The organism is Martinezella rhizogenes (assembly GCF_000799715.1).
Classification (GTDB): Bacteria; Pseudomonadota; Alphaproteobacteria; order Rhizobiales; family Rhizobiaceae; genus Rhizobium; species Rhizobium rhizogenes_C.
In genome coordinates, this window is record NZ_JUHG01000013.1 from 1089391 (window position 1) to 1147061 (window position 57671).

At 60.4% G+C, this 57671-nt stretch carries 54 protein-coding genes and 1 pseudogene (2 of these 55 only partly in view); 29 read left to right on the forward strand and 26 right to left on the reverse strand.

What is annotated here, in order from left to right; all coding sequences use genetic code 11:
* Positions 1–625, forward strand: the 3' portion of a protein-coding gene (locus EX00_RS16920; RefSeq protein WP_047459981.1) for a molybdopterin-binding protein. The gene continues 152 nt to the left of window position 1, outside the view; the window shows 625 of its 777 coding nt (coding positions 153–777); its start codon lies beyond the left edge, outside the window; it ends in the stop codon at positions 623–625.
* A 103-nt stretch (positions 626–728) separates the two neighbouring features.
* Here EX00_RS16920 and EX00_RS31115 read toward each other — a convergent pair.
* The 8 genes and pseudogenes from EX00_RS31115 to EX00_RS16955 all read right to left on the reverse strand — a co-directional run.
* A pseudogene (locus EX00_RS31115) lies at positions 729–842 on the reverse strand (transposase); the annotation flags it as partial.
* A gap of 153 nt (positions 843–995) precedes the next feature.
* On the reverse strand, positions 996–1328 hold the full coding sequence (locus tag EX00_RS16925; RefSeq protein ID WP_047459984.1) for a cytochrome C oxidase subunit IV family protein: 333 nt from the start codon (positions 1326–1328) through the stop codon (positions 996–998).
* Between the two features lie 10 nt (positions 1329–1338).
* The gene (locus EX00_RS16930; protein ID WP_047460486.1) at positions 1339–2061 is read right to left on the reverse strand and encodes a heme-copper oxidase subunit III family protein; all 723 of its coding nucleotides are present in this window, start codon (positions 2059–2061) and stop codon (positions 1339–1341) included.
* Positions 2062–2073: 12 nt separating this feature from the next.
* Positions 2074–2778, reverse strand: a complete 705-nt coding sequence (locus EX00_RS16935; protein WP_047459987.1) for a cytochrome c oxidase subunit 3 — start codon at positions 2776–2778, stop codon at positions 2074–2076.
* Positions 2775–4553 carry a cytochrome c oxidase subunit I gene (locus tag EX00_RS16940; RefSeq protein ID WP_047459989.1) on the reverse strand — a complete coding sequence of 593 codons (1779 nt, stop codon included), beginning with the start codon at positions 4551–4553 and terminating at the stop codon, positions 2775–2777. The genes EX00_RS16935 and EX00_RS16940 overlap by 4 nt, the downstream gene beginning before the upstream one ends.
* Positions 4554–4609: 56 nt before the next feature.
* On the reverse strand, positions 4610–5413 hold the full coding sequence (locus EX00_RS16945; RefSeq protein WP_047459991.1) for a cytochrome c oxidase subunit II: 804 nt from the start codon (positions 5411–5413) through the stop codon (positions 4610–4612).
* Between the two features lie 193 nt (positions 5414–5606).
* The gene (locus EX00_RS16950) at positions 5607–5993 is read right to left on the reverse strand and encodes a c-type cytochrome (protein ID WP_047459994.1); all 387 of its coding nucleotides are present in this window, start codon (positions 5991–5993) and stop codon (positions 5607–5609) included.
* Between the two features lie 101 nt (positions 5994–6094).
* Positions 6095–6910 (reverse strand): DUF2189 domain-containing protein, encoded by an 816-nt coding sequence (locus EX00_RS16955; RefSeq protein WP_047459996.1) that lies wholly within the window; start codon positions 6908–6910, stop codon positions 6095–6097.
* A 283-nt stretch (positions 6911–7193) separates the two neighbouring features.
* Here EX00_RS16955 and EX00_RS16960 point away from each other — a divergent pair, with 283 nt between their 5' ends.
* A complete protein-coding gene (locus EX00_RS16960; RefSeq protein WP_047460489.1) occupies positions 7194–9338 on the forward strand; it encodes a bifunctional diguanylate cyclase/phosphodiesterase in 2145 nt (714 codons plus the stop codon).
* A 182-nt stretch (positions 9339–9520) separates the two neighbouring features.
* Positions 9521–9760, forward strand: coding sequence for a 30S ribosomal protein S21 (rpsU, locus tag EX00_RS16965; protein WP_012759925.1), 240 nt, complete (start codon positions 9521–9523; stop codon positions 9758–9760).
* A 237-nt stretch (positions 9761–9997) separates the two neighbouring features.
* On the opposite strand, the gene EX00_RS16970 is transcribed toward rpsU, so the two are convergent.
* The 4 genes from EX00_RS16970 to EX00_RS16985 all read right to left on the reverse strand — a co-directional run bounded on the left by EX00_RS16970 (position 9998) and on the right by EX00_RS16985 (position 13410).
* Complete coding sequence (locus EX00_RS16970; RefSeq protein ID WP_047460492.1) at positions 9998–10957, reverse strand: DMT family transporter; 960 nt, start codon at positions 10955–10957, stop codon at positions 9998–10000.
* Between the two features lie 7 nt (positions 10958–10964).
* Positions 10965–11687, reverse strand: coding sequence for a GntR family transcriptional regulator (locus EX00_RS16975; RefSeq protein WP_080761265.1), 723 nt, complete (start codon positions 11685–11687; stop codon positions 10965–10967).
* A gap of 68 nt (positions 11688–11755) precedes the next feature.
* Entirely contained in the window at positions 11756–12109 is a 354-nt protein-coding gene (locus EX00_RS16980; RefSeq protein ID WP_047460002.1) for a RidA family protein, read from the reverse strand.
* Between the two features lie 11 nt (positions 12110–12120).
* Positions 12121–13410 carry a D-amino acid dehydrogenase gene (locus tag EX00_RS16985; protein WP_047460005.1) on the reverse strand — a complete coding sequence of 430 codons (1290 nt, stop codon included), beginning with the start codon at positions 13408–13410 and terminating at the stop codon, positions 12121–12123.
* A 277-nt stretch (positions 13411–13687) separates the two neighbouring features.
* Here EX00_RS16985 and EX00_RS16990 point away from each other — a divergent pair, with 277 nt between their 5' ends.
* From EX00_RS16990 to EX00_RS17025, 8 genes are all read left to right on the forward strand, one after another.
* On the forward strand, positions 13688–14779 hold the full coding sequence (locus EX00_RS16990) for an ABC transporter substrate-binding protein (RefSeq protein WP_047460007.1): 1092 nt from the start codon (positions 13688–13690) through the stop codon (positions 14777–14779).
* An 83-nt stretch (positions 14780–14862) separates the two neighbouring features.
* On the forward strand, positions 14863–15756 hold the full coding sequence (locus EX00_RS16995) for a branched-chain amino acid ABC transporter permease (RefSeq protein ID WP_047460010.1): 894 nt from the start codon (positions 14863–14865) through the stop codon (positions 15754–15756).
* A complete protein-coding gene (locus EX00_RS17000; RefSeq protein ID WP_047460012.1) occupies positions 15749–16642 on the forward strand; it encodes a branched-chain amino acid ABC transporter permease in 894 nt (297 codons plus the stop codon). Before EX00_RS16995 ends, EX00_RS17000 begins: the two co-directional genes overlap by 8 nt.
* Positions 16635–17393: an ABC transporter ATP-binding protein gene (locus EX00_RS17005; RefSeq protein WP_047460015.1), complete on the forward strand. Its 759-nt coding sequence runs from the start codon at positions 16635–16637 to the stop codon at positions 17391–17393. The genes EX00_RS17000 and EX00_RS17005 overlap by 8 nt, the downstream gene beginning before the upstream one ends.
* Positions 17390–18112, forward strand: a complete 723-nt coding sequence (locus tag EX00_RS17010; protein ID WP_047460018.1) for an ABC transporter ATP-binding protein — start codon at positions 17390–17392, stop codon at positions 18110–18112. Before EX00_RS17005 ends, EX00_RS17010 begins: the two co-directional genes overlap by 4 nt.
* Positions 18113–18156: 44 nt before the next feature.
* On the forward strand, positions 18157–18951 hold the full coding sequence (locus tag EX00_RS17015; protein ID WP_047460020.1) for a maleate cis-trans isomerase family protein: 795 nt from the start codon (positions 18157–18159) through the stop codon (positions 18949–18951).
* 426 nt (positions 18952–19377) lie between these two features.
* Positions 19378–20373 carry an aldo/keto reductase gene (locus EX00_RS17020; RefSeq protein ID WP_047460023.1) on the forward strand — a complete coding sequence of 332 codons (996 nt, stop codon included), beginning with the start codon at positions 19378–19380 and terminating at the stop codon, positions 20371–20373.
* 118 nt (positions 20374–20491) lie between these two features.
* Positions 20492–20905 (forward strand): hypothetical protein, encoded by a 414-nt coding sequence (locus EX00_RS17025; protein WP_047460027.1) that lies wholly within the window; start codon positions 20492–20494, stop codon positions 20903–20905.
* 74 nt (positions 20906–20979) lie between these two features.
* Here EX00_RS17025 and EX00_RS17030 read toward each other — a convergent pair whose 3' ends face one another.
* The 10 genes from EX00_RS17030 to EX00_RS17075 all read right to left on the reverse strand — a co-directional run bounded on the left by EX00_RS17030 (position 20980) and on the right by EX00_RS17075 (position 31829).
* Complete coding sequence (locus tag EX00_RS17030) at positions 20980–22482, reverse strand: aldehyde dehydrogenase (protein ID WP_047460029.1); 1503 nt, start codon at positions 22480–22482, stop codon at positions 20980–20982.
* A gap of 11 nt (positions 22483–22493) precedes the next feature.
* Positions 22494–24077 (reverse strand): GMC family oxidoreductase, encoded by a 1584-nt coding sequence (locus EX00_RS17035; RefSeq protein ID WP_047460497.1) that lies wholly within the window; start codon positions 24075–24077, stop codon positions 22494–22496.
* 92 nt (positions 24078–24169) lie between these two features.
* A complete protein-coding gene (locus EX00_RS17040; protein ID WP_047460032.1) occupies positions 24170–24469 on the reverse strand; it encodes a putative quinol monooxygenase in 300 nt (99 codons plus the stop codon).
* On the reverse strand, positions 24469–25983 hold the full coding sequence (locus EX00_RS17045) for an amidase (protein ID WP_047460035.1): 1515 nt from the start codon (positions 25981–25983) through the stop codon (positions 24469–24471). Before EX00_RS17045 ends, EX00_RS17040 begins: the two co-directional genes overlap by 1 nt.
* 78 nt (positions 25984–26061) lie before the next feature.
* A complete protein-coding gene (locus tag EX00_RS17050) occupies positions 26062–26763 on the reverse strand; it encodes an ABC transporter ATP-binding protein (protein ID WP_047460038.1) in 702 nt (233 codons plus the stop codon).
* On the reverse strand, positions 26760–27488 hold the full coding sequence (locus tag EX00_RS17055) for an ATP-binding cassette domain-containing protein (RefSeq protein WP_047460040.1): 729 nt from the start codon (positions 27486–27488) through the stop codon (positions 26760–26762). The genes EX00_RS17050 and EX00_RS17055 overlap by 4 nt, the downstream gene beginning before the upstream one ends.
* Before the next feature lies 1 nt (position 27489).
* Positions 27490–28539 carry an ABC transporter permease subunit gene (locus tag EX00_RS17060; RefSeq protein ID WP_047460042.1) on the reverse strand — a complete coding sequence of 350 codons (1050 nt, stop codon included), beginning with the start codon at positions 28537–28539 and terminating at the stop codon, positions 27490–27492.
* Positions 28539–29405, reverse strand: coding sequence for a branched-chain amino acid ABC transporter permease (locus EX00_RS17065; RefSeq protein ID WP_047460045.1), 867 nt, complete (start codon positions 29403–29405; stop codon positions 28539–28541). Before EX00_RS17065 ends, EX00_RS17060 begins: the two co-directional genes overlap by 1 nt.
* Before the next feature lie 67 nt (positions 29406–29472).
* Complete coding sequence (locus EX00_RS17070) at positions 29473–30711, reverse strand: urea ABC transporter substrate-binding protein (protein ID WP_047460049.1); 1239 nt, start codon at positions 30709–30711, stop codon at positions 29473–29475.
* A 68-nt stretch (positions 30712–30779) separates the two neighbouring features.
* Positions 30780–31829, reverse strand: coding sequence for a substrate-binding domain-containing protein (locus EX00_RS17075; RefSeq protein ID WP_047460052.1), 1050 nt, complete (start codon positions 31827–31829; stop codon positions 30780–30782).
* A 289-nt stretch (positions 31830–32118) separates the two neighbouring features.
* Here EX00_RS17075 and EX00_RS17080 point away from each other — a divergent pair, with 289 nt between their 5' ends.
* The 3 genes from EX00_RS17080 to EX00_RS17090 all read left to right on the forward strand — a co-directional run bounded on the left by EX00_RS17080 (position 32119) and on the right by EX00_RS17090 (position 36830).
* Positions 32119–32529 carry a MarR family winged helix-turn-helix transcriptional regulator gene (locus EX00_RS17080; protein WP_234709033.1) on the forward strand — a complete coding sequence of 137 codons (411 nt, stop codon included), beginning with the start codon at positions 32119–32121 and terminating at the stop codon, positions 32527–32529.
* A 237-nt stretch (positions 32530–32766) separates the two neighbouring features.
* A complete protein-coding gene (locus tag EX00_RS17085; RefSeq protein ID WP_047460054.1) occupies positions 32767–33276 on the forward strand; it encodes a (2Fe-2S)-binding protein in 510 nt (169 codons plus the stop codon).
* Positions 33273–36830, forward strand: coding sequence for a molybdopterin cofactor-binding domain-containing protein (locus EX00_RS17090; protein WP_047460057.1), 3558 nt, complete (start codon positions 33273–33275; stop codon positions 36828–36830). Before EX00_RS17085 ends, EX00_RS17090 begins: the two co-directional genes overlap by 4 nt.
* Before the next feature lie 43 nt (positions 36831–36873).
* Here the strand turns inward: EX00_RS17090 and EX00_RS17095 are convergent, their stop codons facing one another.
* Together EX00_RS17095 and EX00_RS17100 are read right to left on the reverse strand one after the other, a co-directional pair.
* Positions 36874–37662 carry a ferredoxin--NADP reductase gene (locus EX00_RS17095; RefSeq protein WP_052210783.1) on the reverse strand — a complete coding sequence of 263 codons (789 nt, stop codon included), beginning with the start codon at positions 37660–37662 and terminating at the stop codon, positions 36874–36876.
* 196 nt (positions 37663–37858) lie between these two features.
* On the reverse strand, positions 37859–38305 hold the full coding sequence (locus EX00_RS17100) for a MarR family winged helix-turn-helix transcriptional regulator (protein WP_052210761.1): 447 nt from the start codon (positions 38303–38305) through the stop codon (positions 37859–37861).
* A 362-nt stretch (positions 38306–38667) separates the two neighbouring features.
* On the opposite strand from EX00_RS17100, the gene EX00_RS17105 reads away from it, so the two are divergent.
* The 7 genes from EX00_RS17105 to EX00_RS17135 are packed head-to-tail and all read left to right on the forward strand — an operon-like array spanning position 38668 to position 47401.
* Positions 38668–40161 (forward strand): 6-hydroxynicotinate reductase, encoded by a 1494-nt coding sequence (locus tag EX00_RS17105; protein ID WP_047460060.1) that lies wholly within the window; start codon positions 38668–38670, stop codon positions 40159–40161.
* A 19-nt stretch (positions 40162–40180) separates the two neighbouring features.
* Complete coding sequence (locus EX00_RS17110; RefSeq protein WP_047460063.1) at positions 40181–41125, forward strand: UPF0280 family protein; 945 nt, start codon at positions 40181–40183, stop codon at positions 41123–41125.
* Positions 41118–41702 (forward strand): amino acid synthesis family protein, encoded by a 585-nt coding sequence (locus EX00_RS17115; protein WP_047460066.1) that lies wholly within the window; start codon positions 41118–41120, stop codon positions 41700–41702. Before EX00_RS17110 ends, EX00_RS17115 begins: the two co-directional genes overlap by 8 nt.
* Entirely contained in the window at positions 41699–42283 is a 585-nt protein-coding gene (locus tag EX00_RS17120; RefSeq protein ID WP_047460069.1) for an amino acid synthesis family protein, read from the forward strand. The genes EX00_RS17115 and EX00_RS17120 overlap by 4 nt, the downstream gene beginning before the upstream one ends.
* Before the next feature lie 51 nt (positions 42284–42334).
* Positions 42335–44434 (forward strand): hydantoinase/oxoprolinase family protein, encoded by a 2100-nt coding sequence (locus tag EX00_RS17125; RefSeq protein WP_047460072.1) that lies wholly within the window; start codon positions 42335–42337, stop codon positions 44432–44434.
* Positions 44431–46176, forward strand: a complete 1746-nt coding sequence (locus EX00_RS17130; RefSeq protein WP_047460073.1) for a hydantoinase B/oxoprolinase family protein — start codon at positions 44431–44433, stop codon at positions 46174–46176. The genes EX00_RS17125 and EX00_RS17130 overlap by 4 nt, the downstream gene beginning before the upstream one ends.
* 43 nt (positions 46177–46219) lie before the next feature.
* Entirely contained in the window at positions 46220–47401 is a 1182-nt protein-coding gene (locus EX00_RS17135) for an acyl-CoA dehydrogenase (protein ID WP_047460075.1), read from the forward strand.
* A 54-nt stretch (positions 47402–47455) separates the two neighbouring features.
* Here the strand turns inward: EX00_RS17135 and EX00_RS17140 are convergent, their stop codons facing one another.
* Positions 47456–47941 (reverse strand): MarR family winged helix-turn-helix transcriptional regulator, encoded by a 486-nt coding sequence (locus EX00_RS17140; RefSeq protein WP_047460078.1) that lies wholly within the window; start codon positions 47939–47941, stop codon positions 47456–47458.
* Between the two features lie 253 nt (positions 47942–48194).
* Between EX00_RS17140 and EX00_RS17145 the strand changes: the two genes are divergently transcribed.
* The 4 genes from EX00_RS17145 (at position 48195) to EX00_RS17160 (ending at position 52897) form a co-directional block, all read left to right on the forward strand.
* On the forward strand, positions 48195–49382 hold the full coding sequence (locus EX00_RS17145; protein ID WP_047460081.1) for an ABC transporter substrate-binding protein: 1188 nt from the start codon (positions 48195–48197) through the stop codon (positions 49380–49382).
* Positions 49383–49521: 139 nt separating this feature from the next.
* A complete protein-coding gene (locus EX00_RS17150) occupies positions 49522–51417 on the forward strand; it encodes an ABC transporter permease (RefSeq protein ID WP_162184546.1) in 1896 nt (631 codons plus the stop codon).
* A complete protein-coding gene (locus EX00_RS17155) occupies positions 51414–52196 on the forward strand; it encodes an ABC transporter ATP-binding protein (RefSeq protein WP_047460085.1) in 783 nt (260 codons plus the stop codon). The genes EX00_RS17150 and EX00_RS17155 overlap by 4 nt, the downstream gene beginning before the upstream one ends.
* Complete coding sequence (locus EX00_RS17160; protein ID WP_047460086.1) at positions 52193–52897, forward strand: ABC transporter ATP-binding protein; 705 nt, start codon at positions 52193–52195, stop codon at positions 52895–52897. Before EX00_RS17155 ends, EX00_RS17160 begins: the two co-directional genes overlap by 4 nt.
* Before the next feature lie 202 nt (positions 52898–53099).
* Here the strand turns inward: EX00_RS17160 and EX00_RS17165 are convergent, their stop codons facing one another.
* Positions 53100–54002 carry a LysR substrate-binding domain-containing protein gene (locus tag EX00_RS17165; protein ID WP_047460088.1) on the reverse strand — a complete coding sequence of 301 codons (903 nt, stop codon included), beginning with the start codon at positions 54000–54002 and terminating at the stop codon, positions 53100–53102.
* Between the two features lie 194 nt (positions 54003–54196).
* On the opposite strand from EX00_RS17165, the gene argH reads away from it, so the two are divergent.
* The 4 genes from argH to EX00_RS17185 form a co-directional block, all read left to right on the forward strand.
* Positions 54197–55663 carry an argininosuccinate lyase gene (argH, locus tag EX00_RS17170; protein WP_052210762.1) on the forward strand — a complete coding sequence of 489 codons (1467 nt, stop codon included), beginning with the start codon at positions 54197–54199 and terminating at the stop codon, positions 55661–55663.
* Positions 55660–56532 (forward strand): amino acid ABC transporter permease, encoded by an 873-nt coding sequence (locus EX00_RS17175; protein ID WP_047460090.1) that lies wholly within the window; start codon positions 55660–55662, stop codon positions 56530–56532. The genes argH and EX00_RS17175 overlap by 4 nt, the downstream gene beginning before the upstream one ends.
* 8 nt (positions 56533–56540) lie before the next feature.
* On the forward strand, positions 56541–57311 hold the full coding sequence (locus EX00_RS17180; RefSeq protein WP_047460093.1) for an amino acid ABC transporter ATP-binding protein: 771 nt from the start codon (positions 56541–56543) through the stop codon (positions 57309–57311).
* Between the two features lie 61 nt (positions 57312–57372).
* Positions 57373–57671: the 5' end (the start) of an ABC transporter substrate-binding protein gene (locus EX00_RS17185; protein WP_047460095.1), read on the forward strand. It continues 532 nt past the right edge of the window; 299 of the gene's 831 nt are visible here — the first part of the coding sequence; its start codon is at positions 57373–57375; its stop codon lies beyond the right edge, outside the window.

Sequence of the window (57671 nt, forward strand, 5' to 3'; positions counted from 1 at the left end):
GCTGCTTCAGGGACCTGATGCACTGGCCCGCGAGTTTGCCGAATCAGATATTTCGCCATCCTTCAGGGTCAACGGCACGAGCGCGCCGGACAGCGAGGAGTACGCCGCCCTCGCCGACGGCAAATTCGCAGCCTGGCGGCTAAAGATCGACGGCCTTGTCGACCGCCCCCGAGAATTCTCGCTCGCAGATCTCAAGACGCTTCCGGCGCGCACCCAGATCACTCGCCACGACTGCGTGGAGGGATGGAGCGCCATCGGCAAATGGACGGGCGTCCCGCTCGGCATTCTCCTGAGTACGGTCATCCTCAAGCCAACGGCGCGATATGTGGTCTTCCATTGCGCCGATGAGCTGGAGAAGACGTTGGACGGAAGCGGTCGCTACTATGAGAGCATCGATCTTATCGACGCCTATCATCCGCAAACCATCCTCGCCTATCAGATGAACGGTCAGGAGCTGAGCATTGGCCACGGCGCCCCGCTGCGTCTGAGGGTTGAGCGGCAACTCGGCTACAAGCAGGCGAAATACATCATGCGTATTGAAATCGTCGACAGCTTTGCAGGTTTCAGCGGCGGTAACGGCGGTTACTGGGAAGATCGAGGATACGAGTGGTACGCGGGAATCTGACCCTGGGTTCGGCTTTCAAAGTCGGTCGGCAGCTTCTTCGACCGGCGCGACCCCAACCTTGTTGGCAATCAGACCGCGAGATCAAGAAGGAGAATTAGTCGCGACGGGTCCGAGAGGTCCCAGCCTTGGTCATCCCGCCACGTTTGACATGTTCACCTGTCGAGCTCTCTGACGGAACGAGGCCAAGAAGGGCCATCAGCTGGCGGGGACCGACGAAAAGTCTGCTATGCCGATCCATGGTTCATCCTCGCTAAGCTTGGGGCTCGGCTTCGGCCACTCCGAAGCAATCCCCGATCTCAGCTTGCGGCGAGGGTGAGCCGCCTTCGCCCCGAGACCATACGTCTCAGCAAATCGACTTGGCTTATGACGTCTATGGACCGGCCCCAAAAAAGGTCAGCCGGTTGAGGACCGTGTACTGCGATTCCGACACCATTAGAGCGACAAAGACAAGCACAAGGACCGGCGGGAGCAGGATGGCATAGATCAACGCCAGCCGTTCCCAGGCCATGTGCATGAAAATGGCAACGATCAGCCCCGCCTTCAGGATCATGAACAGCAGGATCAGGGACCATCTGAGATAGCTCTGGATGCCGAGGTAATCGACAAGGTAGGAGAAGGTGCTGAGGACGAAAAGCAGCCCCCAAACCACCAGGTAAAGTCTTATCGGGTGCTGTTGTCCGGAATGTGCTTGCGCCTGTGCCATGTTGCCATCCTCACCACAGATAGAAGAATGCAAAGATGAATACCCAGACCAGATCGACGAAGTGCCAATAGAGCCCCGTTATCTCGACGATCTCATAATTGCCTTTGCGGCTGGTGAAAAACCCTCGTCTTTCCTGGTCGAAGTCTCCCCGCCATACCTTGCGTGCCATGATCAGAAGAAACAGGACACCGATCGAAACGTGGGTGCCGTGAAAGCCCGTGATCATGAAGAAGGACGAACCGAACTGCGCCGCGCCCCATGGGTTCTCCCAGGGGCGGACTCCTTCGCGGATCAGTTTGGTCCATTCGAATACCTGCATTCCGACGAATGTCGCGCCGAGGACCGCCGTCGCCAACATCAGTGCGGCGGTCTTGCGGCGATCGTGGCGGTATCCGAAGTTGACGGCCATGGCCATCGTGCCGCTGCTGCTGATGAGGACGAACGTCATGATGGCGATCAGGATCAGCGGGATTTCCTTGCCTCCGATCGTCAGGGCGAAAACCTCGCTGGGATTGGGCCATGCGACGGTGGTCGACATGCGCGCCGTCATATAAGCCAGCAGAAAACACCCGAAAATGAAGGTGTCGCTCAGGAGGAAGATCCACATCATCGCCTTGCTCCAGGAGACGCTCTTGAACGCCCGCTGGTCCGACGACAGATCAGCCGCAACGCCGCGCAGTCCCACGGGCCGCAGAAGCGAATTGTTTGCCGGTCTTTCTATGGATTCGGTCATCATCGAAGCTCCTCAAGTGACCAATTGACGGCAGAGATCGACGAAACTATTTGCCCAGCCCGCGAAGAGCGCAAAAAGGATCAGCCAGACAACGAGCATGAAATGCCAATAGATGGCACAGAGATCCACGCTCAGACGGACTCTCGCCAGCACAGGGCTGGTCCGGGCGCGGATTGTCGTCCGTGCGAGCACGAAAAGCCCGCCCAGAATATGCAGGCCATGCAGTCCGGTGATCATGTAAAAGAAGCTGTTCGATGGATTGTCCGCGAGCATATAGCCTGCGGACACCAGTTGCCACCACGCTAAAACCTGCCCAGTCAGAAAGAGAACGGCCAATACGAACGCCACTGCAAGTGCCGTGTTCAGCATCTCGCGGTGGTCAAGAGGGGCCTCCACTTTCGCCCATTGCAGCGCGACGCTGCTGGCGGCAAGGGCAGCCGTATTCACCCAAAGCAGCCGTGGGATCGGAATGCTCCACCAGTCGGTGCCGCTGAGGCGCGTAAGATAGGCACTGATGAGGAGCGCGAACAAGGCGCCGACAACGGCGAGAAAGATGCCGAGACCGACTTTCGCCGTGGTCGCCGATGACCCCAGCATCTCCGGCGCATCGCCTGCCAGCCCTGCTTCCAGCCAGGGCTTAGAGGTCAGTCGCTGCTTTGCCATCCACCAGACGATGATGCCGATAATCCCTGCCATGAAGATGAGAATGGCGCTCATGACGACGCCCTTTTGGACAATCCGTCCGAGGTCGGCTGATTCTGTGGCAGGAAGTCCTGATCCGCTCCGGGGACACTGTAATCATACGGCCATCGGTAAACGATCGGCAGCTCCTTGCCCCAATTTCCATGAACAGGTGGCGTTTGCGGCGTCTGCCATTCCAATGTCGTCGCCCGCCACGGATTGCCGCCGGCTTGCCTGCCCCAGCGAAGGCTCCAGGCCAGATTGAACAGGAATAGAAGCTGCGCTGCCCCGACGATCAGCGCGGCAACGGTGATGAACTCGTTTAGCGTATGCGCCGACGGCGGAATGAAAGCCGTTTCGCCCAGCTCGTAATAGCGGCGCGGCACGCCCATCAGCCCGAGATAGTGCATCGGGAAGAAGATCGCATAGGCGCCGAGAAAGGTGATCCAGAAGTGGATATGACCCATCGTCACGTTCAGCATGCGCCCCGTGACTTTCGGATACCAATGGTGGATTGCGCCGAAGATCACCAGGATCGGCGCGACCCCCATCACCATATGGAAATGGGCAACGACGAACATGGTGTCGGACAGCGGCACGTCGACGACGACATTGCCGAGAAAGAGGCCGGTCAGTCCGCCATTGATGAATGTGACGATGAAAGCCAGGGCAAACAGCATCGGCAATGTCAGATGGATATCGCCACGCCAGAGCGTCAACACCCAGTTATAGACCTTGATGGCCGTCGGGATGGCGATGATCAATGTCGTGGTCGCGAAAAAGAACCCGAAGTTCGGATTCATGCCGCTGACATACATATGATGCGCCCATACGACGAAACTCAACGCCGCGATGATGAGGATCGCCCAGACCATCATCCTGTAGCCGAAGATGTTCTTGCGCGCATGGGTGCTAATCAGATCCGAGACGATGCCGAAGGCGGGAAGCGCTACGATATAGACCTCCGGATGGCCGAAGAACCAGAACAGGTGCTGGAACAGGATGGGGCTGCCGCCTCCTTGCTTCAGTTGCTCGCCCATCTCGACCATAGAAGGCATGAAGAAACTCGTGCCGAGCAACCGGTCGAACAGCATCATGACGGCGGCGACGAAGAGTGCCGGGAAGGCGAGCAGCGCCATGACGGTCGCGGTGAATATGCCCCATATCGTCAAGGGCATTCGCATCAGCGTCATGCCGCGAGCACGTCCTTGCAGCACCGTGACGACATAGTTCAGCCCGCCCATCGTGAAACCAACGATGAACAGGATCAGCGATGACAGCATCAGGACGATGCCCCAATCGCGCCCTCCCGGCGTACCCGACAAAAGAGCCTGCGGCGGATAGAGCGTCCAGCCGGCACCCGTCGGCCCGCCGGGCGCGAAAAAGCCGGCGACCAGCACGATGACCGCGAGCAGATAGAGCCAGTAGCTCAGCATGTTCGCATAGGGGAACACCATGTCGCGGGCGCCGAGCATCAAGGGGATCAGATAGTTGCCGAAGCCGCCGAGGAACAGCGCCGTCAGCAGGTAGATCACCATGATCATGCCGTGCATGGTGATGAACTGATAATAATGTTCCGCGTCGATGAAGGAAAAATAGCCCGGAAATCCGAGTTGCAGGCGCATCAGCCAGGACAGCACCAGCGCCACCATGCCGATCGAGATGGCGGTCAAAGAGTACTGAATGGCGATAATCTTGGCGTCTTGGCTGAAGACGTATTTCGTCCACCAGCTTTTCGGGTGATAAAGCTCCACATCCTCGACTTCAGCGGGCTGGATGACCTGCTCAGTGCCGGATCCGATGTCGACCATATTCCATCCTCCCTGTTCCCTCCGACGCGGCCTTCCTCCTCAGGTGCGCATGGCACTTACTTTTCCGCCGACGCCAACGATTTTGAGAAAGTCGGCTGTTGCTGCAGCCAGGCTTGATAGGCGGTCTCGGTGTCGACGATGACTGTGCCGCGCATCTGCGGATGACCGACGCCACACAGTTCTGCGCAGAGTACCTCGAAGTTCCCCGTCCGCGTTGGCGTGAACCAATAATAGGTGACCGTGCCGGGGATCATGTCCATTTTGGCCCGGAATTCCGGTACGTAGAAATCGTGCACGACGTCGATCGAGCGCAGAAGCATCTTGACCGGCTTGCCGGCGGGCAAATGCAATTCGCCACCTTCGATGATGACGTCGTCCATCCCGGCGGGATCACTTTTGTTCAAACCGAGCGGGTTATCCGCGGTAACATCGCGGGTGTCCGACCGACCGAGGCGTCCGTCCGCTCCCGGCAGCCGGAAACTCCATTGCCATTGCTGCCCGACGACCTCGACCTCGCTTGCATCGGCCGGGACCGTGACGAACTGTTTCCACACGATCAGGCCCGGTGCGAGCATCGCAGCCACGCCGATCGCGGTTCCTCCTGCGAGCCACCATTCCAACCGCTTGTTTTCGGGCTGGTATGCCGCCCGGTTTCCCGGACGGTGCCTGAAGCGGAAGATGCAATAGGCTATGAACAACACGACTGCCGTGAAAACGAAGCCGGTGATCCAGAACGTGATGACAATCGTGTTGTCGATGTAGCTCCAGTTCGATGCGATCGGCGTCCACCACCATGGGCTGAGTAGATGGAACGCGATCGATCCCACCACCAGCAGAACGAGAATTAATACGACAGCCATCGTCTCCTCCTGACCAGGCGCCGAATATTTTCACAATCCCATCGCGAAACGCTTTAGTATTATCTCATGAACAAGTCGCATGGGCAATTGTAGCAAAGGCAGCGGTTCGTCCCGGCAAACCAGGCGGTGCGCGTCGACGTCGCCGACCCGCTCGGCGATGTTGAGAAGCAGCTCGTTCACACCTGGCATCTCGCTATTTGGAGTATTGCTTCAGATAGGCGATCAGATTGGTGATCTCGGTATCGTCCTTCACCCCGACGAAGGTCATTTTCGTGCCCTTCACCTTCGCCTTGGGGTCGTGCAAATAGTCGCGGAGCGACGTCTCGTCCCATACGAGGCCACCCTTGCCCGCCTGCTGCATTGCGGGCGAATAGGCGAAATTCGGATGGGTTCCCGCCGTTCTCCCGAACAGACCGTTCAGCGAGGGGCCGACCTTGTTCTGGTCCGTTTCGGCTACATGGCAAATGGCGCATTTCTTGAAAACGGTGGCTCCTGCCGTAGCGTCACCTTCCTGCGCAACGGCAACGAGTGGTGAAGCAATGGCGAAAAGCAGACAGATCGAAAGAAAACGATAAGACATGGCAATCCTCATTCCCTCCGTCGCTGTTCCAACCAAAGCAAGGTCGTCAAGCGGGTCGCAACGGCTTGGAGCCGTTCTCGAAGTAGACTTCCTTTACAAATTCAAGGCGTCCGGTTCGGATAGGCAGGCGCGATCAATTTGCGATATAGGTGCCAGGTCGAATGCCCAAGAATAGGCATGACGACCGCAAGGCCTACGAAAATCGGGATCGTACCGACAACGAGCAGCGACGCGACGATCAATCCCCAAAGCGCAACCGGCCCTGGATTGGCAAGCGTAGCATGTATGCTCGCGTCCACGGCTGCGACTGCGCCGACATCCCGGTCCAGCAGCAACGGGAAGGCCACCACCGTCGTCGCCAGTACAACTATTGCGAAAACGAAACCGGCCAGGTTTCCCCAAAATATAAGCGAGAGGCCTCGCGGGGTCGTCAGTACGTCTGACAGGAAGGTCGAGATCGAGGTTAGACCGGCCTCATCGAAGGTCATGGTATAGATGCGCTGTGCGACAATCAGCCAGGCGACGAAAAGCGCAAGCAGCATGAGGCCCACCGCAATGATCGACGGCAACGCCGGAGAGTGACGAACCTCCAGCGCGTGATGCCATGAGCTATCCAGTCCCTGTTCGCGGCGCCGGCTGATTTCATATAGGCCAAGGGCAGCAATCGGACCAACCAGCGCAAAGCCCGACATCAAAGGATAAAGCAGCGGCAGCAGGTCAGCACCGGAGCTCCACATGACCAGAAAGATGCCCGCGATCGGATACATAAGACAGAGAAAAACGTAGTGGGATGGTTTCTCTCTAAAGTCATCAAGTCCCAGCCTCAGCGCATCGACAAGATCCACGAGGCCTATCTTCCGGACTTCCGGGCGCGTAAATTCGCCGCTCGCACCGGCCATGACATGGAACGCCGCCATAGCATCTCTCCTCCGCCACAATCCGGCTGACGATGCAAAGACGCCCGGCAAATTTTTACCGACACGTCAAACCGCAACCGGTAGCCATAAATCTATCAAATTCTGTTGCCTTTGTCGCCTATTCCTTAAATTAGGCATTCGTCATCTCTTGCGCTGGAATTAACCACGCCCTTTAATTGCGCCTACACGATCGGCAGATAGATTGCGGATGCAGCGCATTGCGGACATGATGTCTCCTGCAGTCACGCCGACATGATCCCCAAATTTGTATCTCGGACTTTTCATGTTGCCCCATCGCGCAACTGGGCATGCGCATGCCCAGACATCTTCAGTGCTTGCCGTAACGGCTTGCTTCCTTGTGGTCGCGCTCTTGCTGTCAGGTCTTGTGGCACATGTCGTTGCCACCATGACACGCTCTGCGAATGAAATGGATGATGCCCGGGCCGGCCGTGCGGCACAAGCCGGGGTAGCAGCATTCGTCTCACGTCTCAGCGGAACCACAACGGATAATGCCGTATGGGACGATGCCTATACCGCGATCGGCTCCGCGGCCGCCGCAGACTGGGCCTATACAAACTGGGGCAAGACCAGCGCGAACTATCCTCTTTATGATGGCGTGATCGTGATCGGTCCGGACGGAGCCGTAGTCTCCGCCTATGCGAAGGGCAAGCCCGTCCAGCCTCGTGATCTTTTCGGAGAAGCGTTCGATCGCCAAATCGAAGCCGCCGCCGGTCCCAGGCAGGACCCTATCATAAACTTTTTGAAGACGGAAAGCGGCGTTGCCGTTGTGGCGTCGCAGGCGATCCAGCCTTTCACGGCAGACGCAATTCTCCCGAAGCTCAGCGTGTTGAGCTTTTATAAAGAACTGACGCCTGAGGTTCTCGATACATTATCAGGCGAGCACGAGCTTGAGGGATTGCATCTTGCACCTGCGCCTATGCAAGGTCTCCTCAATACTCCTGTCAAAGATATAAACGGCGCGGCGATCGCATATCTCGTCTGGCCCAGCGTCGCACCCGGAACCGCCGTATTCCACAAGGTCTATCCTTATATTGCGACAGCCGTCGTCATCCTTGTTCTGTTCCTGGGTGGCGTTCTTTTTGCCGGCACGTCCGAGGCGCGGCGCCTGCGCGAGCTTGCGGAGAGCGCTCGTTTCGAAGCCAGTCACGATAGCCTGAGCGGCTTGCTCAACCGGCATGGGCTTCTGAACGCACTCGACCACCTGAATAATTCAGGTGGTACGCCAATGTCCCTTTACCTGATTGATCTCGATGGCTTCAAGGCGGTCAACGATGCCTGGGGGCATGCCGTCGGGGATGACCTGATCCGCATCATCGCCAGAGCGTTGCCAAGCTGTCATCCCGAAATCATTGCCGCCGCAAGGCTCGGCGGCGATGAGTTCGCGTTGGTGCAAATCGGGGTCTCAGCATACGAAGAAGTGGAAGAAGCAATTCTTGGGCTGTTTGCGGAGCCTTTCAAACTCGACGGGAGAACAATCGAAGCCGGAGCCAGTATCGGCGCGGCGGCCAGTGCCCCAAATATAGCACCCTTGGAACTTCTGCGCAGGGCCGACATGGCCCTGTATCGTGCCAAGGAAAACGGAAAAGGCCATGCCGTCGCATATAATCCGGAGCTCGACCGGGATCGCCAGCGGATCGCCGAACTGGAAGGCGAATTGAGAAATGCCATCAATAGCGAGGCAATCGAACCGGCTTTTCAGCCTCTGGTATCTGCGTCGACAGGAGTTATCATTGGCCTTGAAGCCTTGGCGCGTTGGCCTAGCGCGGCAGGAAACATCAGCCCCGAGGTCTTCATACCGCTTGCTGAAAAATCCGGTCTGATCGACGCTTTGGGCATCCACATGCTGCGAAGGTCGGTTGCTCACGCGCAAAACTGGAACGGCCTGACACTTTCGGTCAATGTGTCGCCAATTCAACTGTGCAATCCGGACTTCGGCGCGCAGGTGATCACTGTTTTGAAGGATTTCGCTTTCGATCCCGCTCGTCTTACCTTGGAAATTACGGAGGGCGTCCTCATCACCAATCCGGATCAGGCTCGCCGGTCGATCGACCAGCTCAAGAGCATCGGTATAAGGTTCGCGCTCGATGACTTCGGATGCGGTTATGCCAGCATAGGCGCGCTACGGCAATTCGGGTTTGACCGTATGAAGATCGACCGCTCGCTCGTATCCGCGGTCGAGGAAGCAGGAAATGGAGCCGATGTTCTGCGTGCGACGATCTCCCTGGCCACGGCCCTGGGGATTCCCGTAACCGCCGAAGGCATTGAAACTGCTGAACAAGCAGCGGTATTGCGCGATGCCGGATGCGACCAGCTTCAAGGATACTTGGTCGGCAGACCCGTATCGGCGGACGAAATTTCGCGAAAGTTGTTCCAGGAGGATCCACGATGGGACCGTGCGCGAGCGTAAAATATAAGGATTGTCACCTTCCGGAAATCATGAGGAGGTGATCAAAAACGGCATCCGTCTTTCAGACTTTTCAAAGAATTCGAGCAATTGCGATAGAAAATCTAGGCAAACTGTCTTCCAAAGACTTGATCATCAATGCACATAGATCTAATGAGGCGCATCGGTGATCCTGGGAGTTTGGAATGCAAGTTCTGGTACGTGACAACAACGTTGAGCAAGCGCTCCGTTTTTTGAAGAAGAAATTACAGCGCGAAGGCGTTTTCCGCGAGGCCCGACTTCGGGAGCGTTTTGAAAAGCCCTCCGAGAAGCGTGCTCGTGAAAAGGCCGAGGGTATCAGGCGCGTCCGTAAACTCGCTCGCAAAAAGCTTGAGCGGGAAAGCGGTATTTCGGCACCCAAGAAGGCGAGAGCTCCGGGTCGCTAGTGGGTTCGAGTGACGGATATCTCGTCTGTCGAGGATATGACTTTCTCGTGCCTAAGATATCCCTTTCCTGCGGGCCGTGCCGCTAAGTTTACAGTGTCCTATGGTAGTTGCTCACCGGCGCCTTGAAAAAGGTGCCAGGGGGGGCTGTTCCGGTCGAGGTCATTTATCTGCGCCACGGAGACAGTAGCGACCTAATCACCGCGAAACGCCTGCGGGTGGCCAGAGCTGTGTGTTGGACTAGCCCGCAGAAGCTGCCAAGCGTTTCGAAGGCCTTGCAACGACAAGGAAGACGCCGAACAAAATGAGAGCCATGCCGAGCGAAGCGACCGTCTCCGGAAGCTCTCCCAGGAATGTCCATCCCAGTGCGACACCGACAAGAGGATTTACGTAGGCGAAGGTCGAAGCGATCGTCGGATTGAAGGACTTGATCACCTTAATATAGGAGACAAGGCATATCGCCGATCCGAAAACGACCAGAAACAGGAATGCGGCGATCTGGTTCGTCGTTAAACCGAACTGGGGAAGAAGTGGGTCCGCCCGCGCTTCGACGATTGCCGTCAACACAAGTGCGGCCGATAGCATCTGGATGCCTGCGGCGGTGGTCGGCGCCAGTCGGCCAAGCAGTGGCTGCTGCAGGACAGAGCCGAGCGACCACGTCAGGCCGGCCGCGCAGAGGATCAGGGCGGTCGAGACAGCATAGCCTTGCTGAACGGAAGAAACCTCTGAAGACAGGGCCGGCGGCACGATGACGAAACCCAGCCCGATGATGCCCGCAAACAATCCAAGAATCATGGCGGACGATGGAAGCGCCCTGTTCATGATGCTGGTGATCAACGTTGTCCAGACGGGGATCATCCCCATTGCCATCACGATGAAGCCGGATGTGGCGTGACGCGACGCCAATGTCGCCAGTCCGTTTCCAGAAACCCACATCAGCGCTCCGGTGAAGCAACAGGTCAGCAGGTCCCGGATTCTGATCTTCGATGGCAGATTGCCCGAGAAAAACGATAGGCCGATCAGCAGAATGCCCGCCATCCACATGCGCCAGGTCTGAAGCTGAAGGGGAGATACTGCGGACGGGCCGCTCACGCATATCTTGACCGCCAGATAGGTGCTTCCCCACACGACGTAGACCACGGCGAGATGACCGTATCGATGCCAGCTATGTTCTGGCGCAACTGCATCGGATACGCTCATGGGCTGCTCAATCCGCCCGCATGAATATTCGGGCGAGACCTTCCTTGACTGAGGACACGGCATCGGCGACGCTGATGCTAATATGATCGCGCATGATGCGTGAGGCGCGTTCCGCATCGCGGACGGCCATCGCTCGTGCGATGTCGGTATGTTCCGTATAGGTCGTCGACAGTCTCCGGTGTTTCTCCACTTCGATCTGTCGGACAAAATGGATGCGCGTGTTGATCCCCTCGATCATCCGCGCAAGCTCCGGGTTGCCGGACATCTTCGCGATGCGCATATGGAATTCCTCGTCCTTGCTTGTCAGATCCGCGCTGGAAAGGGCGTCCGCTCGCGCGGCCGTTGCCTGCCACCAATCCACAAGAGCCCTGAGTTCCTCATCGCTGGCACGCCTGACCGCAAGAACCACCGCGCGCTCTTCCAGCAGGCATCGAACATCCGAAAGATTGATGACCTCGTCGACATCGAAGCCCCGGCAGAAGAAGCCGCGGTTTGGCTGGAACGTGATCAGGCCTTCCGTGACAAGACGCTGCAAGGCTTCGCGAATGGGGCTGCGGCTGACATTCATGCGCGCGGCAAGCTCGACCTCATTGATGCGCTCGTTCGGCTTGAAGCGATACTCCATCGCCATGCGCCGGATCTCCTCATAGATCCGTGGCCCGGTCTTGATTGCCTTGGCTTCCAACACGGCATGCCCCTCCTGATCGATCTGCTTTTCGTGTGGGATCATTGGGCCAAGCAATCCTTTAAAGTCAACAGGATGGGGCGGTGCGCCACACTGCGACACACCGCATTTGGTCAGATGGCGGCGATCACGGAAATCTCGACCGTGAACTGGGGAGCGGCAAGCTTCGATTCGACGCAGGCGCGTGCCGGCGCTCCGCCGGGGGCGACCCATGCGTCCCAGATTTCGTTCATTTCACCAAAGGTGGCAATGTCTGAAAGCCAGATCGACGCGGACAAAAGCTTCGTCTTGTCGGTGCCGGCTTCAGCCAGCAGCTCGTCGGTCTTTGCCAGAATATCTTTTGTCTGTTCGCTCACGGACGCGCCGGGTGCACGCAGCGCCACCTGCCCGGCGAGAAAGACCATGTTTCCATAAGCGACGGCTTGAGACATCCGTTGCGCGGCGCCAATGCGTTGAATAGCGGTCATGTTCGTTTCCTTTATAACTGGTAGGAGATTTCGGAGAGCTGCAGCGGTGCGCGGTGCTCAGCCTCGATGATTCCGTCGAGCGGAATGGGTGCGGGCCGGCCGGCGACAAGATCGGCGATGATGGCGGCCGAGCCGTGCGACATTGTCCAGCCGATATGGCCGTGTCCGGTGTTCAGCCAGAGATTCTTGAATGTGCGCCGACCAAGAACAGGCAGATTGTCGGGCGTCATCGGTCGCAATCCCGCCCACATCTCGGCCCGGTCATAGGCGATGCCCCTGGGAAAAAGCTCCTGAGTAACCTTCTTCATGAAGGCGAAATCCGAAGGCTTGTGGCTTCGGTCGTAACCCGCAAATTCAGCGGTCGCGGTCACGCGAATACGGTCTCCCATGGGCGTGATCCCAACAAGATTATGCTCGTCAAGAACCGGCAGCTTGGGGGCAAGATCCGGGTCCGTGACCGGAATGGTCAACGAATATCCCTTGATCGGATAGATCGGCAGATCAAGCCCGATGCTGCGTGCAAGAATTGGACTTTCGGACCCAAGGCACAGAACGTAGACGTCCGCTTTATAGTCGCCCCTGTCCGTCAATACGCGCGTGATGGCATCGCCAGCTTTCTCGAGGGCGGTGATCGTCGTGCCGGTCAGGATTTTACCGCCGCGCGTCTGCACCAAGCTGGCAAGGGCACGGGTGAACTTCGCTGAATCGCCTGTCTCGTCGCTCGGGCATAGAATGCCGCCGGCAATCTTTCCCCGCGACGATGCCAGCGCCGGCTCGCGCCGCACGACTTCGTCCCCATCGATCACACGGATGTCCTGGCCGTCGGAGGCCAGCAGTTCCATGTTTTTGACGCCTTGATCCAGGGCGGACTGGCTACGATGGAAATAGAGGATACCGCTCGAGGTGCGATCGTATTCAATGCCTTCTTTCGCCACCACCGACTGGAGCACGGCCTGGGAGTGTACGGCAAGGCGATGCTTGAGCAGCGTGTTGCGCCGCGCCTTTTGCGCCGTGCACTGCATCAGGAACTTCCACGACCAGACCCAGAGATGCGGATCGGCGGACAGTTTGAAGCGCAGCGCCTGATCCTTGAGGTAGAGAGATTTCAGCAGGGTCATCGGGGCCTTCGGCGACGACCAGACGAAGGAATGGCCAGGCGCGATCATTCCCGCATTTCCAAAGCTTGCTCCCTCGGCCACCCTCTCGGCCTTCTCCAGTACCGTGACGTCGTAGCCTTCCTGCTGAAGTTGATAGGCTGTACTGATGCCGACGACGCCACCGCCCAATATCAAAGCTCTCATTTGCGCCTCTACATCTGTCGTTTATATTGTCGACAATTACGAAGAGGCTCGCCAATTTGTCAATACCACCATTTACCAAAAAAGTGGCGACGTACGATGGAACATAACTTCAAAGAACTAAAATCCGTTATTTCCGGCAATTAACGCGCATTTCCCTAGGCGAAATGAGTAAATTATAGGCGCGAGTAAAAAATACTCGATCGCACTTGACAGCCACAAATATTGTCGTTTGTATTGTCGACAATTAAGAGAAGCCATAACGAGAAGGGGAATTGCAATGAAGAAACTGCTGAGTTTTGGTATTGTGCTGGCCGCGCTGGCGGGACCCGCAACCGCGCAGGATATCGTGATCGGCGCCATTCTTCCGCTGTCGGGTGCAAGCGCGACGCAAGGTGAGGATCAACGCCGCGGGATGGAGCTTGCGGTTGACAAGATCAATGCGGCGGGCGGCGTCATGGGGCAGCCCTTGAAGATCGTGACCGAGGATTCGGCTGGCAACGCCGTCACTGCGCTGACTGCCGCGAAGAAGCTGGTCACCGTCGACAACGTGCCGGTGGTCCTTGGTGAATTCTCGTCAGGCATCACCATCCCAGTCGCCGACTATCTTCTGCAACAGGGCCGCACGCATATCAACATCGGCAGCTCCAGTATCAAGATCCGCGACTTGGGCAAGAGCTCGTTCAGCGTCATCGGTCTCGACAACGTGTCGGGAGCCTTCGGAGCCGAAGACGTCTTCAAGTCCGGCGCGAAGAAGGTTGCGATCATCGCGCCGAACAATGCCTACGGCCAAGGCATCGTTGACGCCTTCTCCACCAAGTTCAAGGCGCTCGGTGGAGCGGTAACATCCTCGATCCTCTATACCGAAGGTCAGACCACGTACCGGCCTGAACTTCAGCAGCTCGAAAAGAGCAAGCCCGACGTCTATGTCTATTCCGCTTACGGCAAGGAGTCGGCAACTATCAATCGCGAGTCCTTCGAACTCGGCCTGAATGAGACGCCCTGGTATGCGCTTTACCTGACGATGTGCACCGCCGACAGCGCGCCGCAATATGTTGAGGGCCAGATCGGCATGGACTTGAACTATATCGGTACCGGCGGCGCGGACTATCAGAAGTCCTATACGGCGAAATTCAAGAGCGACTTCACCTCGACCTATAACGGCTTTGCCTATGACGGCGTCATGATGGTGGCTGCGGCAATCGACAAGGCGAAGTCCACGGAACCCGCCAAGATCAATGTCGCGCTGGCCGAGATCGGCAAGAATTATCAAGGCGTCACCGGGCCGATCACCTTCGACGACCACAACCAGCGTTCAGCCCAGCCCTACCTGAAGCTCAAGATCGCAGCAGGCAAGCCCGTCACCAACTGACTTGAAGCGATGCGACGGCCGATTGGCTGCACGGCCGCCGCATCCGACCTTCTATTTTTGTAAGCGTGACAGGGGTCAAGCACATGGTTCAATTTGTCGTCGATGTCCTGATGCGGGCGAGCGACCTGGTTCTGATCGCGGTCGGAATGAGCGCGATCTACTCCCTGATGAAATTTCCGAACATTGCGGTGGCACAGTATGCCGCCTCGGGAGCTTTTATCGCCCTGGTTCTGCAAAAGAGCGGGATGCCGATCGGTGTCGCCGCCATCATTGCCGTCCTCTGCGTCGGCGTTGCCGCCGTCGCGCTCAACGAGCTTCTCTTCAATCGCATGCTGAAGATCAGTTCGTCGACGGCCATGATCGGATCGCTTGCCGTCAGCATGCTTGCGTCGGCTGTGTTCCTGCTGGCCATCGGTCCAAACCCGACCCGCTTCAGCCTTCCGATCACGCGCCCATTCCGGGTTCTTGGTGCCCGAATGACCGAGAACCAGCTTACCTCGCTTTCGATCACCACGGTTGCGATCCTCTGCTTTGCCCTTTTGCTCTTTCGCACGGATCTTGGACGATGCATGCGGGCGACCGCCACCAACGGGCTTCTTGCCGAGGCAACAGGAATCGATACGCGGCGCACCAGAAATGCCGTGGTCCTGATCAGCGGCATGCTTGCAGCCCTTGGCGGCATCTGCCTGACCCTGAAGGGCGAGATCAACATTCAAACGGGTCTCGACCTGCTGCTTCCGGTATTTTCCGCGGCCATTCTCGGTGGTTTGGGCAACCCGCTCGGGGCTGCCGCCGGCGCCGTCGTCATCGCCCTGGCGGAGACGCTGATCACCGATATCAATTTCGGTCCTGCCTTCGGGCGAGACCTGCTCTTCATGCCCGCCGCCTATGCCACGGCAGGATCTTTCGTCCTCCTGGTGGTCACATTGATCTGGCGGCCGCGCGGCCTCTTTGTCAGCGAGGTGAAGCGTGTTTGATTTCCTGATCCATGTCACGATCCTTGCCTGCCTCTACGGCCTGGTGGCCCTCAGCCTCAATCTGCAATCGGGCTTCGGTGGCCTGATGAATTTCGGCCAGGTCGCGCTCTTCGGCTGCGGCACCTATGGTGCCGGGCTCGCCTATAAATACGACCTCGGCTTCGCATCGGGGATCCTCATCGCTGCAGGGTTTGCAGTCCTCGTGGGGTGGGCTTTCGCTGCCATTGGGCGCAATCTCCAGGAGGATTACTGGGGCATGGCGACACTCGCCCTTGCCGAGGTCATCCGCATCATCGTCAACAACGAAGGATGGTTCACCGGCGGCGCGCAGGGGATCAGTGCGGTATCGTCCCTTTTCCCGAGCCTCGCCGGCCGGACGCAGCAAGTTGCAATTCTATCTTCGTGCGCCGCACTTCTCGTCGGCGCGTACTTTCTGTGCCGATGGCTCACGGACGGGCGATATGGCCTCGGCCTGAAAATGAGCAGGGAAGAGCCGCAATTGGCCCTTTCGCTCGGCTACAATGTAGCGGCGCTGCGACGCGAATGCATGATCCTGTCCGGACTGGTGGCCGCCAGCGCAGGCTTCGTCTTTGCTCACTACATTTCGTTCGTGGCACCTGAACAGCTTGTGAGTTCGGAGACATTCCTGATTTGGGCGATGGTCATCATCGGCGGCATCGGCAATCATCGCGGTGCGATTGTTGGCGCATTTCTCCTTCAGTTCATTTTTTCCTTCATCCCCTTCTTCAAGGATCTTGTCGGCTTGCCGACGGAGTTCGTCGCGGCGGCACGCCTTGCCATGATCGGCGGCGGGCTGATCGCCTTCATGCTGTGGCGTCAGTCCGGCCTCGTTCCCGAAAGGATCGGAGGGGCGAAACTTGTCTGAAAACCTTCTCCATATCGCAGATGTTTCGAAATCATTCGGCGAGAACCAGGTTCTGAGAGGCATCGATATCAAGATGACCGCGGGCGAAGTTGTTGGCCTTCTTGGGCCGAACGGATGCGGAAAAAGTACCTTGCTCAACGTGATCTCGGGCTTCTCAAGAGTCAGTGCCGGTTCTGTGATCTTCGCGGGCGAGGACATAACCTCGACAGTGGTCGACAGGATCGCGCGAAAAGGGCTCGTGCGGACGTTCCAGCTGCCGTCCATGCCACGACGAATGACGGTCGCTGAGGTGTTGCAGGCAGGCAAGGCGGAAGGATCGGGTTTTCGCAGCCTTTTCGCCAGGAGCCGCTTCGATGCCAGCGACGTCGAAAGATTGCTCAGCGAACTCGCACTGGATCACGTTCGCGACCTGCCGGCTGGATCCTTGTCAGGTGGCCAGAAGAAGCTTCTGTCCATCGCACTTGCCCTGCGCACGAACCCAAGGCTCGTTTGCCTGGACGAGCCGACAGCGGGCGTGCATCCATCATTGCGTCAGCACATGGTGCAACTGCTCCGCAAGGTCAATGCCCAAGGCGTGACGCTGCTGATCATCGAGCACGACATGCATTTCATCCGCGAACTCTGCGGCCGCTGCGTGGTCCTTGACCGTGGCAAAGTCATCGCGGACTGCGCGCCTGCCGAACTCACGCTTAATTCCAGCGTCGTCGAAGCCTATCTCGGCGGAGCCCGTGACAAGAGGGCCTATGCATGATCGAAGTCGACAACATCAGGGCCGGCTACGGCGATGGCCCGGATATTCTGAACGGCATCAGCCTTCGCGCCGACCCCCAACGCATCGTCACGATCCTCGGTCCGAACGGCTGTGGGAAGTCGACGCTCCTCAAATGCGTTGCGGGCTTTGTTCGTCCGCGCGCGGGCCAGGTGAAAATGTCGGGCGAAACCGTCACCCACCTGCCGACCCACGACAAGATCCGCCACCACCACGTCGGCTTTGTTCCTCAGACCGACAATGTGTTTGCGACCCTGTCTGTCTCCGAGAACATATTGCTTGGCGCACGCCAGATGCAAAAGGTCGACAGGAACCATCGCTTCGACGAGCTGATGGTCCAGTATCCCTCCCTTGCCATCAAGAAAAACAAGCGTGCCTCGGCTTTGTCGGGCGGCGAGCGCCAGTTGCTGTCGTTGGCGAGAGCCCTGATTGCCAACCCCAGTATCCTTTTGCTCGACGAACCCTCTGCCGGGCTGTCACCGCGAATGATGCACGAGGTGTTCGAGGCCATCAGAACCATTCGGACCCGCGACGGGATCTGCATTCTGATGGTCGAGCAGAATGCCTTCGAAGCGTTGCACATCTCCGACACCGCCTATGTGCTGTCGCTCGGCAATGTCGCGCTGCATGGCAACGCGGCCGATCTGCTCGCGGACCCCGCCATGCGATCGCTCTACCTCGGCGGCGACGCCCCTCACTAATAGATCATAGTTCAACGAAAACACATCTAAACGGGAGAGACCCCATGTCGACAAACACAGCTGAACTCTCAGATATCCTCGTCCTCAACAAGGAACATATCGGTTTCGCCACCGATGACGGAATCGGGACCCATGCGAACCTTGGCCTGCTCGTCCTGCGAACAGACCAGACGATCGAGGACGAGTTTCGCTTTGCCTTGCCGCTTCGCGACGTCGCGCTTTATGGCGCACGTCTCTATAGCGACGTGCAAATCACCCCTGAAAATCTGATCAAGATGTCGGATGAAATCCCCGGAACGGTCGGCCTGCTTCCAGACGTCGAATTCGATGTCATCGGCTTTGCCTGCACGTCTGGCGCTCTGGTCATCGGTGAAAGCCGGATTGCCGAGCGCGTGCATGACGTTCTTCCCGGCGTTCAGGTGACGGATCCCGTTACCGCGGCTCGCGCGGCGTTCAAGGCACTGGGCGCCTCCCGCATCGCGCTTCTGACACCATATCTTCCTGACATCAATCATTCGCTGCGCGCCTCGCTGATGGCGCGCGGCATGGAAATACCGGTCATGGGCTCGTTCAACGAGGCTGATGACAATATCGTTGCACGCATTACGCCGGAGTCGATCGAGCGCGCCATTCTCGACATTGGCGCGTCCGACGAATGCGATGCAGTTTTCGTATCTTGCACCAGCCTGCGTGTTGCACGAATTGTCGAGGTTGTGGAGAAGAAGCTCGGCAAGCCGGTAACATCGAGCAATCATGCGCTCGCGTGGCACATGCTGCGTCTGGCCGGGATGGAATCAAGTCTCGAAGGCAAAGGCGAGTTGTTTCGAAGAAGGAGATAGAGCTTCCGGATATTGCTCAGGTCTACTCATCGCGCTTCCGCAAAATATGCTTGCGCGATGTCAACGGCGCGGAGCCATTAAAGCCGAAAGATAGATGCTCGCCCGTTTGGGCTAAAGGTCGCATCTGCAAGAAGGAGGCTGATCTCCTACCTTCAAAGCCGGCCATGATGCACTTCGGTTAAGTTGTCCATTCTAGCATTTGACCCGCTCCCAGATTTTGAGCCAGCGGGAACTGGAATTTTCCGGGTTGTGAACCGTGCTCAAGCCGCTGGATCCCTGCGCTACAGCGTTGCTATTTTTTGTGACAAACTCTCCGCCTGAACCGCTGTTTTTCACCGGTGAAAAATATGCCGCGAATTTGGCGGTATACAGTCCGCTCTGTCATCCCTATCTCGTCTTTAACAACAGAAGATCGAGGACGATGTAATGCTGACGAAACCCGAGAATGCTACGACCATCAGTCTCTGGAGCGGACGCGAGATTCCGCGGCTCGGCATGGGCTGCTGGGCGATCGGCGGCCCGTTCTACGCGGGCGAAGTGCCGCTTGGCTGGGGAGAGGTCGACGACGATGAATCGATCCGCGCCATTCATCGTGCCGTCGATCTCGGCATCCGCTTCTTCGATACCGCTTCGAACTATGGGGCAGGACATTCCGAGAAGGTCGTCGGCCGCGCGATTGGCAATCGCGACGATATTGTCATCGCGACGAAGTTCGGTTTCGCAACCGACGAGGACAGCAAGCAGGCGACGGGTGCCTTCGCCGATCCCGCCTTCATTCGCCAATCCGCCGAGACATCACTGAAGAGGCTGAAGCGCGAGCGGCTTGATCTTTTGCAGTTTCACCTGAACGACTTTCCGCTGGAGGCATCCGACGAGGTCTTTGAAACGCTTGAAGCCCTGAAAGCTGAAGGCAAGATCGATGCATTCGGTTGGAGTACCGATCACTCGGATCGCGCCGCCCGGCATGCAGCGCGGAAGGGTTTTGTTTCCGTACAGCACACGATGAACGTCTTCGAGCCGGTTCCCGACATGATCGATGTGATCGAAAAGAACGGCCTGATCTCTATCAATCGAGGCCCGCTGGCCATGGGACTTCTCACCGGCAAGTTCACGGCTGAAAAGACCGTCGGCGCAAAGGATGTACGCGGCGCGAGCCTTGATTGGATGGTCTATTTCAAGGATGGCAAGATCGCGCCGGAATTTGCGGCGCGGCTGGACGCGGTGCGCAACCTGCTGACCGTAGATGGACGTACGCTGACGCAGGGTGCACTTGCCTGGCTCTGGGCGCGCTCCAGCCGCACATTGCCGATACCCGGCTTCCGGACCGTCGCCCAGGTGGAGGAAAATGCCGGGGCGCTGCAGAAAGGCCCGCTGCCGCAGGAGGTGATGGACGGTATCGACGCGGCGCTCGCCGGCCTCTAGGCGCGATTGCATCCCTTAAACATCAGAGAAGCACAACCAGGTAGCGAAAAACTGACTTTACTAATACCGTATTTATTGCAACATTCCCGACATTCGAAAAATCGTCCGGGATGCGACTATGAAACGAGTTGTTGGAATGCTGATTGCTTTCACCATGTCCGCCAGCGTGGTTGAAGCCGCGTCATGCGAAAGCAATTTCAAGACGAGCGGAGTGCCGATGATCACGGCTGTCAGCTACAAGACCTGGCAGGAACTCCCGAAGGCAAAGGCGGCAACGGTGCTGAAAACGCTTGCCCAGGCCGTTGCGGCAGAGGGATTTTCTGGCATCGAGATCGACCGGGACCTTTCAGCCATCGACGCCTATCAGGAAACCACGGGGTCCGGCAGAATTCAGACCCTCAGAGTGGTCGCACGTCAAATCGGCGCCGGAGTGCGCGTCGACGCGATATTCGATATTCAGGCTGGCCAGGTCACCTCGAACAATGCGGTCCGAACCGGCCTTTGCAATATCGTGAACTCCGCATTGCGGTGAAAGCCGGACGTTTCCGCTTCCACATCTGGTAAGATGTCAATGATGCGGAGCCGATTGCCCGTTCACGCGCGCGCCTACCCGACCGTCGCCCAGACACCCTTGGTCTGGGTGTAGGAATTGAGCGCATCCATGCATTTGTCCCGGCCATTACCGCTTTCCTTCCAGCCACCAAAGGGAAGCTGCATGTCGCCGGTCATATAGCTGTTGATGTAGACCATCCCGGCTTCGACATCGCGCGCGAAACGGTGCGCCTTGCCGAGGTCGGAGGTCCAGATGCCCGCGGCAAGGCCGAAGCTGGTGTCGTTGGCGATCGAGACCGCCTCCTCGAAGCCATCGAAAGCGATGATACTGGCGACAGGACCGAAGATCTCCTCGCGGGCGATGGTCATCTGGTTGTTGACGCCGGTGAAGATTGTCGGTGAAACGAAGGCGCCCCTTTCCAGCCCTGCCGGAATGCCGCCGCCGAGCACGCATTCCGCGCCAGCCTGCTTGCCGATGCCGATATAGTTCAACACCCGCTTCTGTTGGCCGAAATCCACCAGCGGCCCCATGCTGGTATCAGGATTCAATGGATCGCCTGGTCGATAGCCCATCTCGGCCTTTTCGCGGAAGAGATCGGTGAAGTCCTTGAGGATCTTGCGTTCCACGAGAATGCGCGAGCCGGCGCAGCAAACCTCGCCCTGGTTCCCGAAAATGCCCATGGCCGCCCAGGAGGCGGCCGCCTCGAGATCGGTGGCGTCGGCCATGATCACATGCGGAGATTTGCCACCGCATTCGGTCGAGACCTTCTTGAGGTTCGATTGGCCGGAATAGACCATCATCAGCTTGCCGATCTCGACCGAGCCGGTAAAGGCGATCTTCTCGACGTCGCGATGAAGCGCGAGCGCCTTGCCGGCCTCCGGTCCGAAGCCGTTGACGACGTTGAGCACGCCCTCGGGGCCTCCCGCCTCGACGAAAAGACGGGCAAGAAGAATGGCCGACAGCGGTGACTGCTCGGCCGGCTTGAGCACCACCGAATTGCCGGCCGACAGCGCGGGAGCGATCTTCCACGACGTCATCAGCAACGGATAATTCCAGGGCACGATGCACCCGACGACCCCAAGCGGCTGGCGCAGCACATAGGAAAGGATATCCGGGGAGGTGGCGCCTACGCTTCCCTGCACCTTGTCGATGCATTCGGCGGTAAACCGGAAGCAAAGGACTGCCAGTGGAATATCGACGTTCAGCATCTCGCTGATCGGCTTGCCCATGTCCATGGTGTCGATCAGCGCGAACTCCTCGCGATGCGCCTCGATAAGATCGGCAAAGCGCAGCATCACGGCCATGCGTTCGCGCGGCGCCTTTCGCGACCAGACACCGGACTTGAAGGCCTTCAGGCCGGATGCGACGGCGCGATCGATATCAGCGGCATCACCCTGGGCCACTTCGGCGATCACCGTGCCGTTCGCCGGATTGATGCTTTCGAACAGCTTGCCGGATCTTGCCGGCAGCAGCGTCCCGTCGATGAACAACCCTCCCTCAAGTTTCAATTTTTCGGCCTTTTGGTGCCATGTCGTGTTGATGGAAACAGCGGTCATTTTCGTTCTCCTCAGGCCGCAAGTATTTTCTGGCAGGCGCGTTCGGCAAGCATGATCGTCGGCGCATTGAGATTGCCGGACACCATTTTCGGAATGGCGGAAGCATCGGCGATGTGCAGACCTTCGAGGCCGTGCACCTTCATCGTGACGGGATCTGTTACGGCGAGCCTGTCGACGCCCATCCGGCAGGTACTGGAAGGATGGTAGAGCGTCGTCATGTGCCCCCGGACATAATCGGCGATCTCGGCGTCCGTCTTACACTCCGCGCTCGGCGTCAGCTCATAGTCGATGAGCTCCCTCATCGGCGATTGGGCGAGGATATCGCGGTTGATCCGCACGCCGGCGACCATCGTCGCAAGATCCGTCCCGTCAGGATCGGAGATGAAGTATTTCGGATCGATCGCCGGATGCTCGGTGGGGTCGGCCGAACGCAGCCTGATCTCGCCCCGGCTGTTCGGCCGCTGGAGAACGCAATGAGCGGTGATGCCGGAACGACCGCCAAGGAAACGGGCATAGTCGCGATGCGGGCTGATGGCGCCGTAAAGCTGGAGATCGGGCTCGACACCTTCCCGGCTACAGACATGGGCACCTGCCGCCACCCAGGGCGAAGTGCGGATGCCGCTTCGATGATCACGCCACTCCGCAAAACTGTCTTCGAGGGTTTCCTCTGTCCACGCCCCGATCCCCATCGGTTCCTTGGTGTAGAAGGATATCGGGATATTGAGGTGATCCTGCAGATCCTTGCCGACGCCGGGAAGATCATGGACCGGAGTCACACCGGCCGCTTCCAGCTCCATGGCCGGGCCGATGCCGGACAGCAACATGATCTGGCATGTCCCGATGGCACCGGCCGCCATGACGACCTCGCTCGCCGCAAAGGATGTCTCGGGAATACCGTTGACCAGATAGTTCACGCCGATGACACGGCCCTTCTCGATGATGAGACCGGTGACGAGAACGCCTTTTTTCAAGGTCAGGTTCGGCCGGTCGAGCACGGGACGAAGATAGGCCTTGCCGGTCCCCCATCGTTCGCCATTGCGGATCGTGAACTGGAAGAGCCCGACCCCCTCCTGGCTCTCGCCATTGAAGTCCGGGTTGAAGGCGAAGCCCGCCGCCTGGGCGGCTTCGAGCCAGAGTCGCTCGTGCCTATCGACATAGGGCACGTTGGCGACATGAAGCGGTCCTTCATTGCCGTGATAGGGGTCGGCCTGGAAATCGGCATTGCTTTCGGCAGCGAGGAAGGCCGGAAAGACATCTTGCCAGCCCCAACCGGTGCAACCCATCGCCTGCCAGGCGTCATAGTCCGATGGCAGGCCGCGAATGTAGATCATGGCATTGAGCGCACCGGACCCGCCGACCATCCTGCCGCGTGGCCAGAAGATACGACGGCCCCGGCAACCAAGCTGCGGTTCGGTGTAATAATTCCAGTCGGCGCTGGTATTGAACATCGTCACCCAGTCGGACGGGATATCGGAGGCGATCGGCGCATCCCGCCCGGCCTCCAGCACCAGAACCTTTCGCTTCACATCCGCGCTCAGGCGATGGGCCGCCACGCAGCCGGCGGAGCCCGCACCGATAATGATCGTATCGAACATCATCCCATTCTTTCGTTGGAAAATCGGCAAACAGCCATGCATTGCCCCGTGCCGGCGAACGCGACGCCGCCGGCACTTTGGGACCGTCGAAATCAGGCTTTCGCCGATGCTTCGATCGCCGTCACCAGCGTCACCGGCCCATCCAGGATCGGGCTTGCGATGGCAAAGAACACACCCACCGCATCCGACCCATTGTGACGATCCATGGCGGCGCGATCCGCGAAGCGCTCATAGGTGGTGAACAGGCACGGATCCTCCTCGCTCTGGGAAATGAAGAAGCCGAGAGTTTCCGGCTCATTCATGGCCACATGCGAGGCGACCGCCATCAGCGCGTCGCGCATTGTCGCTTCCTCACCGGCCTTGACCCGGATAATCGCGCTGATGGTGTGCATCAGAACGACCTCCAGTCGCCATCTGCCTCAAACGCGCTGGCCGCACGATAAATCGTGCTCTCGTCGTAATCCTTGGCGATCAGCATCAGCCCGACCGGTAATCCGTCCACGAGGCCGCAGGGCAAGGACATGGCCGGATGGCCGGTGACGTCGAAGGGGCTGGTGGATGCGGTCATCTCGAAGGCGCGCTCAATAATCTCGGAGAGCGGCGCATCCTTCTCGGGCAATTTCGTTGCCACGCAAGGCAGGGTCGGCATCAGCAGCAGATCATACTGGCCGAAAACAACGTCATAGGCAGCCTTCGCCGCAATGGCGATATTGCGGGACTTGGCATAATAGCGCCCACGGTAATGAGTAAGCCCCCACTGACCAACCAGCATGCACAGCTTGAGGGTCTTCGACAGGTCGTCCGCCCGGTTTCGCCAGGACGAATGCGCGTCCAGTAGACCGACGTCATAGAGCCCCTTCCAATTGAAGCCCATGCCATTGCCGTGCATCATCTGCACCATGAAGCCTTCCAGCGTGATCGGGTTCCAGGCCGCAAGCGCATTGAGATGATCAGGAACGGAGACTTCGGAGATTTCGGCGCCGAGACCGGCCAGACGTTCGGCACCCGCCCGCACCTTGTCGGCCACCGCCTCCTGCATGTTCGACACGGCAAAGCCTTCCTTCAGCAGGCCGATCTTCAAGCCCCTGACGCCCTTGCCGAGTGCCTCGATATAGGCCGAAACCTTCGGCGCATATTGGCGCGGATCAAAGCCGTCGGCACCGGCAAGCACTTCCAGCAGCAGAGCATTGTCGGCGACCGTCGCGGTCATCGGCCCGGTATGGTCGATGGTCGATTCGATCGGCATGACGCCGGTATAGGGCACGAGGCCATGTGTCGCCTTCATGCCGTAGATGCCGCAATAGGAGGCCGGAATCCGGATCGAGCCGCCCTGATCGCCACCGATCGCCATGTCCACTTCGCCGGCCGCAACCAGTGCGGCGCTGCCCGAGGAGGAACCGCCCGCCGAATAGCCCATGCGATGCGGGTTATGCACCGGGCCTGGATCGGAAGTGTGGCTACCGCCGGAGAGGCAGAAATGCTCGCAGACCGCCTTGCCGACGATGGTCGCGCCAGCATCGAGCATGCGGGTGACGATAGTCGCGTCGGCCGCCGGAACGAAGCCTTCAAGCGTCGTGGACCCGTTCATCATCGGAACACCGGCGAGCGCGACATTGTCCTTGAGGGCGACGGTTCGCCCCTTGAGCTTGCCCTCGGAAGCGCCCTTCACCTCGCTCTTATAGGCCCAGGCCCCGTATTTGTTTTCCTCAAGGCCCGGCTTGTAGCCCGGAGTGCGCGGATATTTGGCTGGCGGCAGGGGATTGGGCAGCGAGTCGACCACATCATAAGCATCGAACATGCCGCCCATCAAAGAGTGATAGCTGGCGGCCTCCTCAGTGGACATGTTCATGTGCAGGCTGGAGGCCAGCTCGACAACATCGGCAACGGTTGGGCGGGTAATGGACATGAGTCATCCTTTCTTGTGAAGACAAGCGTTTTGAGATCGGATTTTCGGTGAGAACGGAGCCGGGGCGGCTCCGGTAAACTAGACGGGGGCCATGCCTACCTCCCCGGACAGAATAGCATCCCGATCAATTTCACCGGTGATGCGTCCCTTCTGGATATGCAGGATCCGGTCGGACAGCGAGGTGATGAATTCGAGGTTCTGTTCGACGACGATCAGCGACAGTTTCCAGCGGCTCTTCAGCGCGATCAGCGTCTCGATAATCTCCTCGATGATTGAGGGCTGAATGCCCTCAGTCGGCTCATCAAGCAGAATGAGCCTCGGCTTGGTGCACAGGCAGCGGGCAAGCGCCAGAAGCTGCTGTTCTCCGCCGGAAAGCGCCCCGCCCCGACGGTCGAGCAGGCGCACGAGACGCGGAAAATCCTGAAGAACGGTATCGATGATCGATCGGTCCTCCTTCCGCGCCGCCACAAGCCCCATCCGGAGATTTTCATAGACGGAAAGCTCCGGAAAGATTTCACGCCCCTGCGGCACCAGCCCCATGCCGAGCCTCGACCGCTCGAAGGGTTTCATCCCCGTCACGTTGCGGCCGGAGAACTCTACCATGCCGGCCGTTGCCGGCAGATGCCCCATGAGAGTACGCATGAGCGTCGTCTTGCCCATGCCGTTATGGCCAAGGATGCCGAGAAACTCGCCCTCCTCCATCGCCATATCCACGCCTGCGAGGATCGGAATCCGTCCGTAGCCGGATCGCAGGTCCTTCACGCTCAGAAGCTGTGTCATGCGACCACCTTCTTTCCGAGGTAGATGTCCCGAACCCTCTGATCGGCGAGCACGCGGTCGATCGTGTCTTCCACCAGCACCTTGCCCTGGTGAAAGACTGTGACCTTCTTGGCGATCAGCTTGATAAACGCCATATCGTGCTCGACGACGATAATGGCGCGCGACTGGTTGATGTCGCGGATAATCTCCGCTGTTCTCAGCGTCTCCTCGTCGGTCATGCCGGCGGCGGGTTCATCGAGCAAAATGAGATCCGGCTCGGCGGCAAGCACCATGCCGATCTCGACCCATTGGCGTTGGCCGTGCGACAGCGTCGCAACGACCCTGTCGGCGAAGTCGCTCAACCGGATCAGGGACAGCACGCTCTCCACCATCGGCGCGAGCCCCCTCGGGGTCGCTTTTCGGCGGGCCGCCATCCAGATGTTTTCGCGAACGCTCAACCCGTTGAAGACGCTTGGAACCTGCGTCTTGATGCCGATCCCCATACGGGCGATCTCGTGCGGGAGCTTTCCCGCGATTGGCTGGCCCCGGAAGGCGATCGTCCCCGATGTCGGCGTCTGCTGGCCGGTGAGCGACTTGAAGAAGGTGCTCTTTCCGGCTCCATTCGGGCCGATCAGGCAGCGTAGTTCCATCTCGTCCAGCGTAAAGTTGATGTCGTCATTGGCGACGACGCCGCCGAAGCGCATGGTCAGATGTTCGGTCTTGAGAAGCAAAGTGGGCTCGGGCATGTCACTTGGCTCCCACAGGCTGGACGGAGGGTTCCTGAGCTGGATTGGCCGATCTCGGCTCGATCTTGGGGACGAGCCGCAGCAGAAGATCGCGGACGGTCGGCACCAACCCCTTGGGCAGCAGCAGGACGAAGAAAATGAGAACGGCGCCCAGCACGAGGTTCGAATTCAGGGTCTGCTGCGAGCCGATGGCGGCGACGGCGTATTCGATCAATATGCAGCCGATGATAGGGCCAAGCAGAGTGCCAAGACCGCCGATGGTGATCCAGATGATGATCTCGGCCGACAGCGACAGGCTGAAGATCGTCGGGCCGACGAAGGCACCCCAATTGACATAGAGAGCACCCGCCAATCCGGCGACCGCACCGCCGATCACGAAGGTCACCAGCTTGATCAGCCGTGGGTCGTAGCCCAGCAGGGAAGCACGCACCTCGTTTTCCCGGACGGCGACGACGACGCGGCCGAACGGGCTCGCCAGAATGAGCCGCAGCAGAAGATAGACGGCTATGAGCGCGCCGCCCGTCACCCACCATGACTGCTCCGGCGACAGCGGGCTTGAGGGGTCAAAGGGCATGTTGAAGGTCGGCACCGCCGGGATGCCGTTAAAGCCGCCGAGCATCGCCGTGCCGATGTGATATTCGTCCCCCGAGGTCGAATTGATGACATTGAATAGGATCAGCGTCACCGTCAGGGTGATGACCCCGAGATAGACATCGGAAATCCGCCCGTAGAAGACGAAGTAGCCGAGCAGCGCCGAAAATACGGCTGGAATGAACACCGCCAGCATGATGCCTTGCGTGGAATCCTGGAAGTTGATGGCGGAGATCGCATAGGCATATCCGCCGAGACCGAAGAAGGCCGTCTGTCCAAAGGACAGGATGCCGCCGAAACCCCAGATGAAGGCAAGGCTGAGCGACAGCACCGCCATGGCGGCAAACAGCGTGAACTGCATCAATGTGAAGAGTTCTAGCTGGCCGGGCGCGATGGCGACGGCGACAATGGCGACGAGAACGGCCAGGGTCTGGGCAATCAGGCGAAGACGTCGCGTCATCACAGGTTCCCCTTGAAAAAGCGCCCGGAAATACCCTGGGGCAACAGCCGGATCAGGACGATGGCGGAGGTGAAGACGATGACTTCGCCATAGACGGGGGTTGTGAGATAGGCGCCGATCTGGTTGATGGTGCCGAACAAGGTCGCCGCCGAAAGCGTCCCGGACAGGATTGCGGCGCCGCCGCCGACAACCGTGATGAAGGCCTTGGCGACATAGGCCCCGCCCATGACCGGCGTGACGCCTGACACCGGCGCCAGCAGGCCGCCGGCGAGGCCAGTAATGGCCGCTCCGGCCGCAAAGGTTGTCATGTAGACGCGGGCTGGATTGACCCCGAGCGTGTTGGCCATAGCCGGGTTCTGCATGGTGGCGCGCGCGATCAGGCCGAACCTTGTGTAGCGCATGACGGCGTAGACCAGCGCCATCATGATGATCGCCATCGCCAGCAGGAACAGCGTGTAATAGCTCGACCGGTAGGCGCCGATGGAAAATCCGCCGAGCGGCGTCGGCACGCCCTGGATGGTGTTACCGAAGATCGTGGTGACGATGCCGATGATCAGCAGGCTCAGTCCCCAGGTCGCCAGCATGGAATCGACCAGCCGACCATAGAGGAAGCGGATCAGGCAGCGCTCGACGACCAGCCCAACCAGCCCGACGAAAAGCGGTGCTACGACCAGCATCGCGATCCAGATATTGACCCCCGCATTGGCGGAAATAACCGTGGCATAGGCACCGAGCATGATGAACTCGCCATGCGCCAGATTGATGATCTTCATCATCCCGAAGATGATCGCCAATCCCAGGCACAGGAGGAACAGAGAGGCCGTGCCGTTGATGACGTCGAGCGCCACTATGATGTAGATGTCCAAAATCGAGCTCCTTTCTCGCGAAGACTGCGGATCGCGCAGACGCTGCCGCGCAATCCGCCGGCGGGCTTTAGAAGCTGATGACGTATTGCTTGTTGTCGGCCGGGTTTTTCACCAGATCGCAGACGCTGGCGGTGTCGAGCGGCTTGACGTCCGGGAAGCTCTCGAGAACGCTCCACTTGCGATCCTTGACCTCGGCGAGGAAGGCGTTGCGTGTGGTGTGATGGGTCGCGTGATCAAGGGTAGCGGTGCCGGTCGGTCCGGCGAAGGAGAGGCCGGACTCCAACGCGTCGACGACCTTGGCGCGGTCGATGCTGCCGGCCTTGCGCACGCCTTCGGCCCAGAGCTGCGCCCCTTCATAGGTGGCCGCGGCAAGCTCGCTGATATAGGGCGTATCCGGATGGGCCTTCTTGATCTTCTCGACGAAGCTTTTGCTGGCGGGGGTATCGAGTTCCTCGAAATAGCCGTAGGCGCCCAGGATATTCTCGCTTTCCGCCGCATCCAGCGTCGTCGGCTCGTTGACGAGACCGAAAGTGGTGGAGGCGATCGGGATTTGTCCCTTCATCCCCGCCGAGGTCCACTGCCGATAAAAGGCGGTGTGGTTGCCGCCCACGAGAGCCGACAGGATGAGATCGGGCTTGGCCGCCTGGATCTTGGAAATGGTCGGGCCGAAATTGGTGACGTCGAGCGGGAAGAAATCGGTCGATACGACTTCGCCGCCATTATCCTTGACATATTTGGTCATCCACTTGGCGGTGATCTGACCGTAATTATAGTCGGCGGCGATGATATAGACCTTCTTGCCGGCCTTCTTCATGGCTGCGGGCACCAGTTTTTCAACGGTCTGCGCCGGTGTCGTGCCCGTGCAGAACGTATTGCGGTCGCAGACGCCACCCTCATAAAGCACATTGTAGAAATAGAGCACCTTGAAGCGGTCGAAGGTCGGACGCACGGCTTCGCGCGACGCCGAGGTGATCCCGCCGTGGACAACCGCAACCTTGTCCTTCAGGGCCAACTGCTGGGCATATTGCGAATACATCTGGATGTTCGATTGCGTGTCGTAATGCACGATCTTGACCGGCCGGCCAATAAGGCCCCCTGCCGCGTTGATCTCATCGGCCGCCAGTTGAAGCGCATGCACCATCGGTACGCCGGATGCAGCGATCGGGCCGGACTGATCGTGCAGGCTGCCGATCAGGATGGGATTGTCCGCGCCAAGAGCCGAATGACGGAGGATCATGGGGGCTGCGAGGAGCGTGGCGGAGGCGAGCGCGGAGCGATGCAGGAAGCGGCGGCGAGACAGGTGCATTGAAGAGTTCCCCTTGTTGCTTATGGCGGGGATACTTAAATCCGCAATATTTGAAAAATCAAGTTATTTTATGCGCTGGCGAGAATCTTGAAATCGTAGCCGTCCAGACGCGCGACATGCACGGGATGGCGTCCGCCGACCACCGCCTGAGGCTCACTGCCGCGAGCGGTGCGTTGCTGCAGGATGCGGCCATAGAGGCGTCCAAGCTGTCTGGTATCGAAGCTGCCAGCCTCTTCGACAAGGGCGGCTAGGGAATAGACGCCTTCGTAGCAGGATTGCCCGAAGGCATTGGCAGGCGGCGGATTTTCGCCATAAGCCATGTGATAGCGCTCCAGGAAAGCGCCATTGTTGCGAGACCGGATTGATGAAAAATAGGCCGAACTGGCGTAGAGATTTTCCGTCTCGTGCGGCGCAAGGCCATAGACGATCGTCTCGTCGATCGCCGAGGTGAAGCGCAAGACGCTGGAACTCAGGCCCGCCGCGCAAAAGGCCCGGTTGAACACAATGGCGTCGGAGCCGAGGAAATAGGGCAGGATAACATCCGAGCGTGTCGTCTTGATGCGATCCAGGATTTCATCATAGTCGAGCACGCCGACGGGGACAAAAGCCTCTCCTGTGACGATGCCGCCGGCGCGATGAATAAGCTTCCGCGCGATGGAGAGGCTCGATCGCGGCCAGACGTAATCATTGCCGCAGAGAAAATAGCGGCGAGCGCCCGTCTTTTCCGAAAGCCAGTTAATCGCTGGCGCCAGGAGCTCGTCAGCCGTTTCTCCGGTGGTCATGACCTGCCGCTCCGGCGCAAAGCCTTCGAATTGCGGGGTATAGACAAACGGCACCGTGTCATTGGCCGCCGCGGCGACGGCTTCGCGCGCGTAGCTCGGCAGCATGCCGATGATTCCATGAATGCCATCGAAGCAGATCGCGTCCGCCGCCGCGCGGCCGGCGGTCTTGCTCGTCGGCCCGGCATCGATAACCAAAAGCTCGACGGGCCGACGCAAGATCCCGCTCGCACGATTGATTTCGTCAACCGCCAGACGGCCGCAAGCCTCGGCAGACGGTGCCCATAATCCCGCCGAACCACTTTGAGGAGTGAGCAGACCAAGCCGAATCGTGAACAAGACCGTTGCCTTTCATCTTCGTCGCTTCGCCAGGGATTTACGAAAGCAGGAAATGTGCCAACCCTTCTCGGCCGCCTGTTTGCACCCGTCGGACGGCCATAGACCGCCGCAAGCCGCCAGATTCAGACCCTCGAGAGGCGCCGACGGCGATTGTGCACAAAAAACGACAGGGCCGGATGCTCAGTTGTTAAGCATATTAGCCCAATCGCCGGCTTGATCATTTGAGTTTGAAAATTTATATGGAAAGGAAAATATTGAAAATGAATATATGCACGCGAGGATCAACCAAGTGCAACTGACGCGCCTCATATGCGGCGTCAACCGCAAGCTCGAGCAGGCCATGGAGGCACACCTGAGACCGGTTGGGCTATCCATCGAACAATACAGGGTCCTGGAAGCGCTCGACGAACATGACGGCATGTCGATGGGAGAGCTGGCAGCCAGGGTCTTCGTCGATTCACCGACCCTGACCAAGATCATCGACAAGATGGTTGCGTCTTCCGACGTCTATCGCGCTCCCGACGCCAAGGACCGGCGCAAGGTCCTTATCTTCCGCTCGAGCAAGGGCCGGGAAATCTTCCTGACACTACAGGGCCTCAGCACGAAGGCTCAGCAAGACGTGATGAACATATTGGGCCACAAGGAAGCAGCCGATCTTTCCAATCTGCTTTCCGAGGTTTTCCAAAAGCTGGACCAATAGGCGTTGCACGCCGAAAATACCGTGATGTCATCATAAATAGTTTTCAAGCTCTGCCCATTGACAGATAGCCGTCCCGCGGCAATCATTCGTATACAAACGAAGGGCGATTAAGACCCTTGGGAACAGAGTGATGACTATCTTGACAAAGCGCGGCGGCGACTGCTCGGTTTCGCATGGCGTCTTGCAATTACGAGGGATGACGATCCGTTCCATCGCCGTTGTGACAAGAAGGGAGCCGTGTTGAAGACTCGTCCGATCGCTCTCGACGTCAATGGGCGCCGCCACACGCTCGATCTGCCTCCCGAAACGCCCCTTCTCTACATCCTGCGCAACGATCTCGGTCTCAACGGGCCGAAATTCGGATGCGGTCTCGGCGAATGCGGTGCCTGCGCCGTGCTGATCGGCAAGCGTGCCGTGCGCGCCTGCACGATATCGGCTGCCGCCGCCGAAGGACGCGCCATCGTCACTCTCGAGGGTCTCGGCACAGAAGATAGACTGCATCCGGTGCAGCAGGCCTTCATCGAGAAACAGGCCGCGCAATGCGGTTATTGTCTGAACGGTATGATCATCGCGACGACAGCACTGCTTCTCCGTAACGCGCAGCCGGACGAGACCGCCATTCGCGCAGCCCTCAGCCGCCATCTCTGTCGCTGCGGCACGCATATCGAGATCCTCGCCGCCGCCCGCCGCGCCAGCGAACTGATGGCCGCCCTTCCCTCCTCGGCAATCGCGGAGGATGCGCCATGACCGCGCCGCAAGAGACGCCCCGCGCCCGCTATCTCGAAGCGGATGAAATCCTGCTGGTGGTCAAACCCGGCGACACACCCCAGCCTGACATCTTCCTCGCCCTTCATCCCGACGGGACCGCCAGCGCCTTCAATGGCCATGTCGATCTTGGCACCGGCATCAGAACGGCCTTGGCGCAAATCGTCGCCGAAGAGCTCGACTTGCCTTTTGAGCGGGTCCGGATGGTCCTGGGCAGCACCACGGCAGCGCCCGATCAGGGTGCGACGATCGCCAGCGAAACCATTCAGGTGACGGCGATCCCGTTGCGCCAGGCTGCGGCAACGGCGCGGCGCTGGCTTCTCGAACAAGCCGCCCTTCAGCATGGCGTCACGCCACAAGCGCTCTCGATCGAAGAAGGCATCATTCAGCCGACTGCATCGGCCAACTGGTCGATCACTTTCGGCGAGCTGATTGCCGGGCGCCACGAGCGGATCGCCATCGACGTTACCGCGCCGATAAAGCCGGTCGAGAACTACAGGATCGTCGGCAAGCCGCAGCCGCGCAACGACATCGCCGCCAAGGCAACGGGGCAATGGACCTATGTGCATGATGTCCGCGTGCCGGACATGCTGCATGGCCGCGTCGTCCGCCCGTCCTATGTCGGCTTCGACCATGGCCCGCATGTCGGCCATAGCTTGATCTCCGTCAACGAGGCCTCGATCGCCGATATCCCCGGTTTGGTCGGGGTGGTGGCGATCGGCGATTTCGTCGGCGTTGTCGCCACGCGCGAAGAAAACGCGGCGGAGGCTGCACGCCGGCTCGAAGTCATATGGCGCGATCCGCCGCTATTGCCCGACCTCAATAATCCGGAACAGGCGCTACGCGATAACCCTGCCACGAAGCGCATTCTTGCCGATCAGGGTGATGTCGAACGCGCGCTCGAAGGCGCGTCGCCGCGTTTCGACCGCAGCTACGTCTGGCCCTATCAGATGCACGGCTCCATCGGCCCATCCTGCGCCGTCGCCGATTGGCGCCCAGAGCGGCTGATCGTCTGGTCGGGCACGCAAAACCCCTATCCGATGCGCCGCGATCTGGCGCTTCTTCTCGACATGCCGGAAGAGGCAGTTCTCGTCGAGCGGCTGGAGGCTGCCGGCTGCTACGGGCGCAATTGCGCCGACGACGTGACAGCCGACGCCGCCCTTTTGTCGCGCGCGGTCGGTCGGCCCGTGCGCGTGCAGCTCACCCGCGAACAGGAACATGGCTGGGAGCCGAAGGGGGCCGCGCAGGTGATCGACGTGCGCGGCGGGCTCGATCTCGAAGGCGGGCCGGCGGCTTACGATTTCGAGACACGCTATCCGTCGAACCTCTCGCCAACGCTTGCCCTGATCCTGACTGGTAAAGTCTCGAACGTTACAGCAACATCGGATATGGGCGATCGAACGGCGATCCCGCCCTATGCCTTCAGCAATATGCGTATCGCCGTGCAGGACATGCCGCCGATCGCGCGGGCCTCGTGGTTTCGCGGCGTCTCGGCCATGCCGAACAGTTTTGCGCATGAAAGCTACATCGACGAACTCGCTTTCGCGGCCAAGGTCGATCCGGTCGAATACAGGCTGCGCTATCTGAAGGATCCAAGGGCGGTCGACCTGGTCCATGCCGTGACCGAACGCGCCGGCTGGACGCCGCGCACTGAGCCGGGAACGATGGGCGGCGAAGGCGACCTGCTCTATGGCCGGGGCTTTGCCTATGCGCTCTATGTCCACGGCAAGTTCCCGGGAACGCCGGCCGCCTGGTCGGCCTGGGTCGCCGATGTCGCCGTCAACCGCAAGACCGGCGAAATCGCGGTCACACGCGTCACCGTCGGCCAGGATTCCGGCATGATGATCAATCCGGATGGCGTGCGCCACCAGATCCACGGCAATGTCATCCAGTCCACCAGCCGCGTACTGAAGGAGAAGGTGGATTTCTCCAGCACCGCCGTCGAAAGCGCCGAATGGGGCGGCTACCCGATCATCACCTTTCCAGAAGTGCCTGAGATCGACGTGCTGATGCTCTTGCGCCAGGACGAAGAGCCGCGCGGCGCCGGCGAATCCGCCTCGGTGCCATCGGCTGCCGCCATCGTCAACGCGGTTTTCGATGCCACCGGCATCCGGTTCCGCGAACTGCCGCTGACACCGGAACGCGTGCTCGCCGCCCTTGGGGAAACACATCCAACACTCGCTTTATCGGCGCCAGCCAAGAAGCCGTGGCGGCGGAGAGGGTCGATGTTCGCGGGGGCTGGTGGCATCGTCGCGGGCGTATTGGCCGGCGGTATTCTTGCAGCCTCGCCCTGGCGCGGCGCATACCCGGAGATCACACGGCCGGACCCCGGCACCTACAGCGCCGCCACGATCGAGCGTGGACGCTTGGCGGCAGCAGCCGGCGCCTGCAATGTCTGTCACACCGGAGCAGATGGAACGCCCTTTGCCGGAGGCCGCGCCTTCGAGACACCATTCGGCGTGGTCCATGCCACTAACATCACCCCCGACGCCGAAAACGGCATCGGTGCCTGGTCCTACCCGGCCTTCGAGCGGGCAATGCGACAGGGCGTGCGCCGGGATGGAAAACATCTCTACCCGGTCCATCCCTATCCGTCTTTTGCCGGTGCCACCGATGCCGATCTTCAGGCGCTCTACGCCTTCCTGATGACGCAGGCGCCTTCTGCCACGAAGACCGAGGCCAACGCCTTGCGCTTTCCCTTCAACATCCGGCCATTGCTGGCCGGCTGGAACATGCTTTTTGCGGGCGGGCGGACGGTGCCGACAGATGCAACGAAGGGTGACGCCTGGAACCGAGGCGCCTATCTCGTCGAGACGCTCGGCCATTGCGGCGCCTGCCATACGCCGCGCAATGCGCTCGGCGCGGAAAAGAAGGGCGACTTCCATCTTGCAGGTGGCCTCGCGGACGGCTGGGATGCACCGGCGCTAAACGGCGCCGGTCTCGGCCCCATCGGCTGGAGCCAAACCGCTCTCTACGATTATCTGCGCACCGGCACCGCTAAAGGCCACGGCAGCGCCGGCGGTCCGATGGGCTCGGTCGTCAAGGCGCTCGCTCCGCTTCCGGACGGTGATATCAAGGCCATGGCAACGTATCTGGCAAGCTTCTCCGGACAGACCGAAGACAAAGCCGCCGCGCAACAGACGGCCACACTCGCCAACACGAAGACGGCGGAGGTCACGGCAGCACGGATCGCGCCGGTGGGAGTACGCCTCTTCGAGGGTGCCTGTTCAGCCTGTCACACCGAGGCTTCGCCACTCGGATCGCTTGCCTTCAACAGCAACCTGCACGCCGATAGGCCCGACAATGTCCTGCTGACGGTAATGCACGGGGCGCAGGCTCCGGCGCTGCTTGCTGAGAAGGCAGGTAACGATGCGTCTGAGATCATGTCGATGCCGGCTTATGGCGAAGCCTTAAGCGATCGTCAGCTGACCGATCTCGCCGCCTATCTGCGCGCCCGCTTTGCCCCAGACAAGCCCGCATGGCAGGAACTTGGCGTGGCCATCGAACGCGCTCGCGCCGCCCAGCCGATGGATTGAGGTGGATCTGAATGCGTGTAACGACGGGGACTGATCGAAGAGCTTAGCCGACGAAGGCCCGCTCGATGACGAAAGTCGCCGGGGCATTGTTGGCGCCTTCGATAAGACCGAAGGATTCCAGAACAGCCTTGGTATCCTTCAACATCGCCGCTGAACCGCAGATCATGCCGCGGTCTTCGTCCGGATTGATGCGTGGCAGGCCCGTCTCTTCGAAAAACTTACCGCTGGTCAGGAGGTCGGTGATCCGGCCCATGCGCGCAAAGGGTTCACGCGTCGTCGTCGTATGCAGGCGCAGCCGCTCGCCGACGAGCTCGCCGATCAACGGATCGTTCTTCAGCGTCTCGACCATTTCCGTGATGTAGGTGAGTTCGTCCACGTCACGGCAGGTCTGGATGAGGACGATTTCCTCGAACTTCTCATAGGTTTCCGGATCGCGGATCAGGCTTGCGAAAGGTGCAACGCCGGTGCCGGTCGATAGGAGATAGAGCCGCTTGCCCGGGATCAGCGCATCGAGCACCAGCGTGCCGGTCGGCTTCTTGCGCATCAGCACGGTGTCGCCCGGCACGATTTTCTGCAGGTGTTCCGTCAGCGGACCGCCGGGAACCTTGATGGAATAGAATTCGATCTCCTCGTCCCAGAAGGGACTGGCGATCGAGTAGGCGCGGAAGACCGGCTTTTCGGCATTCGGCAGGCCGATCATGATAAATTCACCGGAGCGGAAGCGGAATTCCGCCGGCCGGGTAATGCGGAACTTGAACAGCCGGTCGGTGAAATGCCGGACCTCGGTTACCGTCTGGACAAAGACATTGGCGGGGATCGGAAAGGCCGGCATAGAACCTGCCTGCTGACCGTCAATGATGACTGCTTCTTCCGTTGACAAGCTCATCTGTCTTCCCTCGCCTTGGTCGCTCATATTCATTTGTACACGAATGAATTTTACCACGCAATCCATTCCTTGCGCGGACAAGACGAAGTTTCACCACCGTCGAAGGCAGAAGGAGGAGAATGGACAGCTTTAGAGCGGCAGATCAGCAGATTTTCTGCAGCAGTTCGAGGAACATCATCCGCTCGCCGGAGGTAAGCGGCGCCAATGTCCCCTCGGTCGCCACAAGCGCTGCGCCGACATTCGCGGCGATGACCGCGAGACCATCTTCGGTCAGCGACAGGACGACCCGGCGGCCGTCATTCTGGTCCGGCGCGGTTGCAACGAAGCCGCGCTTCACCAGGCGATCCACCACTCCTTTGATGGTTGCGACATCCATCGCCGTTTCGCGCCCAAGCTGGTTCTGCGAGCAGGGCTGGATTTCCTTGAGCTTCGAAAGCGCCGACCATTGCGTCGTCGTCAGCTTGTCGCCGATGGCGTTGGCGAAGATCGCCACATGCCGCTGGTTGGCCTGCCGAAGGAAGAACCCGACCTGCCGATCGACATGGTATTCGGGTGCGGCGGATTGTCTGTCTTCACGCGATTTCTGCATTTGTCCCGCCCCGGATCTGCGCATATGGTTGCGATGTGGGTAAGCTGTTCTAGTTTCAAAAGATTAGAGCGCCATTGTGCGTTGATGTAAACGCTCGCGGTCCCAAGCCTCTACTTTGAAGACGGAATTTGTCAACGCCACAGCCCTCCGAGAACCGGACCAATCGAAGGCAGCGAAGACACGCATCTGCTCCGGCGGCGGCATTTTTATCAGAGCTTCCCGCCCTCGCTTGACAGGAGCGATAGACGGACTGATACTCATTCGCATACAAATGAAAAATGGGAACAATGACGGTCAAATATCTGTCCATGGGCTGATGGCAGCACCACCGGACGAGCGGCCGCGTTAAAATGGAGAGTGCCATGGTCAAGCAACGCGTGGAAAGCGTCGCAAACGGCAAGATACGCTGCGATGCCTGTCCCGTCATGTGCTACATCTCCGATGGCCGCTCCGGCGCCTGCGATCGCTATGCCAATGTCGGCGGCGAGCTGATCCGCGTCGATCCGCTGACGATCATCGAAAACACGATTTCCGAAGGCGGCAATGTCGTGCCATTCCTGGCCCAGCCGGGCGAGAGCGAATGGGATGGCGACATCGTCCACGCCACCAGACGCTTCGTCACGGCCGTCGGCGCCGGAACGACCTATCCCGATTACAAGCCGGCCCCCTTCATCGTCTCGCAGCAGGAAAACGGCGTCGATATGGTGACCGTCGTCACCGAAGGCATCTTCAGCTATTGCGGCGCCAAGGTGAAGATCGACACCGACCGCTTTCTCGGCCCGGAAACGGCAACCGTGCTGGTCGATGGCGAAGCGATTGGTCACGTCACGACCGGCGAATACGGCTCGCAGATGCTGTCGCTCGGCGGCGTGCATCACCTGACCGGCGGTTCGAAGAAGGAAGGCCGCGTCACCTGCGACGCACTGCTGAAACTCTGTAATGGCGACGCCGTCGACATGCAGGTCGACGGCGGGGTCAGCCTGACCATCAAGGCAGGCGCTGCACCTGTTATCAACGATGTCGAGGAAAGCCGCATGCGCGTCGGCTGCGGCTCAGCCACCATCGGCATGTTCGCCAAACAGTGGATGGGCCATGTCGATGAGGTCGTGGTTGTCGACGACCATATTACCGGCGTGCTCTCCGAACACCAGGCCGGACGCCTGCTCGACGTGCCTGCCACCGGCATTCGCATCAAGGGCCGGCGCTCGACGCCCGGCCGTTATTTCCAGGTGGCCGAACCCGGCATTGGCTGGGGCGGCACCAACATTTCAGATCCTCTGACCATCCTCGGTGATTTCGACCCCAAGACCGCGTGGCCGGGCATGCGTATGTTGATGGTATCGACCACCGGCGAGCAATATGGCTACTATATTCTCGACGACAATCTGCGGCCGGAATTACAGACAATCCTTCCGGCAGCCTTGCAGGAATCGGTCGAGATCATCGCCGAAAACTGCGAACCGGCGCTCACCTCGGTCCTGTTCATTGGCGGTGCCGGCGGCAGCCTGCGAGCCGGCGTCACCACGAATCCCGTTCGTCTGACACGCTCCGTCAAGGAAGCGTTGACCCATGTTTCCTGTGGCGGCGTCCCGGCCTATGTGTGGCCGGGCGGCGGCATCACCGTCATGGCCGATGTGACGCAGATGCCCAGCAACGCCTTCGGCTACGTGCCGACGCCAGCGCTCGTCGCACCGATCGAATTCACCATGCGGCTTGACGACTACCGCGCACTCGGCGGCCATATGGAAGCCGTCATGCCGATCGAGCAGGCACTTGAACTGGCCGAACGCAAGGTGACACCGATTGGCCGTGGCCCCTGGCCGACGGAAAGCCGAAATTTCCGGTGGGGCGCCTGACGGCAAAGGGAGCGATAGCATGTCGCGGCCTGTTGCCCAATATCTCGATGGTGGAGATCCGAACGGCCGGCTGCATCTGCAGCACGGACCGATCGATCTCGTCATCGGCGTCGATGACGGTGGCGCTGCCCGCAAGGGCGAGGCCGAACGGCGGGCTCGTGCCTTCGCGGCTGCCATCGCTCGCTTCCAGACTGTCCTCGACGAGTTGGTGAACGAACTGCCTTTGCTCCGCGCACCTGCCGAAATTGGCGGCCCGATGCCTACGGGCGCGGTCGCCCAACGTATGGTCGCTGCGGTCCGCCCCTTTGCCGCAGATCATTTCATCACGCCGATGGCGGCCGTTGCCGGTGCCGTCGCCGACGAAATCCTGACGGCGATGCTGGCGGCATTCGACAAGGACGACCGCCCTCACCGCGCCTATGTCAACAATGGCGGCGACATTGCCGTCCATCTCGAAGGCGATGCAAAGTTTCATGTCCGCATGGCCCGCGAAGACGGCGCGTCGCTCGGCAATTTCGCGCTGCATGCTTCCGGCCCCACGCGCGGCATCGCCACTAGCGGACGCGGCGGGCGCAGCCTGTCGATGGGGATCGCCGATTCCGTGACCGCATTGGCGACAAATGCGGCCGCCGCCGACGCTGCGGTCACGCTCATTACCAATGCCGTCGATCTTCCGGGCCATGCCGCCATCAGCCGGGCACGCGCTATCGATGTCGTCGACGACAGCGATCTCGGCGAACGACTTGTTGTCACCGGCTGCGGCCCCCTGACGGACGCGGAAATCGATATGGCGCTTTCCTTTGGCCTTGCTGAGGCGGAGCGCTTCATCGCGCTCGGCCTCATCGACCGCGCCGGTCTCTTTCTGAGAAACCAGGGCTTGCTTGCCATGCCGGGCGCAGCCCAGCCATTTACAGCCACACCTTTTTCAATCGATCAATCCATGGAGCGGTTTTCCAATGCCTGACGTCAAGATCCGCAAGTTCCTTACCATCGTCGAGGAAATTTATCACGAAGGCGGCAAGCCCGTCGCAAAGCCGCTGAAGCGGGGCGCGATCGTCGCCGTTATCGAGAACCCGTTCGCCGGCAGCTATCATGAGGAAATCACCGGCTTTATGAAGGATCTGGAGCCGCTCGGCCTCGATATGGCAAACCGGCTGGTCACCGCACTCGGCGGCGATGCCACCATTGTCGAGGGCTACGGCAAGGGCATCATCGTCGGTCAGGCCGGCGAACTGGAGCATGGCGCGCTCTGGCATGCGCCGGGCGGTTACGCCATGCGCGAAGTGCTGGGTGGCGCCAAGGCGATCGTCCCCTCCTCGAAGAAGGTCGGCGGCCCCGGCACGCGGCTGGATGTCCCGGTTACCCATATCAACGCCTCTTATGTGCGAAGCCATTTCGACTCCATCGAAGTCGGCGTACCGGACGGTCCGCGCGCCAACGAAATGGCGGTCGTGCTGGTCATGACCACCGGCCCACGCGTCCATGCCCGCAGCGGCGGCCTCAAGGCCGAGGACATCAAGGGCGAGGACGGCCTGCGTTGACCGCCGAGATCCGCAAGATCACCGTCTTCGTCGAGGAGACACTGAGCGAGATGGGTCAGACCATCTCGCCGCCGACGCGCAAGGCGGCCGCCGTCGCCGTCATCGCCAATCCTTTTGCCGGCCGTTACGTCGAGGATCTGACGCCGCTGATCAACATCGGCGCGGAACTCGGCGGCCTGCTTGGCCGCAAATGTGTCGAGGCGCTCGGGATTTCGCCGGCGCAGGCCGAAAGCTACGGCAAGGCGGCGCTGGTCGGCGAGGATGGCGAACTGGAACATGCGGCCGCCCTGCTGCATCCATCGCTCGGAAAGCCGCTGCGCGCGGCCGTTGAAAAAGGCGCCGCACTGGTGCCGTCCTCGAAAAAGCGCGGCGGCCCCGGCCGGCCCCTCGATATCCCGCTCGGGCACAAGGATGCCGCCTATGTGCGGTCGCATTTCGACGGGATGGAGGTGAGCCTTGTCGACGCGCCGCGTCCGGCGGAAATCATGGTGGCCGTTGCCGTCACGGATAGCGGCAGGCCGCTTGCCCGCGTCGGCGGATTGAAGGCGGCTGATGTCGAAGGCAAGGATGGCCTGCGTTAGGGGCATACTCCAAGATCGTCGCTCCATGGATTCATTTGCATACAAACAATAATGGGAACAGTCGTGACTCAGTCTCCTTCGAATGAACCATCGGCCCCGACACCTGAACAATCGCAGGTCGCGGGCATCGATGTCGGCGGCACATTTACCGATCTCGTGCTCTTCGACACGATCTCCGGCAAGGTCCGCCTCGCCAAGACGCCGACGACGCTCGACAATCAGGCTTTCGGCGTTCTTAACGCGCTGGATGCGGCTGAAGCCGATGTCGCGGCGCTCGACCTAATCGTTCACGGCACCACCACCACAACGAATGCCGTTCTAGAGCGCAACCTTTGCCGAACGGGTCTCATCACCACACGCGGCTTTCGCGACGTGCTGGAGCTCGGCCGGCGCACGCGCCCGAACCCCTATGGCATGAAGGGCGAGTTTCGCCCGATCATCCCGCGCGACCTCAGGCTCGAAGTTCCCGAGCGCATGGATGCCGCCGGCAACGTGCTGATCCCCCTCGATGAAGAGGCCCTCCGCATTGCCCTGAAAGCCCTGATGGACACAGGTTGCGAGTCGCTGGTCATCCACTTCCTGCACGCCTATGCCAATCCTGCGCATGAATTGCGTGCCGGCGAGATCGCCGCCGAGATCTGGCCCAACGACAACATCACGCTCGGCCATGCGCTTCTGTCCGAAAGCCGCGAGTTCGAGCGCGGCGTCACGGCCGCCGTCAATGCATCCGTACAGCCGCTGCTGGCCCGCTATATCGAGCGCCTCGCCGACCAGCTCGCCACCAAGGGCTACAGGCACGACGTTCTCGTCATGAACGGCAATGGCGGCATGGTGTCCGCCCGCCACGTCGCCAAGGAAGCAGCAAAGACCGTGATGTCCGGCCCCGCCTCCGGCGTCATGGCTGCCGCCTATACCGGCCGGCGCGCCGGTATCCCCAATCTCATCACCTATGACATGGGCGGCACGTCGACCGACGTCGCTCTCATCCGCAATGCCGAACCGGCAGTCTCCAACGAGATCGAGATCGAATATGCGATGCCGATCCACGTACCGATGGTCGATGTGCGCACCGTCGGCGCCGGCGGCGGCTCGATCGCCAAGGTCACCGCCGCGGGCCTGCTGCAGGTTGGCCCGGAAAGTGCCGGCGCCATGCCTGGGCCGATCTGCTATGGCCGTGGCGGCACAACGCCGACCATCTCCGACGCCAATCTGCTGCTCGGCCGTCTCAACCCCTCCAGGCTCAACTCGGTTCCCGGCGGCATTTCCATCGACGGCATCCGCGACCTGTTCGAAGAAAAGCTCGGTCGGCCACTCGGGCTTGACGCCACGGCCGCCGCCGCTGCCGTCATCCGCATCGCTAATGCCCGCATGGCGGATGCCGTGCGCATGGTTTCGGTCAGCCTCGGTGAAGATCCGCGCGATTTCGCGCTGTTCTCCTTCGGCGGCGCCGGGCCGCTGCACGCGACCGCGATCGCTCGCGAGCTCGGCATTCCCAGGGTGCTGACGCCGTCCCGTCCGGGGATCACCAATGCGCTCGGCTGCGTCGTTGCCGATCTCCGGCACGATTTCGTCAATACGGTCAACCGTCCACTCGATGTTGCCGATATGGACGCGGTGCACGCGCTCTTCGAAAAGCAGTCGGCGGAAGGACGCCGTCTGATCGGTAAGGAGGCGGTCGCCATTCGCGAGATCCGCGAGATCTACTCGGTCGACATGCAGTTCATCGGCCAGACGCATCTGCTGCGCGTGCCGCTGCCAAGCGCAATGCCGACCAGGGCCGAATTGCAGGCACGGTTCGAGGAGGCCTATTTCAATCGCTTCCATGTCGAGCTTCCGGAAATCCGCGCAAGCCTCGTCAACGTCAACACCTCGGTCATCGGCCGGCGCACGGAGATCGATTTGTCCATGCTGATCGATGCGGCCGGACGCAAGGCGACGCTTGCCGAAGCACAGACCGGCACGCGCTCGGTCTGGTTCGATGGTTGGCGGGAGACGCCGATCTACTGGCGCGATCATCTGCCGATCAAGGCAACGATATCGGGACCGGCGATTATTGAGCAGATGGACACGACCATCATCCTCGAGCCCGGCGACGTCGCCACCCAGGACGACGACGGCAATATCATCATCACGATCGGAGCCGGCCAATGAGCATCGACCCTATCACGCTCAGTGTCATCCAGTCCGGCCTGCAACAGGTCTGCGACGAAATGGACCTGACCTTTTCCCGCGCCGCCTTCTCGCCCGTCATCGCCGAGGCCAACGATCGTTCCGACGGCATCTATTCGGCCGAGGACGGCTCGCTGATCGCGCAAGGGGCGGGTGGCCTGCCGGTCTTTGTCGGCACCATGCAATATTCGACGCGCACGCTGATCGAGATGATCGCCTCCGGCAAGGCGGCAGCGCCGAAGCCGGGCGATATCTATATCGTCAACGATCCCTATCTCGGCGGCACGCATCTGATGGACGTGCGCTTCGCCATGCCGGTCTATCGCAATGGCGAGATCTTTTGCTGGCTATCGAACACCGGCCATTGGCCGGACACAGGCGGCGCGGTTCCCGGCGGCTTTTCGGCCTCGGCCACCTCTGTCGAGCAGGAAGGCCTGCGGCTGCCGCCAGTGCGGCTCTTCAAGGAAGGCAAGCTCGATACCGAGATCTACGCGATCATCTGCTCGAACATCCGCGTCTCCGAGCAGCGCATCGGCGATGTGAAGGCGCAGGCGGCCGCCCTTCTGGTCGGTCAGGAACGGCTGGTGCGTATTCTTGAACGCTATGGTGACGATACGGTTACCCAAGCGATCGGCGAGCTGCGCCGCCGCGCGGCCGAGCAGATGCGCGCCAATATCCGGCTGATCCCCGAGGGAACCTATCGCTCCGTCGCCTATATTGACAGCGACGGCGTGGTCAACGAACCGCTCGAGATCCGCCTGACGATCACCGCGACTGGTGACGAGCTTTCCTTCGATTTCGAGGGATCGTCGAAGCCCTGCGCCGGGCCGATGAATTCCGTGCTGGCAACGACGCTATCCTCCGTCTATCTCGCCATGCGCCATATCTTCCCGGATGTTCCGATCAGCGCCGGCGCCTTCGAGCCGTTGAAGGTGAAGACGCCAGAGGGAACCTTCCTCGACGCCCATTACCCACGCCCGGTTTCCGGCTGCGCTGCGGAAGTCAGCCAGCGTATCGCCGAGGCGGTGTTTGCAGCCCTGGTCGAGGCATTGCCGGACCGGGTGACGGCCTCGCCCGCCGGAAGTTCGGGCAATTTCGCGCTTGGCGGCCACGATCCGGAACGCGGACGCGGCTATGTCATGTACCAGATTTCCGGCGGTGGCTATGGTGGCAACAGCGATCATGACGGGCTCGCGAATGGCTGCTCGACCATCGGCATTTCCAAGGCACCGCCGGTCGAGATCATGGAGCAGCAATTCCCCGTGCTTTATCATCGCTATGCCCTCCGCGAAGGGTCCGGCGGTGCCGGTAAGCATCGCGGCGGCTTCGGTCTCGATTATGAGATCGAACTCAGACGTGGTGCCGCAACCGCAAGCTTCGTTATGGATCATGGACGCTTCGGACCGCAGGGCGCGCTTGGTGGCAGCGACGGACGGACGAACAGCGTCACGGTCTGGCGCGACGGCGAAGCGATGACGCCCGAGCATCTGTCGAAAGCGCAGGATATCGCGCTGAAGCCCGGCGACCGCGTCCGGGTCGGCACGCCGGGCGGCGGCGGCTACGGCGATCCGTTGACACGCGACCCGCAAGCCGTTGTAGAAGATGTGCGGCTCGGTCGTTATACGTCGGCTGAGGCGCTTGATCTGTTCGGCGTTGTCGTGACAGCGGATTGCCATCCGGATGCGACCGCCACCGAGCGAGCCCGCGCCAGCCGCAGGGCATAGACCACGCTATGATTGAGAAAAGAGAGAATTGGGAGACACGCCGATGAGCCGCGAGATATTCGACTGGGCCGATCCGTTCCGGCTGGTGGAACAGCTGAACGATGACGAGCGCATGGTGCTGGACACCGCCCATGCCTATGCGCAGGAGAAGCTGGCGCCCCGCGTGCTCGATGCCTTCCGCCATGAGAAGACCGATCCCTCGATCTTCCGCGAAATGGGCGAGCTCGGCCTGCTCGGCCCGACCATTGCGCCCGAATATGGCGGCGCCGGCCTCGGCTATGTCGCCTATGGCCTGATCGCCCGCGAAGTCGAGCGCGTCGACAGCGGCTATCGCTCGATGATGAGCGTGCAGTCCTCCCTCGTCATGGTGCCGATCGATGCCTTCGGGTCGGAAGCACAGAAGCAGAAGTATCTGCCAAAGCTTGCCACCGGCGAATGGATCGGCTGCTTTGGCCTCACCGAACCCAATCACGGCTCCGATCCCGGCTCGATGACGACACGGGCGAAGAAGGTCGATGGCGGCTATCACCTCACCGGCGCCAAGACCTGGATCTCCAATGCGCCGATCGCCGATGTCTTCGTCGTCTGGGGCAAGACCGAGGATGGCGTCATCCGTGGCTTCATCCTGGAGAAGGGCTGGAAGGGACTGTCCGCGCCCGCCATCCACGGCAAGGTCGGTCTGCGCGCCTCGATCACCGGCGAAGTCGTCATGGACAATGTCTTCGTGCCGGAGGAAAACCTGCTGCCCAACGTCTCCGGCCTCAAGGGTCCGTTCACCTGCCTGAACTCCGCCCGCTTCGGCATCGCCTGGGGTGCGCTGGGAGCGGCCGAGGATTGCTATGCCAAGGCGCGGCAATATGTGCTCGACCGCCAGCAGTTCGGCCGGCCGCTCGCCGCCAACCAGCTGATCCAGAAGAAGCTTGCCGACATGGTGACCGAGATCACGCTGGGGCTGCAAGGCTGCCTGCGTCTCGGCCGCATGAAGGAAGACGGCCATCCGCCTGTCGAGCTGACCTCGATCCTCAAGCGCAACAGTTGCGGCAAGGCGCTCGACATTGCGCGGGCTGCCCGCGATATGCTCGGCGGCAACGGCATCTCCGACGAGTTCGGCATTGCCCGCCATCTCGTCAACCTCGAAGTGGTCAACACCTATGAGGGCACCCACGATATCCACGCCCTCATCCTCGGCCGCGCCATCACCGGCATCGCCGCGTTTGCGAATTGAGGCCGGATAGGTAAAACAGAGAGATGCTATCCCTCGATAGTATCTCTCGCCGGCCTATTTCTCCGGCGCGCTCGATGATTTGTCATCGTGGTAGGTCAGGATGCGGCGGAGCAGGTAAAGCAGGGCCACTCGTTCGGCGGGATTGAGGTCTGCCATGGTCATCTCGCTGATGAGGCGGGCGGCCGGTATCATCTCCTCCAGCAGGTGCTCCGCAGCCGGCGTCAGGGACATGATGATCTTGCGTCCGTCCTGCTCATCCCCGGAGGTCGTGATCAGACCGCGTGCAGACAGCCGTTCAATGATGCCTCGGATCGTGCCCTGATCGACGGCAGTTGCCTTGACCAGTTCGGTCTGGGAGCTCGGCCCGTGATCGCGAAGCGCGCAGAGGGTGACGAACTGGACGGAAGTCAGATTGGGGTCGGAGGCGTTGTCCTGGAAGATCGAAAGATGCCGTTGATATACCCTGCGCAGCAGATGGCCCACTTGCTGCGTGACATCATAGTCGTCCGTATCCGGCCTATCGTGCTTCACATCAGCCATCCGTCACCAAGATTAGTGTGTACACGCAAATTTCTACGTTCTCCGAGCGATTAGCAAGTCAGAAATGCGGGATTTCGGCGCAATTTTGCCTAAAAAATACACAGAGAAAGACCTTGCATTTATAGTGAACACACCAGATCATACCCTAAGGCGACAAGCTATGGATCGCGATTGCACGCGCTCGAAATTCGATGCCGCCGATGACGTGCCGTAAGAACAAGAATCAAAACAGATCAATCCAGAGAGGACGAAAATGAGAGGACTTTTTGCGATTATGGGTACGGCCCTTTGTCTTGCGGCCGGGACACAGGCAATGGCCGGCGAGATCAAGGTCGGCGAGATCAACAGCTATTCCGCGCTACCCGCCTTTACCGATCCCTACAAGAAGGGCTGGCAGCTGGCGCTTGACGAGATCAATGCGGCCGGCGGCATCAACGGCGACACGCTGGTGATCATTTCCAAGGATGACGGCGGCAAGCCAGGCGACGCGCTGACGGCCGCCAACGAGCTTGTCGCCAAGGAAGGGGTGGTGATGATCTCCGGCTCCTTCTTCTCGAATGTCGGCATGGCAGTTGCCGATTTCGCCAAGCAGAAGAAAGTCTTTTACCTGGCGGGAGAGCCGCTGACCGACGCGATGATCTGGTCGAAGGGCAACGACTATACCTTCCGCCTGCGCCCGCCGAATTACGTGCAGGCCGCCATGCTCGCACAGGAAGCCGCCAAGCTGCCGGCAAAGCGCTGGGCGACCATCGCGCCGAACTATGAATACGGACAAAGCGCCGTGGCGGTGTTCAAAGAACTACTCCAGAAGGCCCGGCCGGACGTTGAGTTCGTTGGCGAGCAATGGCCGCCGCAGGGCAAGATCGATGCCGGCTCCGTGGCGCAGGCCATCGAGGCCGCCAAACCGGAGGCTATCCTCAACGTCGAGTTCGGCGCCGATCTGGTGAAGCTGGTGCGCGAAGGCACGACCCGCGACCTCTTCAAGGGACGCTCGGTAGTTTCCTTCCTGACCGGCGAGCCGGAATATCTCGATCCACTGAAGACCGATACGCCGGAAGGATGGATCGTCACCGGCTATCCCTGGTATTCCGTCGACACACCGGCCCATAAGGCCTTTCTCGACGCGTACCAGAAGCGCTACAACGACTATCCCCGCCTCGGATCGGTGGTCGGCTATGCGCTGGTCAAGTCGATGGCCGCCATCCTGACCAAGGCCAAGTCGACGGATACGGATGCGCTGATTGCCGCCGCCAAGGGTATTTCGGTCGACACTCCGTTCGGCCCGATCACCTATCGTGCCGCGGATCATCAATCGACGCTCGGCGCCTTCATCGGCAAGACCGCTCTCAAGGATGGAAAAGGCGTGATGGTCGATTTCCAGTACCATAGCGGCAACGACTTCCTGCCGAGCGAGGCCGACGCCGCCAAGCTCCGCCCCTAGCGGAACCGTCAAAGGCCGGCGGTCGCGGCTTCATGCTCGTCCGCCGGCAAGATGGGCACGCATACCGTCATAAAGCATCGCGCCGGCACTCGCTCTGCGGGTCGAATGCCACCCTTGTTAAATGGGCAGGGAGCCTCCGTTGGACCTTTATCTTCTGCAGTTCCTGACCGGGCTTTCCAATGCCGCGTCGCTGTTCCTGGTCGCCTCCGGACTATCGCTGATCTTCGGCGTGACGCGCATCGTCAACTTCGCGCATGGCGCCTTCTACATGCTGGGCGCCTACCTGGCCTACAGCCTGACGACCCGCTGGGAGAGCGCCTTCGGTTTCTGGGCAGCGCTGCTTGTCTCCGCCGCCATCGTCGCGGTCTGCGGTGCTCTGCTGGAAATCCTGCTGCTGCGCCGTATCTACCGCGCTCCCGAGCTCCTGCAGCTTCTCGCCACCTTCGGTGTCACGCTCATCGTCGAAGACGGCGTACGGCTGATCTGGGGACCAGAGGATCTCGTCGGGCCACGGGCACCGGGACTGTCCGGCGCCGTCCAGATTCTCGGCCGGCCCTTTCCCGCCTATGATCTCGTACTCATCGCTCTCGGACCCGCCGTTCTCGGCATGCTGTGGCTGCTGCTGCACCGTTCGCGATGGGGTATTCTGGTGCGTGCCGCGACCCAGGACCGCGATATGGTCAGCGCGCTCGGCGTCAACCAGAAATGGCTTTTCACCGGGGTCTTCGCCCTCGGTGTCTTCCTGGCCGCCTTCGGTGGCGGCCTGCAAATTCCGCGTGATGCCGTCACGCACTTCATGGATCTGTCCGTCATCACCGAGGTTTTCGTCGTGGTGGTGATCGGTGGTCTCGGCAGCATCGGCGGCGCCTTTCTGGCCGCCATCGTCGTCTCCGAGCTGAACGCCTTCGGCATCCTGGTGTTTCCGGGCATTTCCCTGGTGCTGATGTTCGTGGTCATGGCGGTCGTCCTTGTCCTGCGTCCCTGGGGCTTCTTCGGCAAGCCGCTGCCGGCGTCTCGCGCCGGCTATGCGGCAAGGACCACATGGCAGCCGCTTGGTCCGCGCAGCCGGGCCGCGACCGGCGTGCTGATCCTTGGCGCAGTCCTGTTGCCGCTGGTGCTCGGCAATTACGGCCTCGGCGTTGCGAGCGAAGTCCTGATCGCCGTGATCTTCGCCACCAGTCTTCAGTTCATGATGTCGGTGGGCGGGCTGGACTCCTTTGGCCATGCCGCAAGCCTTGGCCTCGGCGCCTATGGCGCTGCACTATCGGTCCAATGGCTCGGCGCGCCGATGGAGCTTGCCCTCATCATTGGGCCCGTTGTTGCGGCTGCCATATCCCTCGTCTCGGGGTGGTTCTGCGTCCGGCTGTCCAACATCTATTTCGCCATGCTCACTCTGGCCTTCGCGCAGATCTTCTGGTCGATTGCCTACCAGTGGGTCGACGTCACCGGCGGCGACAACGGCATCGTCGGTGTCTGGCCGTCCGACTGGGCAAGCGGGGCCAAGGCCTTCTATTGGCTGGCGCTGGCAGCAACCGTGCTATCGGTCGGCTGCATCCGGTATCTGACCTTTGCGCCGTTCGGCCATGCCTTGAGAGCCCTCAGGGATTCACCGCAGCGCGCCGCGGCAACCGGCATTCCGCGCCGCGCCGTCCAGCATACGGCCTTCATCGTCTCGGCCTTCTTTGCCGGCCTTGCCGGCTCGCTTCTGGCGTTTCAGAAGGGAAGCATCTTTCCCGACGTGCTCGGCATCCCGATGTCGATCGACGGGCTCGTCATGGTCCTGCTCGGTGGCTTCGGCACGGTGTCGGGCGGCATCGTCGGCGCGATCGTCTACAAGACCGCCTCCATCTGGCTGATGAGCAATACCGATCTCTCCCGCATGATCCTCGGCGGTCTCATTATCCTTCTGGTTGTCGCCTTTCCGGAGGGGATCGTCGGAACGATCGGCCGCATATGGGGAGCCCGCAAACCGCAATCAGCGGCGCTTCCGCAAGCCCTTTCGCAGCCGGTCGCCAAGATGGGGGATGCGCCATGAGCCAGCCGCTTCTGTCGGTATCGCATCTGAGCAAGAGCTATCAGGGCGTCAAGGCGGTCACCGACGTCTCCTTTTCGCTGGTTCGCGGCGAGCTGATGGCGCTGATCGGCCCGAACGGTGCCGGAAAAAGCACCTGCTTCAACATGCTGAACGGGCAGATCAGGCCTGATGCAGGGTCCGTGATCCTCGATGGGGTCAACACATCAGGTCTTTCACCCACCCGGATCTTCCGCCTCGGTGTCGGCCGGACGTTCCAGATCGCGGAGGTCTATCTCTCCATGACGGTTCGCGAGAATGTCCAGGTGGCGATCCTGTCCCATGCCGGACATCTCTCCGGATGGACCGGCTTCTTCGGGCGGCTGGATCGAAAGTTCCGCCGAGAGGCCGAAGAGCTGATCGGCCTGATCGGTCTCGGCGACCAGGCCGATCGCCCCTGTCGCGAACTTCCCTATGGCGACGTCAAGCGCCTTGAGCTTGCCATTGCGCTGGCGGGTGATCCGAAGCTCTTGCTGATGGATGAGCCGGCTGCCGGAATGGCCCCGCGCGAACGCATCGAGTTGATGAAGCTGACCGCCCGGATCGTCGAGGAAAGACAGATCGGTGTTCTCTTCACCGAACATGACATGGATATCGTCTTCGAACATGCGTCGCGGATCCTCGTGCTCAATCGCGGCGCGATCATCGCGGAAGGATCGCCGGACGCGATCCGGACCAATCCCGACGTCCAGGCCGTCTATCTCGGCTCAGGCCTGCTTTACGCCAACGGATCGGAGGGCTGATGCTGGAAGTATCGCGTCTCAATAGCTGGTACGGACCCGCCCATATCCTGTTCGACGTGGAGCTGCAGGTCGCCGAAGGCGAAGTCGTTGCCTTGCTTGGCCGCAACGGCGCCGGCAAATCGACGACCTTCAAATCGATCATGAGCCTGCTCATGTCGAAACAGGGGGAAGTCCGGTTTCGCGGCGAGGATATTTCCAGGCTTGCTCCGTTCGACATCGCCCGCAGGGGGCTCGGCTATGTGCCGGAAGACCGGCGCATCTTTACTGGACTGACGGTGGAGGAAAATCTCGAAGTCGGACGGCAGGCAGCACGCGACCAACACGCGGTATGGACGCCCGAGCGTATCTACGAGATCTTCCCGAACCTCGCCGACATGCGCAAGAGACCGGCCGGCAACATGAGCGGCGGCGAGCAGCAGATGCTGACGATCGGCCGAACCCTCATGGGCAATCCCCATCTGATCCTGCTCGACGAACCATCCGAGGGGCTGGCGCCCAAGATCGTCGAGCAGATGGCGGATGCGATCGTCACGATGAAGCGCGAGGGGCTGTCCATCCTTTTGTCGGAACAAAACCTGCATTTCGCCCGGCTGATATCCGACCGCGCCTATATTCTGGAAAAGGGCGGTATCCGATATTCCGGCACCATTGCCGAACTTGAAAACCGCGAGGATATTCGCCAAGCCTATCTCGCCATGTAAAGGGCGATTATGGGGCATGCGTTGGGTCGGCAATGACAAGGAGGGGCCGCCGTGACCATGGAAATCCGCCTGCTTGAGGCAAACGATACGGCTGGCGGAACAGATCGGCGGCACGCGAAAGACGGACAAGCTCTTCTATCGCCTGGATGGCGAGGCGCTCGACAAGCTTGGAACCTGACGATCGGCGCGCGCGGTGACAAGCTCAATCCCGCATGTCCTCCGCTTGCGCCATCAGCCATGTCCTGAAGGCCTCCATGGACGAGTTCGGCTTTACGTCATGCGGCGTCGCGAACCAGTAGCCATAGCTGCTGCGATATCCAAAGCCGCGAGGATTGACGAGCTTTCCGGCCGCAAGTTCATCCAGCATCAGGCCCCGCGGGATGAGCGCCATGCCCTGCCCCGCAAGCGCGGCGCGGATCACCATCGTATAATATCCAAAGCGCGTGGTATGCCGCACCTCAAGATCGGCCGCGCCATTGCTCTTGGCGAAGTATCGCCAGTGCAGCGGGGTCTGCGGATGCTCCAGCATCTCGCCCCCGGCCAGGTCCGCGATCGTTTCCGGCAAGCCGTTCTTTTCCCAATAGGACGGCGCGCTCACCAAAAGCACCTCGTGGCCGAAAAGATAATGCATGCCCTTCGCCTGCTGGGGCTCTGCGAGAAAATGGAATATCCCGTCCGGTGCTTCCGATTGGGTCGGCGACACGAAGGTCGTGAACTGGACCTCGATCTCTGGATGCTTCTCCACAAATTGCGTAAAGCGCGGCAACAGCCAGCGATCACCGAAGATCGGCAGGACCTGCAGCCTTAGGACACGCGGCCCTGGCTTCAGTCGCGCGACATGCAGCGCCGCATCCTCCATCGCCTTCAGCACCGTGCGCGCATGCTCGATATAGATGGTACCAACCTCCGTCGGGATCATGCCGCGTGGCGTGCGGATGAAAGCAGGGCTGCCGATCAGATTTTCCAATGCCAGCAATTGCTTGCTGACGGCGCTCTGCGACAGCGATGTGCTCTCGGCCGCCGCACTGGTCGATCCTCTCTCGGCCACCGCCAAGAGCACCTGCAGCGCGGTTGTCGAAGGCAGGCGCTGTCGACCGGATGCCATGCAAATCTCCGCTCCATTGCCAATCGGCCATATTGCGCATCAGCGCATGGCCGAATTTCTCGCTAGAATGTTGGTAAACCCAATGCGATATCCCAGCTAGTCGTTTTTGTCATAGCGGGGTGAAATAACTTCGCTTGCCCACGAAACAAGCACATGGGAGCCTTGCTGAAAGTTTAAACAGCAGGGGAATACCAATGCCTGAACCCACTCAGCTCTGGGGTGGACGCTTCAAATCCGGACCGTCCGAAGCCTTGGCCAATCTTTCGCGCGCGCCGAAGTCCTATTTCCGCCTGTATCGCGAGGATATCGCCGGTTCCCGCGCCCATGCCTCCGAACTGAAGCGTGCCGGGGTGTTGGTCGAAAGCGAGTTCTCGGCCATTCGCTCAGCACTCGACGCCATCGAGGCAGATGTCGGCGCCGGTATCGAAGAGCCGATCCCCGGGGACGAGGACGTCCACACCTTCCTCGAGCGCCTGTTGATGGCGCGGCTCGGCGTGCTCGGCGGGAAGCTGCGCGCCGGACGCTCCCGCAACGACCAGACGGCCAACAACACGCGCCTCTATCTGCGCCGCATGGCGCGCGAGCTTTCGGGGGAGATCATCTCGGTCCAGGAGGCGCTGATGAGCCAGGCCTCGCAGCATACCGAAACGGTCATGCCCGGCTTCACCCATCTGCAGCCGGCCCAGCCGATCGTCCTTGGTCACCACCTGATGGCGCATGCGCAGTCACTATTGCGCGATCTGCAACGCTTCGAGGATTGGGATCGTCGTTTCGACCGCTCGCCGCTCGGCGCCGCCGCCCTTGCGGGATCGGGCATTGCCTGCCACCCCGACCAATCGGCTATAGAGCTTGGCTATTCCGCCGCCTGCGAAAACTCGATCGATGCGGTTGCTGCCCGCGACCACGTCGCCGAATTCCTCTTCATATGCTCGCTCGTTGCCGTCGATCTCTCGCGACTTTCCGAGGAGATTTGCATCTGGAGCTCCAAACAATTCAGCTGGGTCAGGCTGCACGATTCCTATTCGACCGGTTCCTCCATCATGCCTCAGAAGAAGAACCCGGATATTGCGGAGCTGACACGCGGCATGTCGGGAACGCTGATCGGCAATGTCACCGGGTTCCTGGCGACGATGAAGGCGATGCCGCTCGCCTATAACCGTGATCTCGCGGAAGACAAGCGCAGCCTGTTCGAAACGATCGACATTCTCGAACTGATCCTTCCCGCTTTTGCCGGCATGGTCGCGACGCTCGAATTCGACGTCGAGAAATTGCGGGAAGAAGCGCCGAAGGGCTTCACGCTGGCGACCGAGGTCGCCGACTGGCTGGTTGGGCAGAATGTACCATTTGCGGAGGCGCACGAGATCACCGGCGCGGTTGTTCGCTACTGCGAGGAACGCGGCCACGATCTTGCCGGGCTCACCGAAGATGATCTGCCGAAGATCGATCAGCGGCTGAACAAGGACATGCTTGCCGCCATCACGCTCGACAAGGCGCTTGCCAGCCGCACCGGTTACGGCGCCACCGCGCCGGTTCGCGTGCGCGAGCAGATTGCCCGCTTTGAAAGGGCGATCAATGCCTGCCGCGCCTTCGCCGACGCGCAGGCGAAGGCGACCAATGTCGCGCATGGACAGAACGACCCTCGGGAGCCTCGAAGCCGATGACCGCCGCAAGCACCAGCCCGTCCCCCACTGACGACAAATACGAGATCGCCCATCTGCGCCTGGTGCCGAAGCGGCATATCGGCCGCATGGTCGCCGCCGCCATCGTACTCGTTTTGCTCGCGGGGCTGGTGCGTGCTTTTAGCGTCGGACAGATAGAATGGAGCTACGTCCGCCAGTTCCTGTTCGCGCCGGCCATTCTCGATGGCCTGACGAATACGCTGCTGATGACCGTGGCCGCCATGGCGCTCGGCATCGCGCTTGGCGTCCTCATCGCCATCATGCGCATTTCCGGCAATCCGGTGCTATCCTATATCGCCGTCGGCTATGTCTGGATCTTCCGCGGCGCACCGGCGCTGCTGCAATTGATGCTGTGGTTCAACCTGGCGCTGATCTTTCCGACCATGGGCATCCCCGGCCTTGTTGAATTTCGCACCGTGGATGTGATGACGCCCTTCGTCGCCGCCATGCTTGGCCTCGGCATATCCCAGGGCGCCTATACGTCCGAGGTCGTCAGAAGCGGGCTGCTTTCGGTCGATAGCGGCCAGTACGAGGCGGCCCGGACCATCGGAATGACGCAGATGAAGATGCTGCGCCGCATCGTGCTGCCACAGGCCATGCGCGTCATGGTGCCGCCGATCGGCAACGAGGTGATCGGCATGGTGAAGCTCACATCACTTGCAAGCGTCATCCAGTATTCCGAGATCCTACACAACGCGCAGATCATCTATTTCGCCAATACCCGCGTTCTCGAACTGCTGCTCGTTGCAAGCTTCTGGTATCTCGCCGTGGTCTCCGTCCTGTCGGTCGGCCAGCACTATATCGAGCGTTATTTTGGACGCGGTTCGAAATCGATCAAAGCGTCCATGTGAGGTCGACCATGAAACAGGATATTCTCGTCAAAGCCGTCGACGTCACCAAGAACTACGGCGACTTCTGCGCCCTCGATAAAGTCAGCATGGAGGTCGTGCGCGGCGAAGTCAGCTGCATCATCGGCCCCTCCGGCTCCGGCAAGAGCACGTTTTTAAGATGCATCAATCTCCTGGAGCGGATGGATGGCGGCGCCATCTGGGTCAATGACGAGCTGATAGGCTACCGCCGCGAAGGCAATAACCTGCATCAGATCAGCGATGCGGAAATCTCCCGTCAGCGCCGTCGCATCGGCATGGTCTTCCAGCGCTTCAACCTGTTTCCGCACAAGACCGCGATCGAGAACATCATCGAGGGACCGGTGCATGTGCTTGGACAATCCGTCGAGCAGGCCCGCGAACGAGCCTCTGCCCTTCTGGAACGCGTCGGCCTTGCGGCAAAGGCGAACCAGTATCCATCGGAGCTTTCGGGCGGCCAGCAGCAGCGCGTCGCCATTGCCCGCGCCATGGGCATGCAGCCGGATCTCATTCTCTTCGACGAACCCACATCGGCGCTCGATCCGGAACTCGTCTCGGAAGTGCTCGACGTCATGAAGGATCTCGCAGCCTCCGGAATGACCATGATCGTCGTCACCCACGAGCTCGGATTCGCCCGCAGCGTGGCCAATACCGTCACGTTCATGGAGGCCGGAAAAGTGGTCGAAACAGGCTTGGCATCGGAGGTTCTCAGTGCCCCGAAAAGCGCCAGGACAGCGGAATTCATCAAGGCCGTCCATAGCTGAGAGAACGATTGGCGAGCCATCAGGCCCGCCAGTGCCAACCGGATCAAAAATGGGGAACACTATGAAAAAGCATCTCACAATGCTCGCCGTCGCCTGCCTGGCGGCCACCTCGGTCAGCGCCGCAGGCCTGCCGGAGCGCATCAAGTCGGCCGGCAAGGTGGTCGTCGCCAACCAGCCGAACTATCCGCCGATGGAATACAAGGACCCGGCGACCAATACGCTGATGGGTGTCGACATCGACCTCGGCCTGGCGCTGGCGAAGCAACTCGGTACCACCGTGGAATGGGCCGACATCGGCTTCGAGCAGATGATCTCTTCGCTGACGACCGGCCGTGTCGATCTGATCCACAGCGGCATGAG

Bases quoted from the DNA above. Each gene is read 5' to 3' on its own strand.
- EX00_RS17015 (WP_047460020.1), top strand. From the start codon at position 18,157: ATGTCGACAAACACAGCTGAACTCTCAGATATCCTCGTCCTCAACAAG.
- EX00_RS17100 (WP_052210761.1), bottom strand. From the start codon at position 38,305: ATGCAGAAATCGCGTGAAGACAGACAATCCGCCGCACCCGAATACCAT.
- EX00_RS16950 (WP_047459994.1), bottom strand. From the start codon at position 5,993: ATGTCTTATCGTTTTCTTTCGATCTGTCTGCTTTTCGCCATTGCTTCA.
- EX00_RS17115 (WP_047460066.1), top strand. From the start codon at position 41,118: ATGCCTGACGTCAAGATCCGCAAGTTCCTTACCATCGTCGAGGAAATT.
- EX00_RS17130 (WP_047460073.1), top strand. From the start codon at position 44,431: ATGAGCATCGACCCTATCACGCTCAGTGTCATCCAGTCCGGCCTGCAA.
- EX00_RS17070 (WP_047460049.1), bottom strand. From the start codon at position 30,711: ATGCACCTGTCTCGCCGCCGCTTCCTGCATCGCTCCGCGCTCGCCTCC.
- EX00_RS17110 (WP_047460063.1), top strand. From the start codon at position 40,181: ATGTCGCGGCCTGTTGCCCAATATCTCGATGGTGGAGATCCGAACGGC.
- EX00_RS17125 (WP_047460072.1), top strand. From the start codon at position 42,335: ATGGGAACAGTCGTGACTCAGTCTCCTTCGAATGAACCATCGGCCCCG.
- EX00_RS17180 (WP_047460093.1), top strand. From the start codon at position 56,541: ATGAAACAGGATATTCTCGTCAAAGCCGTCGACGTCACCAAGAACTAC.
- EX00_RS16945 (WP_047459991.1), bottom strand. From the start codon at position 5,413: ATGGCTGTCGTATTAATTCTCGTTCTGCTGGTGGTGGGATCGATCGCG.
- EX00_RS16955 (WP_047459996.1), bottom strand. From the start codon at position 6,910: ATGGCGGCGTTCCATGTCATGGCCGGTGCGAGCGGCGAATTTACGCGC.
- EX00_RS17095 (WP_052210783.1), bottom strand. From the start codon at position 37,662: ATGCCGGCCTTTCCGATCCCCGCCAATGTCTTTGTCCAGACGGTAACC.
- EX00_RS17090 (WP_047460057.1), top strand. From the start codon at position 33,273: ATGACCGCGCCGCAAGAGACGCCCCGCGCCCGCTATCTCGAAGCGGAT.
- EX00_RS17145 (WP_047460081.1), top strand. From the start codon at position 48,195: ATGAGAGGACTTTTTGCGATTATGGGTACGGCCCTTTGTCTTGCGGCC.
- EX00_RS17105 (WP_047460060.1), top strand. From the start codon at position 38,668: ATGGTCAAGCAACGCGTGGAAAGCGTCGCAAACGGCAAGATACGCTGC.
- EX00_RS17030 (WP_047460029.1), bottom strand. From the start codon at position 22,482: ATGACCGCTGTTTCCATCAACACGACATGGCACCAAAAGGCCGAAAAA.
- EX00_RS16980 (WP_047460002.1), bottom strand. From the start codon at position 12,109: ATGACCGCTATTCAACGCATTGGCGCCGCGCAACGGATGTCTCAAGCC.
- EX00_RS17035 (WP_047460497.1), bottom strand. From the start codon at position 24,077: ATGTTCGATACGATCATTATCGGTGCGGGCTCCGCCGGCTGCGTGGCG.
- EX00_RS17040 (WP_047460032.1), bottom strand. From the start codon at position 24,469: ATGCACACCATCAGCGCGATTATCCGGGTCAAGGCCGGTGAGGAAGCG.
- EX00_RS16970 (WP_047460492.1), bottom strand. From the start codon at position 10,957: ATGAGCGTATCCGATGCAGTTGCGCCAGAACATAGCTGGCATCGATAC.
- EX00_RS17010 (WP_047460018.1), top strand. From the start codon at position 17,390: ATGATCGAAGTCGACAACATCAGGGCCGGCTACGGCGATGGCCCGGAT.
- EX00_RS16995 (WP_047460010.1), top strand. From the start codon at position 14,863: ATGGTTCAATTTGTCGTCGATGTCCTGATGCGGGCGAGCGACCTGGTT.
- EX00_RS17045 (WP_047460035.1), bottom strand. From the start codon at position 25,983: ATGTCCATTACCCGCCCAACCGTTGCCGATGTTGTCGAGCTGGCCTCC.
- EX00_RS17135 (WP_047460075.1), top strand. From the start codon at position 46,220: ATGAGCCGCGAGATATTCGACTGGGCCGATCCGTTCCGGCTGGTGGAA.
- EX00_RS16925 (WP_047459984.1), bottom strand. From the start codon at position 1,328: ATGGCACAGGCGCAAGCACATTCCGGACAACAGCACCCGATAAGACTT.
- rpsU (WP_012759925.1), top strand. From the start codon at position 9,521: ATGCAAGTTCTGGTACGTGACAACAACGTTGAGCAAGCGCTCCGTTTT.
- EX00_RS17140 (WP_047460078.1), bottom strand. From the start codon at position 47,941: ATGGCTGATGTGAAGCACGATAGGCCGGATACGGACGACTATGATGTC.
- EX00_RS17060 (WP_047460042.1), bottom strand. From the start codon at position 28,539: ATGACGCGACGTCTTCGCCTGATTGCCCAGACCCTGGCCGTTCTCGTC.
- EX00_RS17055 (WP_047460040.1), bottom strand. From the start codon at position 27,488: ATGCCCGAGCCCACTTTGCTTCTCAAGACCGAACATCTGACCATGCGC.
- EX00_RS16960 (WP_047460489.1), top strand. From the start codon at position 7,194: ATGTTGCCCCATCGCGCAACTGGGCATGCGCATGCCCAGACATCTTCA.
- EX00_RS16930 (WP_047460486.1), bottom strand. From the start codon at position 2,061: ATGACCGAATCCATAGAAAGACCGGCAAACAATTCGCTTCTGCGGCCC.
- EX00_RS17175 (WP_047460090.1), top strand. From the start codon at position 55,660: ATGACCGCCGCAAGCACCAGCCCGTCCCCCACTGACGACAAATACGAG.
- EX00_RS16940 (WP_047459989.1), bottom strand. From the start codon at position 4,553: ATGGTCGACATCGGATCCGGCACTGAGCAGGTCATCCAGCCCGCTGAA.
- EX00_RS17025 (WP_047460027.1), top strand. From the start codon at position 20,492: ATGAAACGAGTTGTTGGAATGCTGATTGCTTTCACCATGTCCGCCAGC.
- EX00_RS16990 (WP_047460007.1), top strand. From the start codon at position 13,688: ATGAAGAAACTGCTGAGTTTTGGTATTGTGCTGGCCGCGCTGGCGGGA.
- EX00_RS16985 (WP_047460005.1), bottom strand. From the start codon at position 13,410: ATGAGAGCTTTGATATTGGGCGGTGGCGTCGTCGGCATCAGTACAGCC.
- argH (WP_052210762.1), top strand. From the start codon at position 54,197: ATGCCTGAACCCACTCAGCTCTGGGGTGGACGCTTCAAATCCGGACCG.
- EX00_RS16975 (WP_080761265.1), bottom strand. From the start codon at position 11,687: ATGATCCCACACGAAAAGCAGATCGATCAGGAGGGGCATGCCGTGTTG.
- EX00_RS17050 (WP_047460038.1), bottom strand. From the start codon at position 26,763: ATGACACAGCTTCTGAGCGTGAAGGACCTGCGATCCGGCTACGGACGG.
- EX00_RS17020 (WP_047460023.1), top strand. From the start codon at position 19,378: ATGCTGACGAAACCCGAGAATGCTACGACCATCAGTCTCTGGAGCGGA.
- EX00_RS17155 (WP_047460085.1), top strand. From the start codon at position 51,414: ATGAGCCAGCCGCTTCTGTCGGTATCGCATCTGAGCAAGAGCTATCAG.
- EX00_RS16935 (WP_047459987.1), bottom strand. From the start codon at position 2,778: ATGAGCGCCATTCTCATCTTCATGGCAGGGATTATCGGCATCATCGTC.
- EX00_RS17165 (WP_047460088.1), bottom strand. From the start codon at position 54,002: ATGGCATCCGGTCGACAGCGCCTGCCTTCGACAACCGCGCTGCAGGTG.